General features: G+C 63.2%; 56 protein-coding genes (1 of these 56 cut by a window edge). 34 read left to right on the top strand and 22 right to left on the bottom strand.

Annotation, left to right across the window (positions count from 1 at the left end):
- Positions 1-584 carry the 3' portion of a YeiH family protein gene (locus ACWPM1_RS13240; protein ID WP_455695377.1) on the top strand. The gene continues 538 nt to the left of window position 1, outside the view, so the window shows 584 of its 1,122 coding nt (coding positions 539-1,122); the start codon falls outside the window, past its left edge; its stop codon occupies positions 582-584.
- A 217-nt stretch (positions 585-801) separates the two neighbouring features.
- Here ACWPM1_RS13240 and ccoS read toward each other — a convergent pair whose 3' ends face one another.
- From ccoS to ccoN, 8 genes are read right to left on the bottom strand one after another with little or no spacing between them, the layout of a single operon-like run.
- Positions 802-945, bottom strand: coding sequence for a cbb3-type cytochrome oxidase assembly protein CcoS (gene ccoS, locus ACWPM1_RS13235; RefSeq protein WP_455695376.1), 144 nt, complete (start codon positions 943-945; stop codon positions 802-804).
- Positions 942-3,059 (bottom strand): heavy metal translocating P-type ATPase, encoded by a 2,118-nt coding sequence (locus ACWPM1_RS13230; protein ID WP_455695375.1) that lies wholly within the window; start codon positions 3,057-3,059, stop codon positions 942-944. The genes ccoS and ACWPM1_RS13230 overlap by 4 nt, the downstream gene beginning before the upstream one ends.
- Positions 3,056-3,499 carry a FixH family protein gene (locus tag ACWPM1_RS13225; protein WP_455695374.1) on the bottom strand — a complete coding sequence of 148 codons (444 nt, stop codon included), beginning with the start codon at positions 3,497-3,499 and terminating at the stop codon, positions 3,056-3,058. Before ACWPM1_RS13225 ends, ACWPM1_RS13230 begins: the two co-directional genes overlap by 4 nt.
- Positions 3,496-5,037 carry a cytochrome c oxidase accessory protein CcoG gene (gene ccoG, locus ACWPM1_RS13220; protein WP_455695373.1) on the bottom strand — a complete coding sequence of 514 codons (1,542 nt, stop codon included), beginning with the start codon at positions 5,035-5,037 and terminating at the stop codon, positions 3,496-3,498. The genes ACWPM1_RS13225 and ccoG overlap by 4 nt, the downstream gene beginning before the upstream one ends.
- Positions 5,024-5,938: a cytochrome-c oxidase, cbb3-type subunit III gene (gene ccoP / locus ACWPM1_RS13215; protein WP_455695372.1), complete on the bottom strand. Its 915-nt coding sequence runs from the start codon at positions 5,936-5,938 to the stop codon at positions 5,024-5,026. The genes ccoG and ccoP overlap by 14 nt, the downstream gene beginning before the upstream one ends.
- Positions 5,928-6,101 carry a cbb3-type cytochrome c oxidase subunit 3 gene (locus tag ACWPM1_RS13210; RefSeq protein ID WP_455695371.1) on the bottom strand — a complete coding sequence of 58 codons (174 nt, stop codon included), beginning with the start codon at positions 6,099-6,101 and terminating at the stop codon, positions 5,928-5,930. The genes ccoP and ACWPM1_RS13210 overlap by 11 nt, the downstream gene beginning before the upstream one ends.
- Entirely contained in the window at positions 6,098-6,862 is a 765-nt protein-coding gene (gene ccoO / locus ACWPM1_RS13205) for a cytochrome-c oxidase, cbb3-type subunit II (RefSeq protein ID WP_455695370.1), read from the bottom strand. Before ccoO ends, ACWPM1_RS13210 begins: the two co-directional genes overlap by 4 nt.
- A 3-nt stretch (positions 6,863-6,865) precedes the next feature.
- Positions 6,866-8,530 carry a cytochrome-c oxidase, cbb3-type subunit I gene (ccoN, locus tag ACWPM1_RS13200; RefSeq protein ID WP_455695369.1) on the bottom strand — a complete coding sequence of 555 codons (1,665 nt, stop codon included), beginning with the start codon at positions 8,528-8,530 and terminating at the stop codon, positions 6,866-6,868.
- Between the two features lie 268 nt (positions 8,531-8,798).
- On the opposite strand from ccoN, the gene ACWPM1_RS13195 reads away from it, so the two are divergent.
- Positions 8,799-9,464, top strand: coding sequence for an OmpW/AlkL family protein (locus ACWPM1_RS13195; protein ID WP_455695368.1), 666 nt, complete (start codon positions 8,799-8,801; stop codon positions 9,462-9,464).
- Here ACWPM1_RS13195 and ACWPM1_RS13190 read toward each other — a convergent pair whose 3' ends face one another.
- Complete coding sequence (locus ACWPM1_RS13190) at positions 9,465-10,112, bottom strand: Crp/Fnr family transcriptional regulator (protein ID WP_455695367.1); 648 nt, start codon at positions 10,110-10,112, stop codon at positions 9,465-9,467.
- A gap of 222 nt (positions 10,113-10,334) precedes the next feature.
- On the opposite strand from ACWPM1_RS13190, the gene ACWPM1_RS13185 reads away from it, so the two are divergent.
- The 4 genes from ACWPM1_RS13185 to ACWPM1_RS13170 are packed head-to-tail and all read left to right on the top strand — an operon-like array spanning position 10,335 to position 12,801.
- Positions 10,335-10,580, top strand: coding sequence for a MoaD/ThiS family protein (locus tag ACWPM1_RS13185; protein ID WP_455695366.1), 246 nt, complete (start codon positions 10,335-10,337; stop codon positions 10,578-10,580).
- Positions 10,581-10,583: 3 nt separating this feature from the next.
- Complete coding sequence (locus tag ACWPM1_RS13180; protein WP_455695365.1) at positions 10,584-11,039, top strand: molybdenum cofactor biosynthesis protein MoaE; 456 nt, start codon at positions 10,584-10,586, stop codon at positions 11,037-11,039.
- Positions 11,040-11,045: 6 nt separating this feature from the next.
- A complete protein-coding gene (gene moaB / locus ACWPM1_RS13175) occupies positions 11,046-11,582 on the top strand; it encodes a molybdenum cofactor biosynthesis protein B (protein WP_455695364.1) in 537 nt (178 codons plus the stop codon).
- 46 nt (positions 11,583-11,628) lie between these two features.
- Positions 11,629-12,801, top strand: coding sequence for a molybdopterin molybdotransferase MoeA (locus ACWPM1_RS13170; RefSeq protein ID WP_455695363.1), 1,173 nt, complete (start codon positions 11,629-11,631; stop codon positions 12,799-12,801).
- 15 nt (positions 12,802-12,816) lie between these two features.
- Here ACWPM1_RS13170 and moaA read toward each other — a convergent pair whose 3' ends face one another.
- Positions 12,817-13,833, bottom strand: coding sequence for a GTP 3',8-cyclase MoaA (gene moaA / locus ACWPM1_RS13165; RefSeq protein ID WP_455695362.1), 1,017 nt, complete (start codon positions 13,831-13,833; stop codon positions 12,817-12,819).
- Between the two features lie 326 nt (positions 13,834-14,159).
- Here moaA and ACWPM1_RS13160 point away from each other — a divergent pair, with 326 nt between their 5' ends.
- From ACWPM1_RS13160 to ACWPM1_RS13140, 5 genes are read left to right on the top strand one after another with little or no spacing between them, the layout of a single operon-like run.
- On the top strand, positions 14,160-15,179 hold the full coding sequence (locus tag ACWPM1_RS13160; protein ID WP_455695361.1) for a glycosyltransferase: 1,020 nt from the start codon (positions 14,160-14,162) through the stop codon (positions 15,177-15,179).
- Between the two features lie 3 nt (positions 15,180-15,182).
- On the top strand, positions 15,183-16,820 hold the full coding sequence (locus ACWPM1_RS13155; protein WP_455695360.1) for a hypothetical protein: 1,638 nt from the start codon (positions 15,183-15,185) through the stop codon (positions 16,818-16,820).
- A complete protein-coding gene (locus ACWPM1_RS13150) occupies positions 16,820-17,872 on the top strand; it encodes a DUF354 domain-containing protein (RefSeq protein ID WP_455695359.1) in 1,053 nt (350 codons plus the stop codon). The genes ACWPM1_RS13155 and ACWPM1_RS13150 overlap by 1 nt, the downstream gene beginning before the upstream one ends.
- The gene (locus ACWPM1_RS13145; RefSeq protein WP_455695358.1) at positions 17,869-19,158 is read left to right on the top strand and encodes an oligosaccharide flippase family protein; all 1,290 of its coding nucleotides are present in this window, start codon (positions 17,869-17,871) and stop codon (positions 19,156-19,158) included. The genes ACWPM1_RS13150 and ACWPM1_RS13145 overlap by 4 nt, the downstream gene beginning before the upstream one ends.
- Positions 19,155-20,069: a sulfotransferase family protein gene (locus ACWPM1_RS13140; RefSeq protein WP_455695357.1), complete on the top strand. Its 915-nt coding sequence runs from the start codon at positions 19,155-19,157 to the stop codon at positions 20,067-20,069. Before ACWPM1_RS13145 ends, ACWPM1_RS13140 begins: the two co-directional genes overlap by 4 nt.
- Here ACWPM1_RS13140 and ACWPM1_RS13135 read toward each other — a convergent pair.
- From ACWPM1_RS13135 to ACWPM1_RS13125, 3 genes are read right to left on the bottom strand one after another with little or no spacing between them, the layout of a single operon-like run.
- Positions 20,053-20,952: a glycosyltransferase family 2 protein gene (locus ACWPM1_RS13135; RefSeq protein ID WP_455695356.1), complete on the bottom strand. Its 900-nt coding sequence runs from the start codon at positions 20,950-20,952 to the stop codon at positions 20,053-20,055. The two genes, ACWPM1_RS13140 and ACWPM1_RS13135, sit on opposite strands and share 17 nt — an antisense overlap.
- Positions 20,953-20,965: 13 nt before the next feature.
- Positions 20,966-21,895: a glycosyltransferase family 2 protein gene (locus ACWPM1_RS13130; protein WP_455695355.1), complete on the bottom strand. Its 930-nt coding sequence runs from the start codon at positions 21,893-21,895 to the stop codon at positions 20,966-20,968.
- Positions 21,892-22,719: a glycosyltransferase family 2 protein gene (locus ACWPM1_RS13125; protein WP_455695354.1), complete on the bottom strand. Its 828-nt coding sequence runs from the start codon at positions 22,717-22,719 to the stop codon at positions 21,892-21,894. Before ACWPM1_RS13125 ends, ACWPM1_RS13130 begins: the two co-directional genes overlap by 4 nt.
- A 743-nt stretch (positions 22,720-23,462) precedes the next feature.
- On the opposite strand from ACWPM1_RS13125, the gene ACWPM1_RS13120 reads away from it, so the two are divergent.
- Positions 23,463-24,959 carry a CoA-acylating methylmalonate-semialdehyde dehydrogenase gene (locus tag ACWPM1_RS13120; RefSeq protein WP_455695353.1) on the top strand — a complete coding sequence of 499 codons (1,497 nt, stop codon included), beginning with the start codon at positions 23,463-23,465 and terminating at the stop codon, positions 24,957-24,959.
- Here the strand turns inward: ACWPM1_RS13120 and ACWPM1_RS13115 are convergent, their stop codons facing one another.
- Positions 24,960-25,775 (bottom strand): FAS1-like dehydratase domain-containing protein, encoded by an 816-nt coding sequence (locus tag ACWPM1_RS13115; RefSeq protein ID WP_455695453.1) that lies wholly within the window; start codon positions 25,773-25,775, stop codon positions 24,960-24,962.
- A 314-nt stretch (positions 25,776-26,089) separates the two neighbouring features.
- On the opposite strand from ACWPM1_RS13115, the gene ACWPM1_RS13110 reads away from it, so the two are divergent.
- From ACWPM1_RS13110 to ACWPM1_RS13085, 6 genes are all read left to right on the top strand, one after another.
- Positions 26,090-26,470 (top strand): hypothetical protein, encoded by a 381-nt coding sequence (locus tag ACWPM1_RS13110; protein WP_455695352.1) that lies wholly within the window; start codon positions 26,090-26,092, stop codon positions 26,468-26,470.
- A 266-nt stretch (positions 26,471-26,736) separates the two neighbouring features.
- Positions 26,737-27,063, top strand: a complete 327-nt coding sequence (locus ACWPM1_RS13105) for a hypothetical protein (protein ID WP_455695351.1) — start codon at positions 26,737-26,739, stop codon at positions 27,061-27,063.
- Positions 27,064-27,113: 50 nt separating this feature from the next.
- Positions 27,114-29,609: a TcfC E-set like domain-containing protein gene (locus tag ACWPM1_RS13100; RefSeq protein WP_455695350.1), complete on the top strand. Its 2,496-nt coding sequence runs from the start codon at positions 27,114-27,116 to the stop codon at positions 29,607-29,609.
- Positions 29,606-30,295 carry a hypothetical protein gene (locus ACWPM1_RS13095; RefSeq protein ID WP_455695349.1) on the top strand — a complete coding sequence of 230 codons (690 nt, stop codon included), beginning with the start codon at positions 29,606-29,608 and terminating at the stop codon, positions 30,293-30,295. The genes ACWPM1_RS13100 and ACWPM1_RS13095 overlap by 4 nt, the downstream gene beginning before the upstream one ends.
- A 384-nt stretch (positions 30,296-30,679) precedes the next feature.
- Positions 30,680-31,510, top strand: a complete 831-nt coding sequence (locus tag ACWPM1_RS13090) for a hypothetical protein (RefSeq protein WP_455695348.1) — start codon at positions 30,680-30,682, stop codon at positions 31,508-31,510.
- An 82-nt stretch (positions 31,511-31,592) separates the two neighbouring features.
- Positions 31,593-33,188 carry an ATP-binding protein gene (locus ACWPM1_RS13085; protein ID WP_455695347.1) on the top strand — a complete coding sequence of 532 codons (1,596 nt, stop codon included), beginning with the start codon at positions 31,593-31,595 and terminating at the stop codon, positions 33,186-33,188.
- A 197-nt stretch (positions 33,189-33,385) separates the two neighbouring features.
- On the opposite strand, the gene ACWPM1_RS13080 is transcribed toward ACWPM1_RS13085, so the two are convergent.
- Both ACWPM1_RS13080 and ACWPM1_RS13075 read right to left on the bottom strand, forming a co-directional pair.
- Complete coding sequence (locus tag ACWPM1_RS13080; protein WP_455695346.1) at positions 33,386-33,511, bottom strand: hypothetical protein; 126 nt, start codon at positions 33,509-33,511, stop codon at positions 33,386-33,388.
- 51 nt (positions 33,512-33,562) lie between these two features.
- The gene (locus ACWPM1_RS13075; RefSeq protein WP_455695345.1) at positions 33,563-34,603 is read right to left on the bottom strand and encodes an O-antigen ligase family protein; all 1,041 of its coding nucleotides are present in this window, start codon (positions 34,601-34,603) and stop codon (positions 33,563-33,565) included.
- Between the two features lie 326 nt (positions 34,604-34,929).
- Between ACWPM1_RS13075 and ACWPM1_RS13070 the strand changes: the two genes are divergently transcribed.
- Positions 34,930-36,108 carry a phosphatase PAP2 family protein gene (locus ACWPM1_RS13070; protein WP_455695344.1) on the top strand — a complete coding sequence of 393 codons (1,179 nt, stop codon included), beginning with the start codon at positions 34,930-34,932 and terminating at the stop codon, positions 36,106-36,108.
- Here the strand turns inward: ACWPM1_RS13070 and ACWPM1_RS13065 are convergent.
- A complete protein-coding gene (locus tag ACWPM1_RS13065; protein WP_455695343.1) occupies positions 35,996-36,814 on the bottom strand; it encodes a DUF2569 domain-containing protein in 819 nt (272 codons plus the stop codon). The two genes, ACWPM1_RS13070 and ACWPM1_RS13065, sit on opposite strands and share 113 nt — an antisense overlap.
- A gap of 431 nt (positions 36,815-37,245) precedes the next feature.
- Between ACWPM1_RS13065 and ACWPM1_RS13060 the strand changes: the two genes are divergently transcribed.
- The 14 genes from ACWPM1_RS13060 (at position 37,246) to ACWPM1_RS12995 (ending at position 49,505) form a co-directional block, all read left to right on the top strand.
- The gene (locus tag ACWPM1_RS13060; RefSeq protein WP_455695342.1) at positions 37,246-37,476 is read left to right on the top strand and encodes a Flp family type IVb pilin; all 231 of its coding nucleotides are present in this window, start codon (positions 37,246-37,248) and stop codon (positions 37,474-37,476) included.
- Between the two features lie 54 nt (positions 37,477-37,530).
- Complete coding sequence (cpaB, locus tag ACWPM1_RS13055; RefSeq protein ID WP_455695341.1) at positions 37,531-38,511, top strand: Flp pilus assembly protein CpaB; 981 nt, start codon at positions 37,531-37,533, stop codon at positions 38,509-38,511.
- The gene (locus ACWPM1_RS13050; RefSeq protein ID WP_455695340.1) at positions 38,508-39,962 is read left to right on the top strand and encodes a type II and III secretion system protein family protein; all 1,455 of its coding nucleotides are present in this window, start codon (positions 38,508-38,510) and stop codon (positions 39,960-39,962) included. Before cpaB ends, ACWPM1_RS13050 begins: the two co-directional genes overlap by 4 nt.
- Complete coding sequence (locus ACWPM1_RS13045) at positions 39,952-40,224, top strand: hypothetical protein (protein WP_455695339.1); 273 nt, start codon at positions 39,952-39,954, stop codon at positions 40,222-40,224. Before ACWPM1_RS13050 ends, ACWPM1_RS13045 begins: the two co-directional genes overlap by 11 nt.
- Positions 40,225-40,234: 10 nt before the next feature.
- Positions 40,235-41,803 carry a pilus assembly protein TadG-related protein gene (locus ACWPM1_RS13040; RefSeq protein ID WP_455695338.1) on the top strand — a complete coding sequence of 523 codons (1,569 nt, stop codon included), beginning with the start codon at positions 40,235-40,237 and terminating at the stop codon, positions 41,801-41,803.
- Positions 41,800-42,321, top strand: coding sequence for a TadE/TadG family type IV pilus assembly protein (locus tag ACWPM1_RS13035; RefSeq protein ID WP_455695337.1), 522 nt, complete (start codon positions 41,800-41,802; stop codon positions 42,319-42,321). Before ACWPM1_RS13040 ends, ACWPM1_RS13035 begins: the two co-directional genes overlap by 4 nt.
- Positions 42,322-42,323: 2 nt before the next feature.
- On the top strand, positions 42,324-42,986 hold the full coding sequence (locus tag ACWPM1_RS13030; protein WP_455695336.1) for a TadE/TadG family type IV pilus assembly protein: 663 nt from the start codon (positions 42,324-42,326) through the stop codon (positions 42,984-42,986).
- Between the two features lie 134 nt (positions 42,987-43,120).
- Entirely contained in the window at positions 43,121-44,275 is a 1,155-nt protein-coding gene (locus ACWPM1_RS13025; protein ID WP_455695335.1) for an AAA family ATPase, read from the top strand.
- Positions 44,272-45,651 (top strand): CpaF family protein, encoded by a 1,380-nt coding sequence (locus tag ACWPM1_RS13020; RefSeq protein WP_455695334.1) that lies wholly within the window; start codon positions 44,272-44,274, stop codon positions 45,649-45,651. Before ACWPM1_RS13025 ends, ACWPM1_RS13020 begins: the two co-directional genes overlap by 4 nt.
- A gap of 1 nt (position 45,652) precedes the next feature.
- Positions 45,653-46,654, top strand: coding sequence for a type II secretion system F family protein (locus ACWPM1_RS13015; protein ID WP_455695333.1), 1,002 nt, complete (start codon positions 45,653-45,655; stop codon positions 46,652-46,654).
- A gap of 1 nt (position 46,655) precedes the next feature.
- A complete protein-coding gene (locus ACWPM1_RS13010; RefSeq protein WP_455695332.1) occupies positions 46,656-47,648 on the top strand; it encodes a type II secretion system F family protein in 993 nt (330 codons plus the stop codon).
- Positions 47,649-47,652: 4 nt separating this feature from the next.
- Positions 47,653-48,405, top strand: coding sequence for a tetratricopeptide repeat protein (locus ACWPM1_RS13005; RefSeq protein ID WP_455695331.1), 753 nt, complete (start codon positions 47,653-47,655; stop codon positions 48,403-48,405).
- A gap of 6 nt (positions 48,406-48,411) precedes the next feature.
- A complete protein-coding gene (locus ACWPM1_RS13000; protein WP_455695330.1) occupies positions 48,412-48,903 on the top strand; it encodes an A24 family peptidase in 492 nt (163 codons plus the stop codon).
- Positions 48,900-49,505, top strand: coding sequence for a M23 family metallopeptidase (locus ACWPM1_RS12995; RefSeq protein ID WP_455695329.1), 606 nt, complete (start codon positions 48,900-48,902; stop codon positions 49,503-49,505). The genes ACWPM1_RS13000 and ACWPM1_RS12995 overlap by 4 nt, the downstream gene beginning before the upstream one ends.
- Positions 49,506-50,181: 676 nt before the next feature.
- Here the strand turns inward: ACWPM1_RS12995 and rfbD are convergent.
- The 5 genes from rfbD to ACWPM1_RS12970 form a co-directional block, all read right to left on the bottom strand.
- The gene (rfbD, locus tag ACWPM1_RS12990; RefSeq protein ID WP_455695328.1) at positions 50,182-51,030 is read right to left on the bottom strand and encodes a dTDP-4-dehydrorhamnose reductase; all 849 of its coding nucleotides are present in this window, start codon (positions 51,028-51,030) and stop codon (positions 50,182-50,184) included.
- A gap of 30 nt (positions 51,031-51,060) precedes the next feature.
- A complete protein-coding gene (locus ACWPM1_RS12985; RefSeq protein ID WP_455695327.1) occupies positions 51,061-51,621 on the bottom strand; it encodes a VOC family protein in 561 nt (186 codons plus the stop codon).
- The gene (hppD, locus tag ACWPM1_RS12980) at positions 51,618-52,718 is read right to left on the bottom strand and encodes a 4-hydroxyphenylpyruvate dioxygenase (protein WP_455695326.1); all 1,101 of its coding nucleotides are present in this window, start codon (positions 52,716-52,718) and stop codon (positions 51,618-51,620) included. The genes ACWPM1_RS12985 and hppD overlap by 4 nt, the downstream gene beginning before the upstream one ends.
- A gap of 213 nt (positions 52,719-52,931) precedes the next feature.
- Entirely contained in the window at positions 52,932-53,627 is a 696-nt protein-coding gene (gene ctrA / locus ACWPM1_RS12975) for a response regulator transcription factor CtrA (protein WP_455695325.1), read from the bottom strand.
- A 331-nt stretch (positions 53,628-53,958) separates the two neighbouring features.
- Positions 53,959-54,408 carry a LysR family transcriptional regulator gene (locus tag ACWPM1_RS12970; RefSeq protein WP_455695324.1) on the bottom strand — a complete coding sequence of 150 codons (450 nt, stop codon included), beginning with the start codon at positions 54,406-54,408 and terminating at the stop codon, positions 53,959-53,961.
- A 348-nt stretch (positions 54,409-54,756) separates the two neighbouring features.
- Here ACWPM1_RS12970 and ACWPM1_RS12965 point away from each other — a divergent pair, with 348 nt between their 5' ends.
- Complete coding sequence (locus tag ACWPM1_RS12965) at positions 54,757-55,320, top strand: hypothetical protein (protein ID WP_455695323.1); 564 nt, start codon at positions 54,757-54,759, stop codon at positions 55,318-55,320.
- Positions 55,321-55,789: the final 469 nt, after the last annotated feature.

Here is a 55,789-nt window from a genome sequence, read left to right as displayed (position 1 = left end):
TGATCGGCCGCGACCGGCTGAGCCAGGCGCAGTTCGCGCTGACCCTTGTCGGGGTCAGCCTGGCGAGCGCGCTGGCGATGTCCCTCTATCCGGCGATCGCCGGGGAAATGGCGCTGACCGACAGCCAGGCCGGGTTCCTGATCGGGGCGTCGATCCACGACGTGGCGCAGGCGATCGGCGGCGGCTTCACTTATTCCGACGCGGCCGGAGCGGAAGCGACGATCATCAAGCTTTCCCGTGTCGCGCTGTTGGGCCCGGCGATGATCCTTGTCGCCCTGTGGATCGGCAGCTCGGAAGTCGACGCCCGCCGGCCGCTGTGGAGGCGAATTACCCTGCCGTGGTTCATTGTCGGCTTCGTCGCACTGGTCGGGGTGAACAGCACCGGCGTAGTGCCGCTGGATGTCAGGGAAGCAATGATGACCGCCTCCAAGGCTCTGCTGCTGTTTGCGGTGATCGCGACCGCGATGCGCTCGGACATGACGCTGATCATGCGGCTCGGGTGGCGGGCAGCCACTCCGGTGATCTGCGCTACGCTGGCGAGCTTCCTCGCCGCCGTGGTGGCCTTGCGGCTGGGAGCCGCCTAGCGGGCAAGCAGCCGGCCGCGCCGTCGGACGGCGGACCTGAAACGCCGCGGTGACACACGGCGATAAGGATCGAATGCAATAGCGATACTACGAGCGTAAAAGGTCGCCTCGCGCGAAATGACGATGCTTCGTCAATGGGTGGGCATAGGGGTGCGCTGGAATGCCGCGTGGGCGGGGTCATGCGCCCGATCAATTTTGCCGGTCCCAGTGCCGGGGTTCAGTCGTCGTCCTCGACGATGATTCGCGCGGCGGCGCCTTCGAGATCGTCGAACTGGTGGTCGCGCAGCGCCCAAAAAAATCCGATCAGACCGACCAGGCCGAGCGTGAGCGCGACCGGTATGAGGAATAGCAGGCCGTTCACGGGACGGCTCGCGCGAGACGGAGCGAGTTGGCGATCACGATCAGCGAGCTCGCCGACATTGCCGCTGCCGCGATCAAGGGTGTGACCAGTCCGGCAACGGCCAGCGGCACTGCTAGCAGGTTGTACCCAATGGCGAGGGCGAAATTCTGGCGGACGATACGCAGCGTGGCACGAGCGACATCGAGCGCCTTCGGGACCGCGAGGAAGGACTCCTGCACGAACACGAAGTCGGCCGCCTGAAGGCCCACTTCGCTGGCGCTTCCCGGAGCCATCGACACGGTCGCCGCGGCGAGGGCGGGGCCATCGTTCAGCCCGTCGCCGACCATGAGCACGCGATGCCCGGCCGCGCGTAAGCGGCCGATGACCGCTTGCTTGTCGGCGGGCGAGGCGCCCGCCTCGAACGGAAGCCCGGCCTCACGCGCGACCTGAGCGACCGCGGCTGCGTTGTCGCCGGAAAGAATCGCGCCAGTGACACCGCTTCGCTCGAGCCGGCCGAGCGCCAGCGCGACGTCCGGGCGGAGACGATCGGCGAACGGGATCAGCCACGAGGGCTCGCCCGCGATTTCCACCGACACCGCGGTCGCCTGCGCGCGGTCGGGACGGCGGAGCGACACCGCGCGCGCGCGCCACCGGGCGAACACCCCCTCGCCCGGCCGCTCGGTCACCTCGGTGAGGTGCGCCCCGCCGACGCGGGGGGTAAGCGCCGCCGCAAGACTTCGCGAAAGCGGATGGCGACTGTGACTGGCGAGAGCCAAGGCGACCGAAGCGACGTCCGCGGGCATCAGGGCGATCACGACAGGGTCGGCAACTGGCTTTCCGGCGGTGAGCGTTCCCGTCTTGTCGAACAGGGCCCGGTCAATCGAAGCGAGCCGCTCGAGAGCCGAGCCGTCCTTCACCATGATCCCGGCGCGCATCAGCGATCCGCTGGCGACCACTTGCGCAACCGGGACTGCCAATCCCAACGCGCAAGGGCAGGTGATGATCAGCACGGCGACGCCGATCACGAGCGCTTGGTAGAGGCTCGCGCCCGCTATCAGCCAGCCGACCACCGTGACCGCGGCGATGGTATGGACTGCCGGTGCGTAGAGACGCGCCGCCCGGTCGGCGATACGGACGTAACGGCTGCGTTCCTGATTGCTCGCTTCCATGAGCCGGGCGATCTCGGCGAGCGCGGTGCTCTCGCCCACCTTGCTAACCCGCACATCGATGGGATTGTCGAGGTTGAGCGTGCCAGCCAGGACCGCGTCGCCCTCATGCGCCACAACGGGCGCGCTTTCGCCGGTCAGCAGCGATTGGTCGAAACGAGTGGTGCCGGCGATAATCGCGCCATCGGCGGCGAGCCGGTCGCCCGCGGCGACGCGCATCGTCATGCCCGGCCGCAAATCTTCCGAAGTAAGCCAGGCGATCGACCCGTCGGCGCCCATGACCGTCGCGCCCGGCGCGGCCTGGCTCAGCAAGGCGTCGACGCCCCGTCGCGCGCGATCGCGCATCATCGCATCGAGCACGCGGCCGGCGAGAAGGAACGTCAGCAGCATCAGCGCGCCGTCGAACCAGGCATCGCGCCCGCCGGTCATCGTCTCGTAGAAGCTGAGGCCGGTGGCGATCAGGACGCCGATGGAAATCGGCACGTCCATGTTGGTCTGCTTGCGGCGCAAGGCGCGCCACGCCGAGGTGAAGAACGGGCGCCCGGAATAGGCGATGGCGGGTATCGCGATCAGCGCGCTCAGGAGGTGGAACAGCTCGCGGGTAGACCCTTCGGCGCCCGACCACACGCTGACCGACAGGAGCATCACGTTCATGGCCGCGAAGCCCGCGACCGCGAGCGGCGCGAGCAGGGGCTTGGCGGCGGAGGCTTCCTTCACCAGCGCGGCCCTGCGCGGCTGGGCATCGAATCCGACCGACGCGAGCGCTTCGATCAGATCGGGCGGCGAAAGCGTGGTGTCGTGCTCGACGGTAACCATGCGCGCGGAGAGGTTCACGCGCGCCGAGCGGACCCCCGGCACGTCGCCAAGCCCGCGCTCGACTTTGCCCATGCACCCGGCGCAGTGCATGCCGGGGACCGCCAGGGTGGTGCTGGAGCCCGCGGACAAAAGCGACTTCGATAGCGCGTTCACGACAGCGGAATCTCGCTGCGCCAGCGGTAGCCTTCGCCAATGGCGGAAACTCGTACAGTCCAGCGATCAGCCGGCAGGCTCTCGACCGATCGCAGACCCGACTTGCCAGCGACGAACGTCAGGCGGCGGCTCGGCAATCGGCCCAGTGGGTGCCGCGCCTCGCCGGTTATCACGGCTGACGTTGGTGGACCGTCGAGCACGAGAACCACCCGTCCGTCGCTTCCTCGCCGCGCCTCGGCGGACCAGCCGAGCGCCTTTTCCGCCGCCGCCTCGTCGAGCCACCGGTTGAACTTCTGGCTCGCGACATAGGAATTTTCCACCGTTACCCCGCCGAACGTCGTGATCGCGAAGCGCGCCATTGTCAGGTTGACCGCGATCACCACCGCGAAGAAGGCCACCATGATCGCGGTCATGTGCCACCCTGTGAAGCGCCGGGTCATTGGTCGGCTCCCGGCGCGGCAAATCGCACCGTGCTCGTGTCGCTTTCCGGATTCGCGCCGGCCGATCGTGCCGAGAGCTCGAAATCCTGAGCCGGTGTTCCTTCCGGTGCGACCACGTAGACCCGCACCGGCTTCGTCTCATCGGCGGGCACCATTACATCGAACGCACGGCCGGCTTCGGAGCTGTTCATGGTATCGGTCCACATGAGGCCACCGGACAGGCCGCCGATCGTGATCCGCATGGTCCGCGGGCGGCTTTGCATGTTGCGCAGCTTCACCGTGTAGGAGTTGCGCAAGGAACCGTCGCTCATCAGCATGAAGGGCGGGTTGCGGTCGGCAGCGACCGAGATGTCGAGATGGCTTCGTGTGCCGAGCGCGAACAGCAGGCCGGCGCCGATCGCCCCCCAGATGCCGAGGTACACCAGCGTGCGCGGGTGCAGCAGCGAGCGCCAGACCGGGCGCGGCTCCTCACCGGCGGCTTCGCGGCGGCAGTCCTCCAGGGTAGCGTAATCGATCAGACCGCGAGGGCGGCCGACCTCCCGCATCACCCGATCGCAAGCGTCGATGCAGAGCGCGCAGGTGATGCAGCCGATCTGCGGCCCCTCGCGGATGTCGATCCCGGTAGGGCAAACCTGCACGCACATCGTGCAGTCGATGCAATCGCCGAGGGTGACGGGGCTCGCCTGCGCCTTCTTGACGCTGCCGCGCGGCTCGCCGCGCCAGTCCTTGTAGGTCACGACGAGGGATTTTTCGTCCAGCATCGCGCTCTGAATGCGCGGCCACGGGCACATGTAGATGCACACCTGCTCGCGCATGAATCCCCCAAGCACGAATGTGGTGAGAGTCAGGATAGCGACGGTGGCATAGGCGACCGGGGCCGCTTCCCCGCGCCAGAAGTCGTGCACGAGCGTCGGAGCGTCGGCGAAGTACATGATCCAGGCCCCGCCGGTCCAGAAGCTGATCGCGAGGTAGATCGACCATTTGAAGGCCCGCCGCGCGATCTTCTCACGCGTCCACGGCGCCGCGTCGAGCCGCACCCGCGCGTTGCGATCCCCGTCGACGAAGCGATCGACGTGCTGGAACAGGTCGGTCCAGACGGTCTGGGGGCACGCATAGCCGCACCAGGCGCGGCCGACGGCACTGGTGACCACGAACAGGCCGATGCCGGCCATGATCAGCAGTCCGGCGACAAAGTAGAACTCCTGCGGCCAGATCTCGATGCTGAACATGTAGAAGCGGCGGTGTGCCAGATCGATCAGCACCGCTTGATCGGGTGCGTACGGCCCGCGATCCCAGCGGATCCAGGGGGTGGCGTAGTAGATCGCCAGCGTGATCCCCATCATCAGCCACTTGAAGCGGCGGAAGGGGCCGTCGATGCGCTTGTTGTGAACCGTCCGGTGCTTTTCGTACAGCTCCGGGGAGCCCTGCTCCTTGCCCGTCCGCCGCGCGAAATCGCGCGGTGTGGCGACGTTTGCGCTCAGGATCCGGTCGGTCTCGCTTTTCGGCGGCTCCGCGACGGCAGCTTCAGGGTTTGGCATCGGCTGCCGCCAACGGCTTTGCCGCGACCTTCACGAAGTCTTCGCCGCCGCCGCGCGAGTGCACGAACGCCGCGAGCATCTTGATGGTCACGGGATCGAGGCGATTGGACCACGAGGGCATCACGCCCTGGCGGGGATTAGCGATCTGGCGTTCGATGGCTTCCTTGCTGCCGCCGTAGAGCCAGATGGCATCGGCAAGGTTGGGCGAGCCGAACTCCCGCATGCCCTTGCCGGTCGGGCCGTGGCAGCTGGCGCAGTTGGTCTCGAAAAGCATGGCGCCCGCGGCGGTCGCCTGGCCCTTGCCGCTGAACGACAGAATATGCTCCGTGACCGACGAAATCTCGGCGCTCGTCAGCAGAGCGTCGCGGCCAAACGCCGGCATCATGCTCATGCGAGTACGGTCTTCGCCGGGCTGGCGAATGCCATGTTCGATGGTGGTATGGATCGCCTTCAGGTCACCGCCCCAGAGCCAGTCGTCGTCGTTCAGATTGGGGTAGAGCCCTTCGATACCGGCGGCCGCGCTGCCGTGGCACTGCACGCAGTTGACCTTGAACGCGGCCGCGCCGCCGGCCACCGCGTGGCTCATCAGGGCGCTGTTATCCGCAAGCCTTTCGACAGGGATGCGGGCCAGCTGCTGCCGGATCGCAGTGCGGCCTTGCTCGCTGGCGCTTACTTCCTGGGCCAGCTGTCCGCGGCTGGTCCACCCCAGCGACCCTTCCGTGCCTTGCTGCAACAGCGGCACGGCGGGGTAGAGCACGACGTAGACCAGCGACCACGCGATCGTCAGGTAGAAGGTCCACAGCCACCAGCGGGGCAGCGGGGTGTCGAGTTCCTCGATACCGTCCCATTCATGGCCGACGGTCTCGGTACCGGTCGGCTGATCGACGCGCTTACCGGCCATCGGTTTCGTCCTTGAAGATCAGGTTGGCCGCCTCGTGATTGCGACTTTTCGCGCCGCTCCGGAAGGGCCACAGGCCCAGCACGAGGAACACCGCGACCATGGCCAAAAGGCCCCAGCTATCGGCGAGGTGACGGAGGAATTCGTAAGTCGAGTGCGCGTTCATCGGCCCTTCTCCTGGGCCAGCTCTTCCTGAGCGGCGGCGGAGCCAACATCGACGAGGGTGCCGAGCATTTGAAGATACGCCACGAGCGCATCCATCTCGGTCACGACGGCAGGATCGCCGTCGAAGTCGCGCTGCTGCGCTTTGGGATAGCGCTCCGCAAGCGTCCCGGCGTCTGCATTCGGATCGGCTTGCGCTATGAGGTCTTTCGCGGCCTCGGCCACATCGCGATCGGTGTAAGGGACGCCCACCCGCCGCAGCGCCACGAGGTTCGCCGCAGGGTCGGCGACTTCCAGCGGGGTCTCGGTCAGGAAGCTGTACTGCGGCATCACGCTTTCGGGCACCACGCTCTGGGGGTTCCTCAGGTGCTGGACGTGCCATTCGTCCGAGTAGCGGCCACCCACCCGGGCGAGGTCCGGCCCCGTGCGCTTCGAGCCCCACTGGAACGGGTGATCGTACATGCTCTCGGCCGCGAGGCTGTAGTGACCGTAGCGCTCCACCTCGTCGCGGAATGGGCGGATCATCTGGCTGTGGCAGGTGTAGCACCCCTCCCGCACGTAGATGTCGCGCCCGGCCTGCTCGAGAGGGGTGTAGGGGCGCATGCCGTCGACCTTTTCGATGGTGTTATCGATCCAGAACAGCGGCGCGATTTCCACGATGCCGCCGATGGCGACGGTGATGAAAGCGCCGACCGCCAACAGGGTCACGTTGCGTTCCAGGCGCTTGTGGCCATTCACGGCCGCTTCGACGTTGGAAGTGCTCATCGCTCAGGCCCCCTGCGCTGCGAAGGCAGGCACGACCGGACGGTCTTTCTCCGCATCGTAGGGCGCATCGTTCATCGGCGCCTCGACGCGCAGCTTGCCGGCGATCGTGGCCCAGATGTTGACCACCATGATCACGGCGCCGGCGAGATACAGCAGTCCGCCGAACGCCCGCAGGGCGAACATCGGCCTCAGCGCGGCGACTGTCTCGGCGAAGCTGTTAACGAGGTAGCCGTCGGGCCCGTACTCGCGCCACATCAAGCCCTGGGTGATCCCCGCCACCCACATGCTCGCGGCGTAGAAAACGATGCCCACGGTGGCGAGCCAGAAGTGCCAGTTCACCATTCGCAGCGAATAGAGCCGCCCCCTCTGCCAGAGCCGCGGCGTCAGGTAGTAAAGGCACGCGAACGTGATCATCCCGTTCCAGCCGAGCGCGCCCGAGTGAACGTGGCCGATCGTCCAGTCGGTGTAGTGCGAGAGGCTGTTGACCGCCTTGATGCTCAGCATGGGGCCTTCGAATGTGCTCATGCCGTAGAAGGCGAGCGCCATGACCATCATCCGGATGATCGGGTCGGTGCGGATCTTGTCCCACGCGCCGTTGAGGGTCATCAGTCCGTTGATCATGCCGCCCCAGCTCGGCATCCACAGCATCACCGAGAACACCATGCCCAGCGTCTGCGCCCAGTCCGGCAGGGCGGTGTAGTGGAGGTGGTGCGGCCCCGCCCAGATGTAGAGGAAGATCAACGACCAGAAGTGGATGATCGACAGCCGGTAGCTGTAAACCGGCCGCTCGGCCTGCTTGGGCACGAAGTAGTACATCATCGCCAGAAACCCGGCGGTGAGGAAGAAGCCGACGGCGTTGTGCCCGTACCACCATTGGACGAGCGCGCCCTGGACCCCTGCGAACAACGGGTAGCTCTTAGACCCGAAGAGGCTGACCGGCATGTCGAGGTTGTTGACGACATGGAGCATCGCCACGGTCACGATGAAGGCGAGATAGAACCAATTGGCGACGTAGATGTGCGGCTCGCTGCGTTTGACGATCGTGCCGACGAAAACGATGAGATAGGCGACCCAGACGATGGTCAGCCACCAGTCCACATACCACTCCGGCTCGGCATATTCCTTGCTCTGGCTGATGCCGAACAGGTAGCCGGTGGCCGCCAGCACTATGAACAACTGGTAGCCCCAGAAGACGAAGCGGGCGAGCGCCGGGAACGCAAGTTGCGCCCGGCAGGTGCGTTGCACCACGTAGAAGCTGGTCGCGATGAGGGCATTCCCGCCGAAAGCGAAGATCACCGCGCTGGTGTGGAGCGGACGCACGCGCCCGAAAGTCAGGAAGGGCTCGAAATTGAGCTGCGGGAAGGTCAGCTGCAACGCGATGAACAGCCCCGCGAGAAACCCCGCCATGCCCCAGAACACGGTGGCGATAACGCCCCAGCGCACCGGATCGTCGTCATAACGCGAGGGCCCGGGCGGCATGCGAAAGATGCTCTGCGCGCGCGCAAGCGGGTCGTAGCGGCCAACCGTCGCGACGAGCGCCAGGAGGGCGGCGCTCGCAACGATCCCCATGTGGATCGCGAACGGTGCATCATGCGCCAGCGCGAATGCGATCACCGCAAGGATAAGTATGCCGTACCAGACGCCGGCCCGGCTTAGTGCTGATTCCATCTGGGATGCCTCCTGTCGGCGATGTGAAGGTCTGCCGGCAGGCCGGGCATACGCAATGTTACGGAGGCAGGTGGCGCGCCCCGGCCATGGGCTGCAGTATTCGGGGCACGAGCGGGATCATTGATCTCGCGCAAAAATGCGCCGGGAATTCCCGCGCCTCGTTTTGACCGCGATCAATGCACGTTGCCGTTTCGGAAGCGAGACGGCGGCTGCGCTGCAATCTTCGCGGGCCGCAAGGGGTGGCCGGGGCCGCGCACGGACATTCTCTATGAAAGCTTTCGCACGAGCAGCAGCGGCGCTGTTGACGCTCACCGCATACCCCCTGTCCGCGCAGGATACCGACAGGTTCCAGATCAAGCTGTTGGGGACCGCCGTGCTTCCGGATGGCAAGATCACCCGATTGGAAACCGATCTCGTCGGCTTGCCGGCCGGGACGCAAACCAAGGCGAACGACAACGTCGTGCCGACCATCGCGTTCGAGTACTTCCTGTCACGGTCCATCTCGGTGGAGACGATCTGCTGCCTCACGCAGCATGACATCGACGCCACGGCCGGGCTTCCGGGCGCCGAACTGGTCGCCGATGCCAAATTGATCCCCGCGACCTTGACCGCAAAATACCACTTCAACGCTGGCGGCGTGTCGCCCTACATCGGCGCCGGACCGACCTATTTCATGTTCATTGACGACGAGCCGGGGGCGGCTGTCAGACCTCTTGGCGTAACCGACTTCAAGGCGTCCGACGAGCTCGGATTCGCCTTGCAGGCCGGCATCGATATGCCTGTTGGTGAGAAGGGCATGATCATCTCGTTCGATGCGAAGCGCTACTTCGTCGATACGACCGCGCGCTGGTACTCCGGCAACACGGTCGCCATCGAGACCGAGCACGCGCTCGATCCATGGGTTCTCAGCGCCGGGCTCGGCTTTCGGTTCTGATCAGCCGGCCATTTCCTCTAGCGCCGCGCGATCTCGCAATTCGATCGTGCGGCGCGACAGGAAGCCCATCACCCCATTGCGCTTGAACACAGTCATCTGGCGGCTGACCGTTTCAATCGTAAGCCCGAGGATATCGGCAATCTGCTGTCGGGAGAATGGGAGCTCGAACACTTTGCCTTTCGCGGTTCGCCCCGCGGTCTGGGGGGAGTCTGGCAAGCGATGCGACAGTTCGAGCAAGAAGCTCGCCAGCCGTCCCTCGGCGCTCTTACGCCCGAGTAAGTGCATCCATTTCCGGGTACGGTCGAGTTCGGCCAGCGTTCGCTCGAGCAGCTTCTGCCCTAGCGCGGGATGCTCGGTTGCGAAACGATCGAACTGCGCGCGTGGAAAGACGCAAACGGTAGCGTCGGTCAGGGCCACGGCTGAATAATTGGTGGTGGGCCCGAATGGACGGCCAATAAAGTCGGAAGGATAGGCGACGCCGACGATCTGTTCGCGACCGTCGGCCGAGGAGGTCGTCAGCTTGATCAGCCCGCTGATGACGTTGGCGACCAGGGTCGAACTGTCGCCTTCGCAGATCAAGGACTCCCCGGCTCGGAGGGACCGCCGCCGGCCGACGCGGCTCAAACACGCCAACTCCGACTCGCTCATCGACATGCAGATAGCCCGGTCGCGCACAAGGCATCCGTTGCACGACGTGTTTTGTAGCGTTTCCACCAAGTATCCCGGCTAGTTCTAAGCGCGGCCGCGAGGTGCAAGCGAAAGTGGGAGCGCTGCATTCGTAATTATCCGTAGAGCGCGCGCTTTCCTCGATTGGCGCTACCGACCATTGTCTGCAAAGCTCATCGGGACGGCCGGGAGGACGATTTGACCTTGAACGTATCCTTTTTTGGCAAGTTGGGTGAGACGATCGGACGCGAAGTCGAGATGCGGACCGGATTCGTCGAAGGTACCGTGGCGGAGTTGCGCGAAGCGCTGGCAAAGTCCTATCCATCCGCGAGTGAGGATCTGCTCTCTCCTCGCGTACGCGCATGCGTCAACGATGCGATTGTAACGGACAGCCACCGGGTATCCTCGGCCGACCGTATTGCCTTACTCCCTCCGGTGTCGGGAGGCTGACTGTTGACCGATACCGTCATCACCGACCGGCCGCTGCGTCCCCAAGACGAGCTCGACGGCTTTTTGGCCGCTTTGCATGGGGAGGGGGCGGTGGTGAGCTTCGTGGGGGTAGCCCGGAACATGGCTGCCAGCGGCGCGGTCGTGGAGCGCTTGTTCCTCGACCATCACCCCACTCTCACCCTAGCGTCCATCCAGCAAATCGCTGACCTTGCGCGGGAGCGCTTCGCGGTCAGCGCGGTTCGGGTGGTGCACCGTTTTGGTGAAGTCGTGCCGGGCGATGCCATCGTCTTCGTCGCCGCCGCATCGGTCCACCGCCGGGCGGCTTTCGAGGCGGCGGATTTCATGATGGATCGCCTCAAGACCGAGGCGGTGTTCTGGAAACGCGAGGACGCCAGCGACCGCTCGCGCTGGATCGAACCCTCGGCGTCCGATTATGCCGATACGGCACGCTGGAGCTGAAGAGGAATGGCCGGTCTCGACGAAAGCCTTCCGTTTCATCCCCTGCACATTGCGGTGCTGACCGTCTCCGACACCCGCGACGAGGCTACGGATACTTCTGGCAGCCTGCTGGTCGAGCGCCTTACGACGGCGGGCCACTCGCTTGCCGCCAAGGCGATCGTTCCGGACGATATTGAGCGCATTCGCGGCCAAGTCGCTGCTTGGGTGGCCGATGCGAAGGTCGATGTGATTCTGGTCACCGGGGGCACCGGCTTTTCTCCGCGCGACGTGACTCCCGAGGCGGTGCGGCCGCTGTTCCGCCGCGAGATGGATGGATTCGCGGTGGTGTTCCATCAGGCCAGCCTCTCGACAGTTGGGGTCTCGACCCTGCAGTCGCGCGCCTTCGCCGGTCAGATCGACGAGACTTTCGTGTTCTGTCTGCCCGGATCGACCGGGGCCTGCCGCGACGCGTGGGACCTCGTTCTCGCGCTCGAGCTGGACAGTCGCTATCGCCCTTGCTCGCTGGCGGGTCAGATACCCCGCCTGCGAGGCCGTTGCGCGTGAGCGGGATGCGTGCCGGCGAGCACACGATTCGAGGCGACACTCTCCGATGATCACCTTCGACGAGGCTGCTGGCTGCATCGCCGATATCGCTCGTCCGCTCGGCAAAGAATCGGTGTCGCTTGAGCGCGCGGCTGGGCGCGTTCTCGCTCTAGACGTGACCGCCATGATCGATTCCCCCCGGGCGGACTGCTCGACGATGGACGGCTACGCGGTGCGCCAAGCCGACCTTCCCGGCACGCTGCGGGTGGTCGGAGAATCATATCCGGGCGGTGGCTTCGCTCATCCGCTCGAGCCCGGCTGTGCCGTGCGGATATTCACCGGCGCTCCTGTTCCGTCGGGAGCGGACCGGATCGTCATCCAGGAATGCGTCGAGCGCGAGGGGGAGGGCGTCACCGTTCCCCGATTGCCCGAGGGTCCGCACCATGTTCGCGGACTGGGGTCGGATTTCCGGGTGGGGGCGGATATGCTGCCCAAGGGATCGATCTTGAACCCCCGGTCGCTCGTCGCGGCGGCGGCGGCCGACGTCGCCGAGGTCGAGGTGTGGCGGCAGCCGCGTGTGGCTATCCTGTCGACCGGTGATGAGCTTGCCCCGCCGGGTACTGCCCGCGATCGACCCTCTACGATCCCGGAGAGCGTGAGCTACGGCGTTGCCGCGCTCGTCGAGCAGTGGGGCGGGGTGACGATCGGCATCCGCCGCTTGCGCGATGATCTGGCGGCTATGGAGGCCGCGGCGGCAGAAGCGCTCAGGAATGCAGACGTCGTCGTCGTGACCGGAGGAGCCTCGGTCGGCGAGAGAGACTTCGCCAAGCGCATGTTCCAGCGCCAGGAGATGGAACTCGTCTTCACCAAAGTTGCCATGAAGCCGGGCAAACCGGTTTGGATCGGCCGGGCCGGGAACCGGCTGGTGCTGGGATTGCCGGGAAACCCGACGTCCGCCATGGTCACGGCAAGGCTTCTTCTTGTCCCGCTTATCGCCGGGCTTACCGGGCGCCCGCCAACGCTCGACTGGTACGAAATCGTGCTGGCGAGTCCCCTGGCGGCGGGGGGCGACCGAGAAGAATTCGTGCGGGCGCGCCGGACGGAGTCAGGCGCGATCCCTGCGGACAACCAGGACTCGGGCGCCCAGCTTACGCTTGCCGAAGCCGATTTGCTTCTTCGTCGGCCCAAGGGCGATCGCGCCAAGCATGTCGGCGAACTGGTCCAGGCTCTGCGGTTCTAGACCGCGGGCGAGGGCCTAACCACCGGTCACGCTCATGTGCCGCGCCACCGATGGCGTGCTCGCGGGGCCGATCCGAAAGTCGTGGCGGCGCGGTTTTCCGGCCAGAAGCTCGTCGAGCAGTTCATTGACGCGCTCTTCGCCGCCGCCGCGCAAGGCGTCGCGTAGCTCGACGCTTTGGTCGTGCCCAAGACAGCCATAGACTGTTCCCGTCGCGGCGATCCGTATGCGGTTGCAGCCGTCGCAGAAATTGCGGCTCATCGGCGTGATCAGTCCCAAGCGGATGCCTAGCGGGGACACTTCGTAGTAACGGGCAGGACCGCCCGTCCGTCGCAGCGACGGGGTGAGATCGAAGTTTGCGGATAGGCGACGCGTCAAGTCGTCCAGCGGCAGGTAGTGCGCGGTGCGATCTTCCTCGATCTTGCCGAGCGGCATGGTCTCGATCAGCGTGAGGTCGAACCTTTCATCGCCGCACCAGCGAAGCATGTCCTCGATCTCGTCGTCATTGAGCGCGGCGAGCGCCACCATGTTGATCTTGATCGACAGGCCTGCGCGTTTGGCGGCATCGATCCCGCCCAGCACCTGTTCGAGGTTTCCGCCGCGCGTTATGTGAGAGAAACGGTCCGCCCTGCGGCTGTCGAGGCTCACGTTAATGCGCCGGATCCCGGCGTCGAACAGTCCGGGCGCAAACTCCGCCAGTCGGGTGCCATTCGTTGTCATCGTCAATTCGTCGAGCCCTGCGCCGACCCGCGCGCCGATGCGCGCGCCGAGGTCGAGGATCCCGCGGCGGACAAGCGGTTCGCCGCCGGTCAGCCGGACCCGCCGGACCCCGCGGGCGATGAAGATGTCCACCAAGGTGGCGATTTCCTCGAGCGTGAGGATGTCGCGTTTAGGGAGGAACTGCATCCGTTCCGGCATGCAATAGCGGCAGCGCAGGTCGCAGCGATCGGTCACCGAAACACGGACATAGGTAATCGCGCGCCCGAAACTGTCGGCGAGCTGTCGCCCCGGAACATCGTGCGTCGTTGCCGTCATCCCAACACTCATGGTCTGTGCCTTAAGTTCGCGAAGTAGGCCCTCATTTTTGGGAAGGACATCGGTAGCTAGCCACCTCGGAAATACTGCCTGCACCTCATACATCGATGCCGACAAAGTCGCGCTCCAATTTGCCAGCACGTCCCGTGGGTCGCCTCTCGAACGCCAAGCACGCCCCACCTCCAGCCCGGTCGCCGAGGAAATTTGCTGCGCAGAAGCCCGTTTGGAAGCGGATGTCTTTCAAATCGTGGTTTACGCTTTCTTAATGGCGACGCTCGATATGGAGCTTCGGGGGAGCGCGCGCGACGTTCGTCACCGGGGGCATCATGACAAAGCTTATCATTCAGATCCCATGCCTCAACGAGGCCGACCATCTACCCGGGACTTTGCTCGCGCTGCCCCGCAAGATCGAGGGGATCGACACAATCGAGATTCTTGTGATCGATGATGGGTCGAGTGATGGTACGGCACAAGTAGCGGCGCGCTGGGGTGTACGGCATATCGTCCGACACCGCGGCAATCGCGGTCTAGCAGCAGCTTTCCGCTCCGGCGTTGATGCTGCCTTGGCGGCAGGGGCGGATATAATCGTCAATACCGACGCGGATGGGCAATACGCGGGTGAGGACATTCCTGCGCTTGTGGCTCCGGTCCTATCCGGAGAAGCTGACATCGTAGTCGGTGATCGGGGCGTCGCCCGGAACGCTCATTTCTCGCCCGTTAAGCGCGTCCTCCAACGGCTTGGCAGCCGCGCGGTTAGGAACATGGCAGGTGCCGACATCCCCGATGCGGTGAGCGGTTTTCGTGCCATGAGCCGGGAAGCGGCTCAGCGAATTAACATCACTACCGAGTTTTCGTACACGACGGACATGTTGATTCAGGCCGGCCGTAAGCGGTTGGCGATCAAGAGCGTCCCTGTTCGTACAAATGCGGTCGAGCGCCCCAGTCGGCTCTTTCGGTCAATTCCACGGTTCATTGCACAGACCGGGGTGACGATGGTCCGCGCCTATACCACCCACAATCCCTTACGCGCGTTCGTCGGCACGGGAATGATACTAGGCGGGATTGGACTGGCGCCAATCGTCCGTTTCATGTGGTTCTGGGTTCATGGAAGCGGTGAAGGGCATGTCCAGTCGCTTGTGATCGGCGGCGCCCTGCTGGTCGTGGGCGCGCTGGTAGCGATCATGGGGATGTTGGCGGACTTGATCGGCGCGAACCGCAAACTTCTAGAGGCCAACTTGGTCAGACTGCGAACGCTTGAGGACAAGCTTGATTTTTTATCAACGCCGAATTCCTCCCGGCTTGCCCAATCCGTGCCTCCGATCAGTGCATCGAAGGACGCGGCCTGAGGCATGACTGCCAGCCCCGCGATCGTGAAGCACGCTTATTGGGACATCGACAACGATCGTCCGCAGGCCATAGCATTGGCCTGCCTCGTCCTCGTACTCCTACTTCAGGTCGAACTCGTCTTCTCCAAGAGCGTCAACTGGGACGAGTTCTATCACTTCAGCGAGATACACCAGTTCCGGCTGGGCCGATGGTCGCCAACCCTTCAGACTCCTTACGTCTACCTGTTCTCGTGGGTCCCGGCTCTCCCGGGGGACACGATCGACCACATTCAGCTTGTCCGACTGCTGATACTTCCATTCGAGATGGTAACGTTGGCCAGCATCTACTTTATGGCCCAGCGCTTAGTGCCGCGCGACACGGCACTCTTCTGCACGCTTCTGTTCGCCACCGGCGGTTACGTCTTTCTTCATGCATTCGCGATCCGCGCCGACATGATCGCCGCGGCGTTTCTGTCGCTGGCGCTTTGGCTAGTAATGGCTGGTGAGCTACGTATTCGCGAGATGGCCATCGGAGCGTTGCTTCTGGTCCTTGCGTTCGTGGCGACAATCAAAAGCGCCGTGTGGTTCCCCGCATTCCTGGCCGCACTGCTTTATCGTCTCGGACCGCTGGATGGGAAGAGACTGCGATCAACGTTACTAGGGTTATGTGCCGTCGCCGCAGGCGTCATCGCGGTCGCCGCCGCATCGGGCGTCGGGGTAATCGTCTATGCGCTGAACTCCGCGAGATGGATGTTCTCTGCCGGACTCTTTCCGCAGGGGCGCTTTTTTCTCAGCCAGATTGCATCGGCGCCCATCCTGTCCGTTATCATCGCCTACGCCGTCTGGATGGGCTTGAAGGAGGCACGGACAAGCCGGCGCCTGCTTCTGTTCGGCCTCCTTGCACCCGTCGTTTCAGTGGTCGCCTATCGAAATGCCTTTCCATATTTCTTCGCGTTTATCCTCCCGCCGGTTATCGTTGGCGCGGCACCCGCGGCAAACCTGGCTGTTCGCCGTTACGGGCTTTCGCTCCTCTCCCTCCTCTTGCTGGGGAACGCGGTTGTCCTTTCGTTGCGCGAAGACAGACGCGTTCTCGTTTCCCAGCAAGTAATACTGGACGGTGTGCGGGAGATTTTTCCGAAGCCCGTCGCGTACATCGACGACAGCGGGATGGTGGGTGACTACCCCCGCGCAGTGGCCCGCTTTGCGAGCGGTTGGGCGATTGCTGAGTCCCGCCAGCGCGGCGAGCTCGTGTATAGCGAAGCGCTCGACAGAGAGGCCGTGCCGTTGTTGGTTGCGAACTCTCCGGCGCTGCTCGCGCCATTTCGGCCTGCCGTCAGAGGAGACCGCCTGCTGGGCGCTGACAGCAAGACCCTGCGCTCAAACTACCTCCAACATTGGGGAAAGGTCTACGTCGCCGGGAAGAAGGTCAGGCCCGGTGCAAGCGTGCTGGAGATCAAAGTCCCAGGGCCATACACTGTTGAAGACGATGCAATCGTCGTCGATGGCACGAGTTATCGTGTCGGTGAGGTCGTTTCGCTGACCCGCGGAGCCCACAGCGCTGCGACTTCCTCTGCATCCACCGGCTCGACGCTGCGTTGGGGTAAGCGCCTGAAGGTGCCGCGAGAGCCGTGGCCTACCGGTCGGTACTATACGGATTACTGATGCGCCTGCTGTTCGACATGGTGCATCCGGCAGATGCTATGTTCTTCCACCACGCGATCCGCGCGCTGGAAGGGGACGGTGTAGATGTGTGTATCGCTAGCCGGCAGAAGGATGTCCTGACCGGCCTACTTGACGATCTAGGACACCAGCATCGACCGCTGTCAAATGCCCGGGCCGGTCGGGGTGGCCAAGCCCTGGAACTGATTGAGCGCGACCTCGCGCTCCTTTCGTTTGTCCGGCGCTGGCGCCCGGACGTGCTGGTCGGGTTCGGCGGCGTGGCTATCTCGCATGTAGGGAAGCTGACGAACGTGCCCAGCGTCTCGTTCTACGACACTGAACATGCGGCTCTGCAGATTGGGCTTACGGTTCCGTTCATTTCGGAGTGGCACGTACCGCAAAGCTGGAAGGGCCGGGAAGCTAAAGGGCGCACCTTCCGTTTCAGAGGAAGTAAGCAGTTCGCCTATCTCCATCCTGATCGTTTCCAGGCTGATCCCGCTCAAGCGAGGGCGGCGGGGTGGGATCCTGCCTGCGACAATTTCATCATCCGGCTCGTTGCTTGGCGCGCCAACCACGACGCCGGTCGGTGCGGTATCGAGCCCGCCCAGCTGCGCGAAGTCGTCGGTTACCTGTCAAGATTGGGCAAAGTACATTTGTCCGCGGAAGGGGACCTTCCCCCGGACTTGGAGCCGCTGCGGATCCGGGGCAGGCCGTCCGCTTTTCATCATCTTCTTGCGCATTGCCGGCTCTGTTTCGGAGAGAGTATTACTGTCGCAAGCGAAGCGGCCGCGCTTGGAGTTCCATCAGTCGTTCAGATCGACAAAGCGTACGCTTATGTGGAGGAACAAGAGCGGGCCGGCCTCATCTGGCGGTTGGCACCGGGCGAGAAAACCGAACCGGCACTCCGTCACGCTATCGCGGAGGGCCTCGATGGCTATCGCGATCGGGCGGAGGCTTTCGCTCGGACGATGGGCGATGTGAACGGCTATATCGTCGATACGGTCCGGCGCGTATCCACCGAGGGCGACAATGTGCGCGGTCGTTCGCTAACATGAGAAACTATCTCCGGCCGGTGGCATCGTTTGGGTCGGGGCCAATCGCACGCGACGCGATCCGCAGCGTGGGTATTCGCCTGATCGGCCTGGGCCTCGTTTTCGCTCAGGCCGTGTTTGCCGCGAGATGGCTTGGAGCCGAACAGTACGGCATGGCTTCAGTAGTCTTGTCCGTGGCCCAAATAGCGTCAGTCGTGGCCCTATTCGGACTCGGCCAACTAGCGGTTCGCAAGGTAGCTCGTGAGGTGAGCCTCGGAAACGTAGCGGCCGCCGCGGTCTTTGCATCGGGCAGCCTTCGATGGGTCCTCGCGCTGTCGTTGTTGGCCTGCGCCGGGTTTATCATTCTTTCGCTCGCGGGTCCGATTCCGGGCCCTTATCGACCTGCATTGCTGGTTGGCGCCTTTGTTATACCGCCGGTGGCACTACTGCAGTTGCAGCGGGGTATTGCGCAGGGGCTAGGCAGGACAGCTGCTGCGCAGATCCCCGGAGAGGTTCTGAGGCCGGCCCTGCTCGTCATGATCCTTCTCGTGATTTCCGCGATGCAGCCGGGGATTGCCGCATCCACCTATATCATTGCTTTCGCCGGGACTGCTGGCGTTGCGATGTTGATTGGCCACCGTCATTCGCTGGGCGTTCTGATGCGGAACACCGGTGGGCGAAGTCCCGCACGAGGGTGGCCAAGCTGGGGCGGTGAGGCCATGCCGTTCCTGGGAATATCGTTGGTTGGGATCCTCTTGGGCGAGATTAATACGCTGATGCTTGGGTGGCTGACTTCAGCGCGTGAAGCTGGACTGTTTCAGCCGGTTGCCCGGCTTGTACCCCTGATGGCCTTGCCCGTGCAGGCCGCCGGAATGCGCTTTGCTCCCCGCGTGGCGGAACTTTGGGCGCTGGAGGACCACCAGGCCATTGCTCGCTTAAGATGGATATTTACATGGGCAACTACGGCGCTCACCGCCGCCATTGTGCTGACGCTGGTCGTAACGGGACCCGTGCTAATGCAGTTTTTCGGCGCTGAGTTCGTGTCGAGCGCACGCCTCCTCGGGATTGTCGGCGCGGCGCAGATAATCAATGCGGCCTGTGGGCCGGTAGGCATGCTCCTAGCAATGCGCGGGCGTGCTCGATCTGTACTGGCCGGTCAGGTCGCGGGCCTCGGAGCCAGCTTTACCATCGGTATCTGGCTGATACCGAGCGAAGGCGCTCTTGGCGCTGCTCTCGCAACGGCAGGCGGCATCGTGATCTGGAATTTCGCGATGCTAGCTCTCCTCCGACATGAGCGGGGAGCTCGATGAATCAATCCAGATTTCCTAATCTGTTCCTCGCCGGTGCACCCAAATGTGGGACGACTTCCCTTGCCGACTGGCTCAGGCAGCACCCTGATATCTTTGCGCCAGCAGTGAAAGAGCCGGTATTCTTTGCGAGCGATCTTACCTCCACGTCGCCTCGCATGACCGAAAGCGACTATCGGTCCCTTTATCGCAGCCGTGGATCACAGGCCTGGGCGATCGATGGGTCGACCCACAATTTTTACTCCGCGGTTGCAGCGGAACGCATCTCCCGCGAATGCTCGGGTGCGCAGATCCTCTTCACACTGCGCAACCCGGTGGACGCGGTGTACTCGATGTACCACCAGCTACGCTTCAACGGTACCGAGGACCTAACTACCTTTTCAGCTTCCCTTGAAGCTGAAGGCCGGCGAGCACTTGATCTACGGCCCATTCGGCGCGGCTATCCAGAGAATCTGCTGTACGGCAGGGTCTACGATTTCCAGGGCAACATCGAACGATATCTTCGGTATTTCTCGCCGGACCGCGTCTCGGTGGTCCTGCTAGATGACCTACGCGAGCGCCCACGAGAAACGCTGCGGAAGCTATTCAACTGGTTATCAGTCGATCCAGTGCCCGCGGATAGTATCGACATCACTCTGAGCAACCCTGCGAAGCAATTCCGCTCTCGGATGGTCAACGACCTGGCCCACTATCCGCCGAGATGGGCCGGGTTCCTTTCGAAACCTTTGTTGTCAAAGGACATGCGGCAGGGACTACGCCGACTGCTCGGCACCCTGAATACGGTACCGCGCCCAAACCCACCTATGGATCCGGCGATAAGGCGCCAATTGCAGGATCGCTTCGCCCCGCAGGTCGCTTGGCTCAGTGCGTTCCTCGGTCGAGATTTGTCGCATTGGCTCAAGACCTCGACTTGATCCGGAGCAGAAAGTCGAGCGCCCCTACCTGCATTGCGAGGCGAGTGCCCCATCGGGCGGCTGTTGTGCGCGCCCCGACGGCGAAGGCGGCTGCGGCGACAACGATTGAGGAACACGCCCTGATGGCTATGGGGAGCCTAGCGGGGCCCACCAGACCTTGAGCCGCGTTACCACGGCCGATGCGCAGGTAACGGACAAACACCGCTGCCCAGCGCTGGTCCCGGAAAGAGACCAAATGACCGGCCCTAGCTTCGGAGACATAGCGGACCGATCCGCTGCCGGCGACCTGCCGAACTAAATGCGTGTCTTCACCCCCCACTGGAACGGTTTGGGCGCCGAAGTTCACGTTTTGAGTATCAAATCGCGCGTCGCCCAGCGCGTTGCGCCGGACAGCCATGTTTCCTCCCTTGGCTAATAACGGGTCCACCCAGCAGGAGCCTAATGACGCCGGGGTGCATCCGCAGCATCGACCTTCCTCAGCCAGTGATGCCAGCCAGGTTGGCGGCTCGCAGAGCCAGCGAGGCCTGATCTGGCCTGCAAAGATTGCGGCATCGGGAAAGCGCCGCTCCGCATCAGCATACGCTGCCAGAAGGTCGTGCTCGACAACGATGTCGTCATCCAAAAAGAGCAGGATAGCGCCCGACGCGCGTTCGATCGCCAGATTCAGCGCATGCGATTTCCCGCGGCGGGGCTCATGCAAAACTATCGCACCCGTAGCTGCCGCGAACTTCCGGAATATGGCGGATGTTTGATCCTTACTGGCGTTATCGACGAGGATGATCTCTATTCCGCCCGTCGGCGGATCAGCCAGGGCAAGGGCCTCTAAACACACGGGAAGGGTTTCCTCGCCATCATGCGAAGGAATGATAATCGAGAACGCCACTTTATCTCGACCGTCAACCAAGGTGGTGGCGCCCTTTTGATTGTCTGATCGTTCTGTGAGCTTTGGGAAACCCGGTCGCCAGAAGCTCGTTGGCGAGAGCTGCCAGTGCTCCGAAATGAGGAACCGCCAGCGCGAGGGCTTTAATGGATGCTGCCAATCCCGTTGCGCTTCGGGCTCGCACGGCGGCCGTTGCCGCGATGGAAAGGATGAAGTCGTTGCGAGACCGGGAGCCCACTTTGAGGGTTTGGAGCCATTGCAGGCTGTCCTCCCATCGAGGTGCCCGGGAGACGGCTTCTTCTGAGTCCGCTGCAATGATCGTGAGAGGCTCGCCGACGAACACATGATGAAGCCCGGCTTGGTCGATCATTCGGATCAAGAGATCCCAGTCCTGGTGCTTGGGTAGATTGGGATCCCATGGGATCGCTAGGAAACTCTCGCGCCAGCCCATAAGGCAGCTCGTCTGCATGAATTGATATCCATATCGGGACCGGTGCCTCGCGAGCAGGTAGTCGGCAACTAGGCCACAGCGATAGGGGACTACCGGGACTGGTATGGCATCCCGCCGCTGTCCAGCTCTTCCGAGCATTGCCGCCGATGTGCTCACTGCGTGACGGCCGGGCCTAGCCACTAGCGCTTCGACCTGCCTCTCCACCTTTGTCGGGATCCAAAAATCATCGTCATCTAGAAACGCGACCAAATCTGTTGAGGCGGCCTCGACGCCGAGATTACGAGCCTGCGAGCCATTCAGCGGGAAGGGCCCTACAACGACGTGCGCATGGAGGTGCGCGTCGGCCAGCGATGCTCGGATGCTTGAGGTCAGGTCAGGCTTGGCAACCACAACTATGACGGTTGTGAGATAGCTTTGCTCGTGAACTGAGCGCACCGCACGAACCAATTCAGCGCGACCCACTGTCGGAATTACTGCTGCAACGGTCGGTCTCATGGGCGTGTCGACTGGAGCTTACCCCACATCCAGCCCACGGCGTAAGGTGGGAGGTAGACTGGCGCGAGGAGCCAGTCATAGAATCCTGCCTTTCGCGACGGCCCAGGCACGCCCCCGAGGCGTGCTCTGCCGTGCCCTGCGAAAATCATCCTCCGCAAGATCCAGTTCCAGCTACACCGATCGGGTTCAATCACATGCTCGACACAAGCAGTGCCCACATAGGCGACGCTGTAGCCGATTGCCCTTGCACGCCGACAAAAATCACTTTCCTCGCCGCCAAAAAGTAGGCCGTCCCTTCGACCCAGAGTCTCGTCAAAACGAACTTGGGGCAGCTTGCTTAAGTCTATGGCAAATCCCGCCCCCACTACCCTGGGATAATCGATCGTCTGGAGCCCGAGGTCCAAGAGGGACAGCTGATCACGAAGCACACCGGAGAGAGCGAAGAAGGGTGGTGCGGATGGCCACAAGGGGACGATCCGCGAGCCAGCCACCGCGCACTGCGGCTGTCTTAGCACTTCAGTCAATTCATATGCCCAGCGACGGTCAGCTAGAGCGTCGGCATCTAGAAATAGGACGAGTGGGTGGGCAGCCTCGTTGAGCGCTAGGTTGCGTGCCGCGGATAGCCCGGGCAGTCGACGTCGGATCGTTCGCAAAGAAAGTCGATTTCCCGGAAGGCTTTGCTCATCGAGCGGCGGTCCGAGCCCCTGGTCGATGAACAGAACTTCTCCAGTCACACCCTCTTGGCTAAGCGCGCGCGCCAATGATCTCAGGATGAGGCTGTCCGGCTCAGCGTACCGAGTGATCGAGATGGTGACCGCGTTCATAGGCGCCACTTAGCGAAAACTTCTGCGCGAGTATGCAAGAGGAGAATATGGCTCAGAAGAAAGAACATTCCGGCTCTCTGAATAATCCGGCGCTCAATGTCCTAGGGGCAGCCCGTAGGTTTTCCATTCCACGGGTTTACGAGATGCTCCCCCAGTTCACTCGCCCGGCGATGTCGATTCTTTAGTCGACGGGTGGCTTCAGCGGGAGCGGCGGTAAGGCCCGGCCAAACGTGTCCTTCAGAGCCCTGCGTCGCCGGCGCGCCTCGTCCGGCTTCAATTGCGCTTCGCGCGCAGCTTTGTGCTCGTCATCGGACATGTGGAGGCGCTCTTTTACGTTAACTTAGAAGCTATTTGCTCTAATTTCCTCGGCGCGACCCGAAGGACAGCGATGAGACCTCAACGTCCATCGGCGGACCAGACTTAGTCTGGGCCGTCTATTTTTTTGGTTAAGCAGGCTTCCTCCAGATTGCAGCCGACAGCCGGTGTCGCAAAGGCCCTTCGGCATGGCGAGGAAGGTCGCGGCGACGCAGGCCGAGGAAATACGTGCTCAGCAACTCCCCTTATCCAAAATACTGTGAGGTCCATGCCTCAATCCACGGCGCCGGCCCGGGGCGCTGAGCCGTCGGAGAAGCGGACGCGATGCCAGGCATTGTCCTTGACACCCTATTGGGGTTGTTCTTCTGGCCGTTGCGGAATGGTTGGCTCGCAAGCCATGCCCTTGGGTCACAAACGGAGATTGCGTGATGCGCCAAGTTGATCACTTCATCGTCGGCGGAGCAGACAGCTCGGCCGGGCGCAAGCACCAGATCTGGAACCCATCGACTGGCGAGGTCCAGGCCGAGGTGACGCTCGGCGACGCTGCGCTGCTTGACCGCGCGGTAGCGGCGGCCAAGGTGGTCCAGCCCGAATGGGCGATCACCAACCCGCAGCGGCGTGCGCGCATCATGTTCGCGTTCAAGCAACTGGTCGAAGCCAACCGCGACGAGCTCGCGCACCTGCTCGCCAGCGAGCACGGCAAGGTGATCGACGACGCGCAGGGCGATATCCAGCGCGGGCTCGAAGTGATCGAGTACGCCTGCGGCATCCCGCAGGTGCTGAAGGGCGAGTACACCCTGGGCGCAGGGCCGGGGATCGATGTCTACTCGATGCGCCAGCCGCTTGGCATCGGCGCTGGCATCACTCCATTCAACTTTCCGGCAATGATCCCGATGTGGATGTTCGGCATGGCGATCGCGGCGGGCAACGCGTTTATCCTCAAGCCCAGCGAGCGCGACCCCAGCGTGCCGGTGCGGCTCGCCGAGCTGTTCCTCGAGGCCGGTGCTCCCGAGGGCCTGCTGCAAGTGGTCCACGGCGACAAGGAGATGGTAGACGCCATCCTCGACCACCCGGACATCGCCGCGGTGAGCTTCGTCGGCTCGTCGGACATCGCACACTACGTCTACAAGCGCGGTGTCGCCGCGGGCAAGCGCGTGCAGGCGATGGGCGGGGCAAAGAACCACGGCATCGTCATGCCCGACGCCGATCTCGACCAGGTGGTGGGCGACCTCGCGGGCGCCGCCTTCGGCTCGGCGGGCGAACGCTGCATGGCGCTTCCGGTCGTCGTACCCGTGGGCGAGGACACCGCCAATCGCCTGCGCGAGAAACTGATCCCGGCGATCAACGCGCTGCGCATCGGTGTGTCGACCGATCGCGAGGCGCACTACGGCCCGGTCGTCACGCCGGAACACAAGGCACGGGTCGAAGCTTGGATCGACACCGCCGAGAGGGAAGGTGCCGAAGTGGTGATCGATGGCCGCGGGTACAGCTTGCAGGGTCACGAGAAGGGCTTCTTCATCGGACCGACGCTGCTCGACCGGGTCACCACCGACATGGAGAGCTACAAGGAAGAGATCTTCGGCCCCGTGCTCCAGATCGTCCGCGCAAAGGACTTCGAGGAAGCCGTGCGTCTGCCCAGCGAGCACCAGTACGGCAACGGCGTGGCGATCTTCACCCGCAATGGCCACGCTGCGCGCGAGTTCGCCAGCCGCGTGAACGTTGGCATGGTCGGGATCAACGTGCCGATCCCGGTGCCGGTCGCCTATCACAGTTTCGGAGGGTGGAAGCGCTCGGCGTTCGGCGACACGAACCAGTACGGCACCGAAGGCCTCAAGTTCTGGACCAAGGTCAAGACCGTGACACAGCGCTGGCCCGACGGCGGCGGTGACGGGTCTAATGCTTTCGTGATTCCCACGATGGGTTGATCAAGCGAGGGTGAACTCCGCGCGCATAGCGACAACGCCGTCGCAACGCGCGGCTTCGACCCTACCCTGGCCTGCGTCACGCAGGTAAATCGGCTGGCCGAGGAACAACGGAGCGAGGGCACGGAATTGAAATGCAGCCAAGGGGCCAGCGCGCATGGCAAGCCCCGCCAGTTTTGCCGCGGTGAACGGCCCGTGGACGACTAGAGCCGGGTAGCCCTCGCTTTGCGTCGCGTATGGTAGGTCGTAGTGGATCCGGTGGCTATTGAAAGTCGCAGCTGAGAAGCGGAACAGGTTGACCTCGTCGGGGACCCAGCATTCGCCATCTGGCGGCGAGGCCGCCGGATCGGGAAGGGGAACCGGCTCTCCTTCGTCGCGGTAAACGTAAGTTTGCACCTCGCGCGCGCAACAGATTCCGGCTTGTGAAATAGTTCGCTCGACTTCGACGAACACCAGGTGGCCGGTGCTCCCAGTCCTGTGGCGGACGTCGGCAATTGTGGTCACGAGGTCAGCCTCTTCGCCAAGGCGGAGCGGCGCGCGGAATTCGATGCGGCTGCCCGCGAACATGCGCCGGGGCAGCGTAATGTCAGGCAGAAATTCACCGCTGCGAGGGTGCCCATCGGGCCCGATCGCCTCGTCTGTCGGACTCGATAAGAAGAATGCCCAGTGCGCGAGCGGCGGGAGCCCGCCCGCAACGGAACCATCATCCCCGACCGCCAGCGAATACCGCCGCAGACTCTCTATCTCGAGGACCTGCGTCTGGAGATCGCGTCGATCGATCGCCCGTCTCCATTGCTCTACGGCTTCAGCCAGGACCATGAACGTCACGTCTCCTCGGATCGATTGGAACCCGCTCAGGATGGCAAACGGTTTCTTAACCGTAGCTAGGTAGTTCCCCTTGCCTGACACAAGGTGTGATCATCAAGCGAGGGTTTCCTACAATGGTTTCGAAGGCCGATAAACGCGCAGCCCAAGTTCGCCTCGCGCCCCTGTTTGGCGCAGCGGCACTGGTCAGCCTCTTCGCCAGCCCTGCGCTCGCGGCGACCGACGGAACACTGGGTACCACATCGACGGGTTCGCTTAGCATCACTGCATCGGTTCCCAATCGGGCTCGTATCTCCGGGCTTTCCGACGTGAGCTTTGCCAACCAGGATCCCACGTCTGCCGCCAGCAGCGCGCAGAACGTGTGCGCCTGGACCAACACCGCGACCAAGGCCTACACCATCACCGCTACCGGAAGCGGGGCAGCCGGCGCATTCACCCTCACGAATGGCTCCAACGCGGTCCCTTATTCGGTCCAATGGTCGTCTACGACCGGCCAGACCAGCGGCACCGCTTTGACGTCTGGTGCGGCCTCCAGTTCGCTGACTTCGACGGCCACTCACCAGTCCTGTTCGAGCGGCCCAACCGCGTCCGCCAGCTTGATAGTCGGCATAGGTACTACCGACCTCAGCACAATGAGCGCTGGCAGCAACTATACCGGGACGCTCACGCTACTGCTCTCGCCTCAATAGCTTGATCGCGACCGCAATCCGACTGCCAGCCACGTTACCGCGTGGCTGGCAGTCGGCGTTTCTACACCAAAAGTTAACCAAGATACGCGAAATCGTTTACCATGATTTACGCGAAACTCCTTAGTCTTTGCGCGTGCCTGGGATTCAGCGGCTGTCTCGCCGCGCCTGCCGTTGCGGCACCGGGGGATAAGGTCAACCTCAGCGGCCTAACTGATGTCGCGTTCGGTTCGATCGCCTCTTTCCAAGACCAAGTGGTGAGTCAGAACGTGTGCGCCTACAGTGCGAGTGACACGCTCGGATACACCGTAACGGCGTTGGGAAGTGGCCCGGGGGGGGCGTTTAGCCTAGTCTCCGGGAGCGCCCAACTTCCCTACGAAGTCTTGTGGAACTCGGCTGCCAACCAGTCTGGCGGCACGGGCCTGGTGGCTGGGTCGGCTCGCTCGGGCTTCGTGTCGTCCGCGACCCAGAAGACCTGCAACAACGGTCCCAGTAGCTCAGCGAGCCTGGTCGTCGTCCTGCGCTCGGCGGCGCTGAGCAACGCCCAAGCGGGGAGCTACGCAGGCACGCTGCAGGTCACGATTGCACCCGAATGAGCGCGGTTCGTAGACATCTACGATCTAGATCGCCCGCCGCGCTAACGGCCATGTGCTTCTCCGCGCTGGCGTCGGGAGTGCTGGCAGCACCGGCGCAGGCCAAAGATGCCGACACTGTCATCAGTATCGCCGAGCCCGCCGGGTTCGAGACCTTGTCCCGCACGCAGGACATGCTCGTTGACGTCTACTTCGGCGGAGTACGGATCGGCGAAACGAGGATTCTTGCCCAACCCGGTTCGGTCACGTTTGTGGACCCGGACAAAGTCTTTGCCCTCCTTCCGAAGGTCACCGACCCCACCAAAGTCGTTGCGGTATTGGCGACGCCGGGCCTGCCCGCCAATTCAAATCTCGTATGCGGACAGACGGGCAATCCAGTAGAATGCGGAAGGCTTAGCCCCGACGTGGCGGGCGTCATCCTCGATCGGAGCGCCTTCCGGGTCGATGTCTTCGTCAACCCGCGGTTCCTCGACGCCGACAGCCAGAACGAAACTTTTCTCGAGGCATCAAGCGATGGCCTGACCATGATGAACACGTTCGGTGCAGTGTTTTCGGGCCAGTCCGGTCCGGGGCTGGATTACCACGCCGTCCAGAACGCGTTCATTGTCGGAAGCGGCGACAAGCGGGTGCGCAGCACTTTGACTTACGCGACCGGTCAGGGGTTCGAGGTGCCCGAGCTTACCTTGGAGTGGGACCAGCCCGGGGTGCGTTATCTGGCAGGTGCGCTTCGGGCGCCCGGCGGCGACTTCGGCGGGCGCAACCGGGTCGTGGGCCTCGGGATTCAATCGCAGATCGACACGAGGCTCGACAGAGACGAGCTAATTGGCAGCCCGCTTATTGCCTTTCTCGATCGCCGCTCGCGCGTCGATGTTCTGGTCGATGGGCGAGTTGTCCACTCGGCGATCTACGAAGCGGGCAACCAGCGCATCGAGACATCGAGCCTGCCTTACGGGTCATACGACATTGTCCTGCGGGTGCAGGAGCCCGCCGGGCCGGCGCGCGAAGAGCGGCGTCTCTTTTCCAAGAACCTGCGCGTACCCTCTATGGGCCGGACGGACTTTTACGCGTTTGGCGGCATGCTGACCAAAGATGGCTCGCAAAGCGCACTTGCTCCATCGGGTCAGACCTATGTTCAAGCCGCCGTCGCCCACCGGCTAAGCGACCGTTGGGCACTGGAAGGCATTGCGCAATCCGTGGATTGGGACCTTTCGGCACAGCTCGGCGCGATCTTTCTTGCGTCATTTGCCAGCTTTCGCGCCGCGGCTTTCATTGACGGAAGCGGGAATACCGGAGGTCTCTTCCAGGTCACGTCCAGCGGGGTTTCGCCGCTCAATTTCAATTTCGACGTTCGCCGCTTTAGCGGCGCACTTGCCCGGTCCACGTCCCCTCTCACGCTCGGCTCGAACTCTGCGCTTGGGACGGACGAATATGCTCAGCGAAACTACACACAGGCCAGCGGGGTGATTTCCTATGCCCATGCAAACCTGAGGCTGCTGGGAACCCTGGCGCTCCGGCAAGCCGAGGGTGAGGGTCTGCGCTATAGTATTGGTCCGTCGATCGAATGGGATGTGCTGCGCAAGGGCCCACTGTCGGTTGCGCTGCGGTCAGAGGTAACCGCAACCGACCAGGGGCAGGCTGCCTTCGCCGGGCTTGCGGTGCGCTTTGCAGGCGCCCGCACGCAATTCAGTTCAAGCGGCGGCGCGCGCCATTCGTCCATCGCCGGCGACAGCCGCGGTAGCGGATACCAGTCGGCATTCCAGGGAGGGTTGACCGCTGCGTTGGGGCAAAGCGAGCTCGCCCTTGGGGCCGGTTATGAAAGGCAACCCAGCGAACGAAACGCAATCTTGTCGGCCGACTTGCGCCATCCGCTCGCCTCGGTCGTGGGAGATTTCGTCCGCAACGACACCGGAGCTTCGGCCTCGAATCAATACAGCGTGGGGCTCCAGAGCACGTTGATAGCAGGCGCGGGCGTGGCGACCTTGGCGGGTCGTACCACCTCTGAAAGCGTAGTGGTCGCGCAGCTGCGCGGTGCGACCGAACAGGACAGGTTCGAAGTCCTGGTCAATGACCAGGTGGCGGGTGAGGTCGCCGGAGAAGGACTGCTGAAACTCGCACTCCCGGCATACCGGCAGTACGACCTGCGAATTCGTTCGGTCGGTGGGTCTCTCGTGAGCTACGATAGCGCCTCGCGTCGGGTCGTGCTCTATCCCGGTAGCGTCACTAAGCTCGACTGGACTACCACGCCTGTGAGCATCCTGTTTGGCCAGTTGCTTACGCCTGAGGGCCAGCCCGTTGCCCACGCTTCAATCACCGGTGATGCAGCCTGGGCAGAGACTGATGACAACGGATATTTCCAGATCGAAACTTCCTTGGGGAGCGATTTGACGGTGGCGACCGCCGGAGGTGCGACTTTCCCGCTTTCAATTCCCCTGATCGATGCGACCGAGAAAGTCGTGCGGTTGGGTGCGGTAAGTTGCTGCGGTCAGCCTGGTACAACGCATACGGCTCTCGAAGTCGCAAAACTGTCAGTTGTCGGAGACCATAGGTGAAGCACCATTTATACGCCGCCGTTGCGCTGTTCCTCGGCGTGATCGCGCTTGAGGACAATGCGGCCCGAGCCGAATTGGTCCTTAGCCAGGTCATCGTTGACCTGTCGGCCGACCATCCGCGGGAAGACATCGAAGCCTGGAATAACGGAAGCGAGCGAGCCTACATCTCCGTGGAGCCGTTCGAGGTGTTGAATGCGGGTAGCGAGGCAGAGACACGGGTCCACGCCGACGATCCACAAGTCTCAGGCATCCTTGCATCGCCCCGGCGTATGATCCTGGAGCCCGGCGAGCGCCGCAACATCCGGATCGCGTTCGTGGGCGAGGACCCGAATTCCGACCGCGTGTTCAGGTTGGCGGTCAAGCCGGTCGCCGGGCCTATTTCGGCGACAACCGATGCCCTCAAGGTCTTCATCGGCTACGATGCGCTCGTGATCGTGAGGCCGAATGCGGTCCACGGCGATGTCGTGGCGGTAAGGTCGGGCCGGAATCTGACGCTTCGCAATGAGGGGAATACGTCCCGCGAAGTCTTCCAGGGCGAGCAGTGCAACGCGCTGGGCAGCGAATGCCAGGCTCTCCCCGCCAAGAGACTCTATCCGGGGGCATCCTGGCAGCAGGTGCTTCCTTACGATACGGTTGCAAAGTACAGTGTGACATCGGGTACCAGCATCCGCGATCGGCAGTTCTAGCCCTTGTCCTGCCAGCTCATGCGAGGTGCCGCCCGAGCCGTCCATCAAGCTCGATCTTTCGTTTTGAGGAAGCACCGATTGTGAAACGAGATGAGTCCGATCCGAAGCGCAGCCCGGCCTCCTACTGGGAAATATGGGTGATCGCGGCAATTCTACTGGGTTCTTATCTCATGGCCATTTGGGTTCTCGCGGATTGAGTTTCCGCCCCGGCACCGGATCCCGTCCGCTGAGATTGCGCGACGCGATCTCGCTCGACCGCTTCCATGCCTGCCAACGAAACCTTGCTGCCTTCATTGGTAATCAGTGGGAAGAGAAGCGTTCCGTTTTGAGCCCTGAGTCTGATTCGGCCAATCCTCGCTGATCGATCCGCGCTAACATGCGCAAATGGCCGCCGCGGTGAGCAGTATTGAAGCGTTCGTCCTCAAGGCTGAGGAATTGCCTGCGCTCAACTATCTTCCAAAGGGGAGCCCGAGGCCGTTGGATCTCGTGTGGATCAACCGGGGCACCAATCAGGAACTCCGGCCGACCACCGTGCAGATGCTGTTGCGCACGCTGTTTCAAAATCCTGGATCGCCTAGCATCAACAAGCTGCACCGGTCTTCGGGACTGCGCGCCATCTTTCGCACCGCCCGCGACCGCGAGGCATTTGCCCGTTCCTTCGAGCACGCCCGGACGGTTCTCCTTCAGCGGCAGCGAAGCGAAATGACCGCGGTCTTTGCCACCCCGCACGCCGCGGCGCGGGGATTCAGGGAGTTGGAGAAAGCCGGGGTCAATCCGCGTTCCATATCGATACTGTGGCGGGCAGGCCAATTTATCCAGTCTAAGCATAACGAACCCCTCGGCCACTCGAAGATGAGCGTCGCAGCGGTGAGTGCAGGCGCTGGGCTCGCGGGTGCTATATTCGGGATAAGCATGCTCACGATCCCAGGACTGGGACTTGTCGCTGCCGGTGGGGCGATCGCCGCGCAGGCGATAGGAACCATCGGCGCGGTGGGGGGCGCTCTGGGCGCGTCGGGCGGCGGTATCGCCCGCATGCTCACCGACATTGATGTCGATGGAAAAGCAATCCCCTTCTACGAAATGGAGATCGAGTCGGGGAAGGTCTTCATCGCGGTTGACCCAGCGACATGTGACAGGAGCCCGGATGTGGTCCGCGGTATTCTTGAGGAGAATGGCGGGCATATCGCCCCGAACTTGTCGCCGAATAGAAGTTGACTCAACTGGAAGAACACACCGACGATAATGGAACGGGCTATGCCGGCCTAAAAAGGTGAACGAACAAGGGGGCGGAAGCATAATGGCTGGGGATCAAGCAGAAGTCGGTCGCGTTGTCGGCACGGACGGGACGAAGGCGCTGTGTCTGGTCGACATCGCCCGGCTGGCGGAGATCCGCGCGGGCAGCGCGGACGAGGCCGACAACACCTCGGTCGGGGCGATCGTGCGCGTCGCGGTGCAAGGCAGGGCGGTATTCTGCGGCCTCGTCGAGCTCGCCCGGATCGAGGGCGACGCGGGCCACGCGCTCGCCGAGCTCGAGTACATCGGCGAAGGCGTCCACGATGCCGCCGGCGCGCTGGCGGGCTTCCGCCGCGGCGTGTCGGCCTTCCCGCAGCCGGGCGACACCGCCCACTTCGCGACTGAGCCCGAGCTCGCCGTCATCTTCGCCCCGCCCGACGCGCCGCACATCCAGTTCGGCACCGTCTACCCCACCCGCGGCGTGCGGGCGCCGGTCCTGTTCGACCAGCTGCTGAGCCGCCACTTCGCCATCGTCGGCTCGAGCGGCGCGGGCAAATCGACCACCGTCTCGCTGCTGCTCGACCGGATCGTCGAGCAGGCGGGGCACGGGCACGTGGTCATTTTCGACCCCCACGGCGAGTACGCCCATGCGTTCGGCGACCGGGCGCAGGTGTGGGACGTGGGCAACCTCGTCCTGCCCTATTGGGCGATGAACCTCGACGAGCACTGCGAGGCGTTCATCGCCTCGGGCGACGAGCGGACGGTCGACGCCAACATCATGGCCAAGGTCCTGCTCCGCGCGCGCCAGCGCAACATCCATGCCGAGGCGCCGGGCCGGATCACCGCCGACACCCCGGTGTCCTACCAGTACAAGGACCTGACCGACGCGCTGGAGGACGAGGCCGGCCGGCTGGAAAAGCTCGCCGACGCTTCACGCTACACCCACCTGCGGCTCACCATCGAGCAGTTCTTCCACGACCGGCGCTACGGCTTCATCTTCAACCCCGAGCACGCGGGCGCCTCGCTCGAGCAGCTCCTGGGCGACGTGCTGCGCATTCCCAACAATGGCAAGCCGATCTCCATCCTCGACCTCGCGGGTGTACCGACCGAGATCGTCAACGTCGTCGTCGCCACGCTCACCCGGCTGATCCTCGACTACGCGATCTGGTCCCCGCGTGACACCCGCGCGCCGATCTTGCTCGTCTGCGAGGAAGCGCACCGCTACCTCCCCGCGCACGAGAGCGAGGCGACCCGCTCGGTCCGCCGCCAGCTCGAGCGCGTCGCGCGCGAAGGGCGCAAGTACGGCGTCTGCCTCGGCCTCGTCAGCCAGCGCCCGTCGGAGCTGTCGGACACCGCGCTGTCGCAATGCGGCACGCTGATCTCGCTGCGGCTCAACAACCAGGCCGACCAGGACCACCTCGTCGCCGCGCTGACCGAAGGCGCGCGCAGCCTCGCCGGCGCGGTCGGCAGCTTGCGCAACCGCGAATGCATCATCAGCGGAGAAGGCGTGCCGGTGCCGATGCGGGTGGAGGTCGATTTCCTCGAAGCCGGCAAGCGCCCGCTGTCCGACGACCCCTCGTTCAGCACGAGCTGGTCGCACGACGTAGCCGACCGGCGGCTGCTGCACGAGACGATTCGCCGCTGGCAAGTGGAGCGATAACGATGCCCGGCCCCCGCGTGCTTGTTGGACTTGGCACAGTTGGCACACTTTTCAGAGGGAAGAATTCCACCTCCGGCGCGGCGCGCTTTTGCGGCCGCCATTAGCGACGCATTGCGGGCGGGAAGTCGTGACGGGCGGACATCCGAACGGCATGGCAGATGGCCGCGATGTAGGAAAACGGATTGGGTCCTAATCGGTCAGCCGGGAAACTTCTCCCGCAAGGCGGGCAGGTCGCGGCCGAAAGTATCCTTCATCCCGGTGCGGCGCTTGCGCGCATCCTCGCGAGCCTTGGCCTCGGGAGTCTTGTCCGGCTCTTTTTCCATGCGGACCACATAGGGCACCCATCGCGCTAATGATTGTAGAAAGCCGCCTGATCAGCCGGCGGCCTCACGGTGCCGGTCCGGAACGCTCAGAGGGCTCGAGATTGAATTCCGCAGGATCACGAGCGCCATTATCACTATAGAAATCGGGTAAGTGTGGAACAGGTTACCCTCCAGCAGCGACATGGCGAAGTGGGCCACGAGAAGTGTCGCCGCCACATTTCCAGCCACATTCTCCCGATCGCGCAGGACGCTGCCAAATGCCTTAAACGCCGGGCGCCACATGATCAGCACGGCGGCCGTTCCGACGAGTCCCCATTGAAAGAGGAACTGGAGGACGGAGTTATGCGGGTGGGTAAAAGTGCGAACTGCACTGGGTACGATGAACTTGAACTGGCCCATTCCGTACCCCAACAGCGGCCGGTCTGCGAACGCGGCCAACGTCTCTTGCCACATAACAATGCGATTGGACGCGAAGCCATTGAACCCGTCCTTCGCCGATTGAGCTGCATTCAAGAGACGTGGAAGGCCATAGGCTTCATGGGGCAACCAGATGAGCGAGACAGCTATTCCGGCCAGGAGCGCTGAAAGGATCCCTCGAGCGACGCGCGCCCGTTCCGTTGGCTTAGCCATAAAGATCGCAAAGCAGAAACTAAGAACGAGCGCCCCTACGGCTGCGCGGCCTCCACTCCAAATGCACATCCCGCTCCCCGCCGCCACGAACGCAAAGTTTCGGACCTTCTTTCTACGCTGCAAGGTGGCGGGTAATGTACCCAACCCTGCTCCGATTGCAGCTGACGTAAGACCGTAGAATGCCAGCTGGCGGACATTGCTGACACCAATTCCCAGGTGTAGCCAATCGAAGTCACCTGCTTCTCGCACTAACAAAAGAAGTAGATAAGTGAGTATGCAATAGAGCAACGCTCCCCAGCCGAGTGACAATAATAGTATCGTATTATATTTGCTTGGATAGACGCCCAATCTGTCGTCAAGCGCAAGCGCAAAAAGTCCATGGCAGAGGAAAATAACAAGGAATATCTGCGCCGCCTCGGAATGGGGGGCGGCAAAGAAAGAAGCGTATGTAATGGCGACCAACCAGGCGAGAGTAGCGACCTGTGCCGACTTGCTTAGGCGGAGGAGTGCCGAAATTGGTCGCATGCCAGATCGCACGGCAGTCGCTATGACGAGTGCCTCAGCGATAAGGATCGGGACCGCGAAACCGAGATAATCGCTCGGGCGGGGGTGGAGACGGAACGTTGATGCGGCAAACAGGGGTGGGGCACTGGTAAGTGCAATCTGACTGGTGAGGATCCAAAGCCTGCCGCTACGCATGAGCTTGATTGTCTTCCTTCTCTACGGCCAGCCGCTTAACTGTGCACTAAACGGTCAGGGCATCAATCGGAGAACGGGGGATTTCTGATATGGCGAAGGCGAAAGACGAAGGTTCAGACGCGTCCATACCGGCATGCGTCTCGAACCTTCAACCGAAGCCAATTGAGCCCCGGTCGCTTTTTCGCGGACATGGGGTAGCGTTTGTGATTCTGATCGGTTTGCACATCCTCGAAATTGCCGCGGCAACCTTCGTCGGTAGCTTGGTGTTCGATGAGTCCTTCGCGGAGCTTTACGCCTTTGGCGACATCACAGCACTATTGCCTGGCTGGTTTTTGATACCTCTCATTTGGCTGGGTATCGTCGTGGTCCAATTAATTCGCAAATGCTCAAACCAGCCGGCGCTGGTTCTCATGCGACTCATGCGATTCCGCGCCGATTGGATAATAAGGGGATTGTTGATCCTCGGCGGATACCTAATGATGACGAAATCGTTCACAGTCCTTAAATCTTCCATTTCGGAGATAAATTCCTACTATCTCGATCCCCTGTTGGTTCAAATCGATATTTTTTTACTAGGAACAGATGCGTGGCGGTTATCGCACGCACTTTTGCCGGGATGGTTCCTTATAGCGATTGATCGCGTCTATATTCTTTGGGTCACATACGTCGTAATTATGACCGGCGTGATCGCGTTCACTCGCGATCCTCGGTTTCAGGTCAGGAGCGCCATTGCGTTCCATCTCTGTTGGTTCCTTCTGGGCATAGTTCTGGCAACTGCGATGGCCTCGGTCGGGCCCGTGTTTTACGGGGCCTTTTTCCATTCGCAGCATTTCGCGGAACTAAGCGCCGCGTTACTTGACGCCCACCAGCGAGATTATTTGGGCGCAGTTTACGCCATCGAGTATTTGCAGGAAAATCGAGGTACAACCAAGCTTGGCGTTGGCATATCGGCAATGCCATCAGTGCACGTTGCGATCTCTTTCCTCGGATTTCTCATGGCTTTTCACTATCACGGGAAGTTGTGGCTCAAATGGTTTACGGCCTTATTTACTGTCGCAATATTAATAGGTTCGGTTCATCTTGGCTGGCATTACCTCTCCGATGGTCTGTTTTCACTCGTCGCCGGGTTGCTGATTTGGTGGTTCGCTGGCCGGATTACCGATTGGGGCTTTCGGGTGGGCAAAGGCGGCCTGACCATTCACGGTGGCGATATGTCACGTTCACCCGGTTCGACAGCAGTAGATAAGGCAACCATACCAGCGCGCTGATCAGCACTTTCTTGATGTTACCGTCGAGCAGCACGCTCAGTGGCTGGGCCACATCAAGCGGCATTCCCGGCATCGCCCCGAGGCTGTGGGCAATGAATAGCTGGACGAACACATCGAGCACCCAGACGAAGCCGAGCATCCGGGGGAACAATGGCACGCTGCGCAGCGCCATCGCGAAGCAGGCCATGTAGAGGAAGCCCATCAGCGCGACGTCGGCCGCCATCAGCAGGAACATTCGCTCGCCCCATGGCGGCGCGCTGGCGCCGAGCGCTGGCATCGCGAACAGGAACTCGAAGCTGCGTAGAACGACGTTGAGTAGGAGGCCGACCAGTAGCGAGGCCATGAACCCGGCGGGGCCGAACAGCGGATGCCGGCGCGCCTCTGCCAAGCTCAGCGCGCGCCAGCGGCCAGGCACGGGCAGGCGCCAGGCTACTGGCTCAGCGCCTGGATCGCGCGAGAAACTGTGACGGGCGAGCCGGTAGCCGGCCAGCGGCGCCAGCCCAATCGTCGCATAGACCGCCATGAGCTGGAAGATCTCAAGCGTCGAGGAGGCAGGCGGGGACGCGAGCACGCGAAACGAGGCGAGCATCACGAACAACCCGGCCCAGGCGATCGCCAATGCGGTGGTGAGACGGCTCAACATGGGAGGAAGCCGCTCGCTGCGGCGGCGGAGCCGATCGACATAGCGCAACCAGATTTCGCGCACCGGCACCTCGTTTGCTCGCGACCGACTGCATATAACGCGCGTCAATTCATGGCGGTCAATTCGGTTAACCGTGTTACCCACGGGGACGTTCCAGGCGAATCAATGTGATTCGCGAAGGGTGCCTGTGGCATTTCCGCCGCATTAACCTTATCGGGTAACATTGCGAACTATTAAGTTTTTGTAAAGCCGAGTTAATTTTGCACTAACGTTTTTGTCTTGCCGAAGTTCCCCTCTAACGGGAAAATGGCAACGGTTTCGAAGGGTTGGCGATCGATCGGGCACAAGCCCGGCTCCGCCGATGATATAAAGCGATAACCGGGTCCGATCATCACCAGCCGTTTGGACTGGCTTACCGGGAACGAGTTCCGGAGCCTTTTCGACAATACGCGTCTCCACCATCCAGGAGCCGCGGATGATGGGGAATTACGACCATGAAGAACTTCCTGAAGACTTTCGTCGCTGACGAATCCGGCGCCTCGGCTGCCGAATACGCGCTGATCATCGCCATCGTCGGCGTCGGCATCGGTGCCGCTGCCCTCGTGCTCGGCAACAACGTCACGGCCGCCATCGGTGGTGCCGCTAACGACGTGGATCAGTGCAACAAGAGCACGACCAATAAGGGTGTCTCGACCAGCTGGTCGCCTTCGGACACCTGCGCCTAACACCATGCATCGACCCGCCGCGATCTACTCGCGGCGGGTTGGTCACTTTAGTCGATGTTGAAGTTTGGGGGGCCGACAATGCCAAGCCGAAACCTAGTGCTCGTGGCAGTAGCGTTATTTATTGGCATCGTTGCCGTCATTTTTGCTAATTCTTACTTCTCTGGCGTAGAAGAACGGCAGGCCGCGTTGGCCGAGCAGCAGAAGCTCGTTCGCATCGTCGTGGCAAATCAGCCGATGGATTTCGGCGACCCTCTCACGCAGCAAAACATCAAGCTCGCGAACTTTCCAGCGCAGTCGGTTCCCGAGGGGGCGTTCACCTCGATTCCGGAAGCGCTGAAGGACAATCGTGTGGCGTTACGCCCGATTGTGACCGGCGAGCCGGTGCTCCGAACCAAAGTCAGCGGTACCGATGGGCGCGCGACGCTCGCTGCCCTTCTTCCGGATGGCTTCCGAGCGATCTCGATCGCTATCGACGACGTTCGCGGCGTCTCGGGCTTCGTATTGCCCGGCACGATGGTCGACGTCATGCTTCTCAGGCAAATCGAGGGTGACGGTGCCGACGCACAGGATCAGCGCGCGGACACCATCCTCGAAAATGTGCAGGTCCTGGCGATTGACCAGCTCGCCAACGACAAGGAAGGCAACCCCAAGACCGGTCGCACCGCGACGGTTGCGGTGACACCGACCGACGCGGCGCGGCTCGCAATCGCCGGCCGCATGGGACAGATTTATCTCACACTGCGCAAGGTCGAGCCGGAGTTCGCCACCGAGGGCGCGCCGGCCGAACGCGTTGCCCGGACGGTGACCAGCCGCCAGCTCGGCGTGCCGCGCATCGTGATCGGCGCGAAGAACCGCGGTGGCGGTGGTGGCGGGGGTGCCAGCTACAGCGCGCCGCGCGCGCCGGTGCTCGCCTCGATCAACCCGCCATCAACGAATGTTAATGTCGCGCCCATACAAGTCGGGCCGGCCATGACGGTGGTAAGGGGGACGGAGCCGACGAGCTATCAAGTCGGCAACCTGGGGGGTCCGCGATGAAAACCGTTTACACAGCGCTCGCCGCGCTGGCGCTCGCGGGGGCCGGCATGACCGCCGCCCCGGCGTTCGCGCAAGACGCTATCCACGCCGGCACGATCGAAGTGCCGGTCAACAAGAGCCAGGTCGTTTCCGCCGACCGCCCGATCGCCCGCGCGATGGTCGGCAACGCCGAAGTAGCCGACGTGCTGCCGATCTCCGAACGCTCGGTCTATGTCCTGGGCAAGAAATTCGGCACCACCAGCCTTACCCTCTACGACCGCACCAACCGCGTGATCGCGGTGATGGACATCGAGGTCGGTCCCGACGTCGAAGGGCTGCGCACGCAGATCGCCGAGTTGGTGCCCGACCAGCCGATCGACGCACGGATCTCCGCGGGCAACCTCGTGCTCACCGGTCTCGTCAACGACGCCGGCGCCGCAGCCCGCGCTGCGCAGATCGCCAAGGCCTATGCCGGCGACGCGGTGATCAACATGATCCAGGTCGGCGGCAGCCAGCAGGTGATGCTCGAGGTCAAGTTCGCCGAGATCAATCGCCAGATGGGCGAGCGGCTCGGCGTGAGCGGCTTCGGCATTTCCAACAATGGCACTTTCCGCGGCGCCATTGGCGAGGGGGCTTCGCTCGACGCTGAGGACGGGCTCTCGCTCGGAGCGATCAGCGACGTCTTCGGGGTATTCAGCAAGGCATTCAGCATCGGCTCGCTCAACATCGACGCGACGCTTGAGGTGCTCGAGCGCAAAGGTCTCGCCAAGCTGCTAGCCGAGCCGACCCTCGTCGCGCTGTCGGGCGAGCGTGCGTCGTTCCTTGCGGGTGGCGAGTTCCCCATTCCCGTCGCCCAATCGAGCAGCGGTGGCGGAGGGGGTGGAAACACGATCACAGTCGAGTTCAAGCCGTTCGGGGTGAGCCTCGGCTTCACCCCCACCGTGCTGAGCGACAAGGTGATCAGCCTGATCGTCGAGCCCGAAGTGAGCTCGATCGACGCCAGCGCTTCGGTCACCGTCAACGGCCTCTCCGTGCCGGGCCTGCAGACCCGACGGGCGAGCACCACAGTGGAACTGCGCGACGGCGAAAGCTTCGCCATCGCCGGGCTGCTGCGCAGCGACTTCCAGACCACCGTCCGCCAGCTCCCGCTGCTGGGCAACATCCCGATCATCGGCGCGCTGTTCCGCTCCTCGAGCTTCCAGAAGGGCGAGACCGAGCTGCTGATCATCGTCACGCCGCGGCTCGTCGCGCCGATCCGGCCGAACCAGGTACGCCTGCCGACCGACCGCGTGGCCGATCCGCTGCCGACCGACGTGTATACCACCGGCGACAGCTATCGCCCGCTGCCGCTCGCGCCAGTCGAAGGCGCGCTGCCGCCCGAAGCGGCGCTGCCGCCAGTGGCCGCCGCCGAACTGCCCGCGGCCAACACGGCCGCAGCGCCGGCACAGCAAGGGGACGGATATGACTACTAAGCTGCGCCTGATCGCGCTCGCCGCGCTGTTGCCCACGATGGCCGCGTGCACGCACAACTACCCCGGTCCGCCCGCCTCCAACTTCGGCGACGCGAACCGAATGACGATGGCGGCGCAGGTGATCGATCCCGATCCGCAGTACGACACGCTCAACCCGCCCACCAGCGGCGAGCACGCGGGCCAGGCCGCCGAGCGCTATCGCAAGGACGCGGTGAAGCAGCCCGTGCGCACCAGCAGCACCAGCTCCTCGGGACCGAACTGAGGGGTGCGCGATGAGCTGGCGGCCGGGTAACCCATGGCGGGATGACAGCGGCGCGGTAGCCGCGACCTACGCGATCGCGCTGATGGGGCTGATCGTGGTCGCGGGGGTCGGCTACGACTACAGCCGCATGGCCTCGCTTGACAGCGAGCTCCAGAACGCGGCCGACCAGGCCGCGCTGGCTGCCGCGACCCAGCTTGACCGATCCACGGGCGCCTGTGCGAGGGCGTCGAGTGCGGCTGTCGGCCTGCTCCGCAACCTCACGATGCTGTCCAACGACGGCGGGGGCAACCAGGTCACAGTGACGGGGGAAACCGCCTGCGATGCGACCGGAACCATCCGGTTCTATCAGGACAAGGACAAGGTTACCGCGGCCACCTCCGACGCGAACGCCCGCTTTGTCGAAGTTCACGTCGACCCGCGCGAGGCGTTCTATGCGCTGACGCCAATCATGGCGAACTTCACGGGCTCAGGCGACTTGCAGGCTCGCGCGCTTGCCGGGGTCGGCTCGGCAATCTGCCGGGTGCCGCCTTTGATGATTTGCTCGCCAGACCCGTCCATCCCTTTCGACGCCGACAACCGCAGGGGCATCGGCATCAAGGCTACCGGCAAGGCCGGTGGAGCCAATACCTGGGCCCCGGGCGACTTCGGCTTTCTCGAAGTGGGCAGCGGACAGACCGCCGACCTTGCCAAGGCGCTGGCGTTCGTGAACACGAATCTCGATTGCGTCCAGGTCGACGAGGGCACCGATCCCGAGACCGGCAACGCGCAAGTGCTCTACGAAGCCGTCAACACCCGCTTCGATATCCTGCCCGGCGGTGGAGGCGTGCTCTCCCCATGCGAGACCGGCTCTTGCCCACCCGCGCGTAACGTCGTGAAAGACGTGATCAATACCCGTACCACCCCCAACGCCAACCAGTGCCGCCTGGCGAACAATGCCTGGGAACTGCCTGCAGAGGCGGAGCGCTTCCGTCCCCGCGCGTGGACATCGGGCGACAGCAGCACGAGTACCTTCAACGCTTCCGGCACACCTTTGGTAATGGGGTACGGGCGCGACATGTGCCACTACAACTCCTACAACCGAGAATGCCGTCTGCAGAACGGCATCACATTCAGTGCCACATCCACGAACGACGAGAAGAACCGCTTCGGCGATGGCACCTGGGCGATCCAGGACTATTTCGACAAGAACCATCCGGGGATCACTCCGCCGAGCTACGACATGAGCCGGTACGAGGTGTACCTTTGGGAGATCGAAAACAGCTACGTCTTTCCAACCTCAACTAACCAGCGACCGCCCAATACCTGCGTTCCGGGGACGAGTGATGTCGACCGGCGGGTATTGACGGTTGCGATCGTGAGCAATTGCGACGAACTGCGGGGCGGCTCCCGCATCGTCGAGATTGACGAATGGGCCGACGTGTTTCTGGTCGAGCCCGTCGTCGACGATTCGAACGAAGTGGCTAATGGCCGCGACCGCAATATGATCTACATCGAGGTGATACGTAAAGCGCGGCTGGGTGGCGATAACGGAGCGGTATCTCAGGCGATACGGCGCGACGTGCCGTACCTCATCCAATGACGGCCGTTCGGCGCCTAATCCTCGGTCAATCGGGTGCAGCCGCAGCGGAACTCGCGTTGTGCCTGCCGATGGTGATGGCGTTGATGTTCGGCAGCTTCGAGGCAGGCAATTACCTGCTTACCGAGCACAAGGTCATCAAGGGCGTACGTGACGGCGCACGGTATGCAGCTCGCTTGCCGTTCGATTATTACACCGCCTGTGGTCCCAACCTGAATGCGCCGGCCGCAGCGGGTCTGCGTGCCGTGAGCGCCGTCGAGCAAGACATCGAAAATGTGACGCTTAGCGGACGTCCAGGCGGGGGCTTCGTACGGGTCAGCGGCTGGGACGCGGCCGACATTTCAGTCACGGTCAGCTGCGATGGAACCCGCAACACGGGCCTGTATCAGACCAGGGGCACCGCCCCTCGAGTCCTCGTTGCGACGACGGTACCGTATCCTTCGATCCTCGGCACTCTCGGATTCGATACCAGTGGCGCCGTCGTTCGCGCCCAGGCCCAAGCCGCCGTGATGGGCTTGTGACGATGCGCTCCCTCCTCGCCCGGCTCGCCAAGGACACCCACGCCGCCTCCGCGGCGGAGTTTGCACTAGCCTTGCCGCCCTTTCTGCTGTTCTTGCTCGGCATTTTCGATGTGGGTCGCTTTATCTGGTTCGTCAACGAGAACGAGAAAGCAGCGCAAATCGGCGCGCGATGGGCTGTTGCTACCGACATAATCCCCGGGGGGCAGATCGGTTGCAGCGTGGTCGGCGCGGCCACTGCCGGCCTGCAATGCTATAGCTACGCGATCAACGGGATTGTGAGCCAAGGGCTCCCAGTTCCGCAGGCCAACTTCCCGACCGTCACTTGTAGCGCGCCCTCAGGCACCCTGTCGTGCACTTGCGTCACCGCATGTCCGTTCAGCACCGCTATCGACGCCTCTGCCCAGACCGCATTCAATAACTTGGTCATCCGGATGAACCAGATCCAACCGCGCCTTGGTCCGCGGGATGTGACCGTCGAATACGCCTGGTCCGGCCTCGGCTACTCGGGAGACCCCAACGGGCCCGACGTGGCTCCGGTCGTCACCGTCCGCATCGACAACCTCGGCTTCCGGCCGCTTTTCCTCGCGGGGCTCATCAGCCTCGGCATTCCCGGCGCATCGTACTCGCTGACGATGGAAGACGGCTCCGGCAACTTCGCGAATTAGGTAAGAAATGACTCCGGCCCTTCATCTCTTGGCATCATCCTTCCTTCCACGCGGCCCCCGCTCGAGGCGCGGCACGCCGGAAAACCAGGTGTGACATGACCGACTATGCTTCCCCCTTCCTCTTGCGAGATACCGTGAGCGACATTTTGTCCGGCAACTCCCTGATCGTCGCCGATGCGCGCCATATCGAACCGCTCCGCGCTGGGGCGATCGGCGGCCGGCTCGAGGCCGCCTCGTTCCTGCCCTTGCCGGCCGATGCGCCTCTCTCGGACCGGCTGCTTGCCAAGACGCGGGTGCTGGTGCTGGAGGTCGATGCGGAAAGCGACGCCTCGCTGCGCCGTCTCGCCACGGTCCGCGCCCACTATCCCGATCTGGCGGTCATTGCCGCCGTTCAGCAGGCGGGGGTCGCGCTGGTCCGCGCACTCGTCCGCCAAGGCGTGAGCGACGTCGCCGAACTGCCCTTTGTCGCGCAACAACTCGAAGATCAGGTGCTCGATGCGCTGTCCAGCCAGACGGAGAAGCGAGCCCATGCCGACCTCGGCAAGGCGGTCGCCGTCGTGGGTGCAACCGGGGGATGCGGCGCGACGAGCGTGCTTACTCACCTCGCCGCGGTGCTGGCGAAGGAGAACCCCGGCCAGCGCGGCGTCTGCCTGATCGATCTCGATCTGCAGAAAGGCAGCATCGCCTCGTTCCTAGGCATCGACCCGACGGTGACGATCCAGAACCTGATCGATTCAGGCGCGCGGCTCGATCGCGAGCTGATGCTGAGCGCGGTAATCGACAGCGGTCGCGGCTTCTCGCTGATCGCCGCCCCCAACGCGATCTCGCCGATCGACCGGATCGATGTGGACCATCTGCTCGCCATCGTCAGCCTGGCGCGCGCCGAGTTCGACTATGTGCTGATCGACCTTCCGCCCCTCTGGACCGACTGGACGCTGTCGCTCATCAGCTGGGCCAATCACGTCAGCCTGTTGACCGACAGCTCGATCGCCAACCTGCGCCAGGCCAAGCGGACCGCCACGTTGCTGGGCAGCGTGGATGTACCGGCGAGCCGCATTTCGCTGATCGTCAACCGGATGGAACGTAAGCTGTTCGGCGCCACCAAGATCGACGACGTGGCCCGCGCACTCGGACGCGAGGAAGTCATCAGCATCGCCGACGCCGGTCCTTCGCTGCGGGCGGCCCAGGACCAGGGCCTGTTGCTGCCGGCCTTACAGGGCAAGACCAAGTTCGCGGGCGACGTGTCGCGGCTGGCCGACAGGATCCTCTCGGGCGAAGAGTTGTCATGAGCCAGTGGACCCTCCGCACGCCGAGCAAGTCGGCGCCTGAGCAGCCGGCGAGCCCCTTGCCGGTGACGATGCCGGTCGAAACCGCGAACGACCTCATGCCGCTCGATCGCAAGCTCACGCTCAAGGTATCGATCCACCGCGCCTTGCTCGACAAGATCAACCTCGCCGCGCTCGACCAGTTGCCGCGGTCGCAGATCGAGCTCGAAATCCGCGACATCGTTCACGAGCTGCTGCAGGAGCGGCGCGAGGCGCTGAACGCCGCCGAGCGCGACGAGCTAGTCATCGAGGTCCTCGACGAGCTGCTTGGGCTCGGCCCGCTCGAGCCGCTGCTCAAGGACGAAACGATCACCGACATTCTGGTGAACGGCTTCCTGACGGTATTCGTCGAACGGGGCGGCCTTCTTGAGCGGGTGCCGACCCGGTTCCAGGACGAGAAGCACTTGCTGCGGATCATCCAGAAGATTGTCAGCGCGGTCGGCCGCCGGATCGACGAAAGTTCGCCGTTCGTCGACGCTCGTCTCGCCGACGGCAGCCGCGTCAATGCGATCATCGCCCCGCTGGCGATCGACGGTTCGCTGCTCTCGATCCGCAAGTTCGCCAAGAAGCAAATCGGTATTGAACGCCTGATCGAATACGGCAGCGTGCCCGAGCCGATGGCCCGGGTGATGGAGGCCATGGTCGCCAGCCGCAAGAACGTGTTGATCTCCGGCGGCACCGGCTCGGGCAAGACCACGCTGCTCAACGCGATGTCGTCGTACATCGATACCCGCGAGCGGATCGTGACCATCGAAGACTCGGCTGAGCTTCAGCTTCAGCAGGAACACGTCGCCCGGCTGGAAACGCGTCCCGCCAACATCGAAGGGCGCGGCGAGGTGAGCCAGCGCGATCTGGTCAAGAACGCGCTCCGCATGCGGCCCGATCGCATCATCATCGGCGAGGTGCGCGCCGGTGAGGCGTTCGACATGTTGCAGGCCATGAACACCGGCCACGACGGCTCGATGACCACGGTCCACGCCAACACGCCCCGCGACGCGCTGTCCCGCATCGAGCAGATGATCGGCATGAGCGGGATCGAGATGTCTCCGGCGTCGGCACGCTCGCAGATCGCTTCGGCCATCGACGTGGTGGTGCAGGTGGCCCGCCTTGCCGACGGTCGGCGCAAGGTCGTCAGTCTCGCGGAAGTGACCGGCATGGAAAGCTCGGTCATCACCATGCAGGAGATCTTCCGCTACAAGGTGACCGGACGGTCCGAAGCCAACGAGGTCGTCGGTCACTTTGAAGCCACGGGCATCCGCCCCAAGTTGCTCGCCGATGCGGCCGCCAATGGCTTCGATCTGCCTTCCGAGCTGTTCCGGCCCGAGCTAAAGATCAGCTGAGATGGTCGAATCGATCCTCCGCATCCTGGTGCTGCTGGCGATCTTCGCTTCCGTTTTCCTGCTGTCGCAAGTCGTTCTCGGGGCGGCCTGGCGCAATCGGGCGCGGGTTGCAGCGGTCAACAAGCGGCTCGAACTCATGCGCCAGGGCGCCGATCGGCTGGAGATTGCCGCTCAGCTCCGAAAGAACGCGCCCAGCGATTTTGCCGAATTGCCCGGGCCGCTGGCGTCGGTGCTGCAGAGCCTGCAGCGTTCGCTGTTTGCCGCCGCGGTCCCCCTTACGGTGGGCCAGGTGTTGTTCTGGATGGCCGTCGGCTTCACCCTTACCAGCGTAGTCCTGCTGCTGGGTGCCTCGTTCGGGGGCTTCCCGCTTACGGTGGGCGTGTTCCTGCTCGCGTTCTCGCTTGCGTTTGCGATCTCGACGGGACTTCCGATCGTGATCATCAACATGATCGCGCAACGCCGGCGCAAGAAGATGGAACAGCAGTTCCCGGTCTCGATCGACATCTTCGTCCGCGCGCTGCGTTCGGGCCACCCGGTGGCGGGTGCCATCAACTTGCTCACGACCGAGATGGAAGACCCCATAGGCAGCGAATTCGGGATGGTTTCGGACGAGATCTCCTACGGCGCCGATCTGACCGACGCGCTCGACGCGATGGCCGACCGCTGGGACCTCGAAGACATCCGCATGTTCGTGGTCAGCCTGGCGGTGCAGAGCGAGACCGGCGGCAACCTCGCGGAAATTCTCGAGAACCTCTCGGGCATCATTCGCGCGCGGGCGAGCCTCTACCTCAAGGTGCGCTCGCTGAGCTCCGAAGGTCGGATGACCGGCTGGATCCTCACCGTGCTGCCGGTGATCACCTTCGTCGGCATGTTCTTTGTCAATCCGCGGTTCTACCTCGACGTGGCGCAGGACCCGATCTTCATGTTCGGCCTACCGACGATGATCATCTGGTACTTCGTGGGTGTCTTCTGGATCCGCAAACTCGTGGACATCAAGGTCTAACATGATCGAACTCGCCGCCCAGGATCCGACCGTTCGCGTCCTCATGCTGCTCGTGGTGTTCGCGGTCGTCGCGGGCATCGCGCTACTGGCCCTGTTTTACGGCAACCGCCGCTTGGCGGTGCGCAGCCAGTTCGATCGGCTGACGGCAAAGAGCATTATGCTCGGCGAGCGGATCGGGGGTGGCCATACCGAGAGCCTGCGGACCCGCGAAGGGCAGACGGCCTGGTCGCGCCTCGCGGCAGCCGTGGAACGGGCCGGCCTCAACTTGACCGACACCAAGAGCGAGCGCCTCACGGCGCTGCTCCGCCAAGCCGGCTATCCGTCGCCGGCGGCGCCACGCATCTTCACGTTGGTGCGGCTGACCCTGATCTTCGTGCTGCCGTTGCTTTACGTGCTGATCGCGTTCTCGGGCGACGACCCGCCCTCGTTCCTCAAGGTCTACCTTGTCGGCTCGATACTCGCGCTGCTCGGACTCTACATTCCCAATCTCTACGTGCGGGCACGTGCGGACCGGCGCAAGGAAGCGATCATCAACGGCTTTCCGGACTGCCTCGACTTGATGCTGGTATGCGTCGAATCAGGTCTCGGCCTGGAAGCGGCGATGGATCGCGTCGGGCGGGAGATGGTGAAGTCTCACCCGCTGGTGGCCGAACTGCTGATGATCACCGTGCTCCAGCTACGTGCCGGGGCTACCCGCGATGAGGCTTTCCGCAAGCTCGCCGATGCGTCGGCGGTCGATGAGATCCGCGCTTTCACGACCTTGATAATCCAGTCCGACAAGCTCGGCACCAGCGTCGCCGCGACCCTGCGGGTCTATGCCGCCGAGATGCGCGAACGGCGCCAGATGCGCGCCGAGGAAAAGGCGCACCGGCTGCCGGTGCTCATCTCGATCCCGCTCGTCGCCTGCATGCTGCCGACGATGATCGGCACGCTCATGCTGCCGGCCGCGGTACTAATGGTTCGCAAGATTTTCCCGATGATGAGTGGAGGGTGAGACTATGACGACTCCTCGCAAGAACGTAGCGCTCAGCGCTTCGGTGGTAGCGATGGCGCTGATGCTCGGCGGCTGCCAGGCCCTCGGCCTCGGCGGCAATCGCATGGCGCGAACTTCGATCGACGCCGAACTGGCGGCGAACCCGGTCGACATGGGCGCGGCGCAACTCGACGCAGGGCGCAGGGCGCTGGCCGCAGGCAACACGGTCGACGCCATCGACGCTTTCATGCGCGCGAAGGCCTCGCCTGAGCACATGCCCGCTGCCTACAACGGGCTGGCGGTCGCCTATAGCCGGGTCGGGCGGACCGACCTATCGGAACGCTTCTTCCTGACCGCGGTCGCGCTGGCGCCGGAGGAGGATCGCTTCCGCGCCAACCTGGCGCTGTTCTACACCCGCAACGGTCAACCCAAGATCGCAGAGCCGGCACTGGCCATCGCGCCGGTGACCGCGCCGGAGACCACCCAGGTGGCTGCCGCCGCGCCCAGCTCCGCACCGGTCATACGCAACCTCGGCGCAGGGGTGACCGTGCAGGCGCCCACGACCCGGTTGCAGCGCGTCTCGCGCGGCGAAGTGGCTATCCGCTCCGGCGGCCTTACCGCGCCCGTCGTGAAGACGGCTTCGGTCACGCGCCGGCCGGTGATCGAAGTCGGCGGCTCCAGGGAACAGGCCTATCCAGTCCGCGTGACCCTCGCCAATTCGGCGGAGCAGCCGCGTAAGCCGCAAGCTTATCCCATCCGCATTCCGCTGGGCGACTAGGCACCCGTGGAGGCGTTCGGCACCTTTCCCGCGGCGCTGTTCCTGTTCGCGCTCGTCGGCGTAGTCGTCATGGCGTCGTGGACCGACGTCAGCCAGCGACGCATTCCGAACTGGCTCTGCGCGCTTAACCTCGCGCTGGGGCTCGGCTACGCCGGCCTCGCCTACGGCGGATCGGGGGCAGGGTGGAGCGGAGTGGGCCTGGCTGCGCTCCATGCCGTGGCGGCGCTGGTGGTCACCATGATCCTGTTCGCGCTGGGTGCGATCGGCGCGGGGGACGCGAAGTTCTACACCTCGATGGCGAGCTGGCTGCCGATCATGCAGGGTTTGTCACTGCTTGTGGCCGTGGCGCTTGCGGGTCTGGTGCTGCTGGTGGTGTTCTTTGCGACCCGGATCAGGGGCCGCGCGCGGCGCGACCCCAACGAGCGCTCCAACTTCGATAAGCTGCCCTACGGCGTGGCCATCGGCCTCGGCGGCCTCGCCGCGGTGACGCTGGGATGAGCCAGTTGCTGCCATCGCTTCGCACCGTCGCCTTGGCGGGAGCATTGCTCCACGCCACCGTCGGACACGCCGACAGCTCTGGCGATGGGATCGAGCAACCTGTCATGCCCGTTGCGCAGCCGGTCATCACCGTAAGCAAGGCGAGTGACGGCCTCGGCGCTGCGATCGAACTGCGGCCAATCGCGAGAATGTCGGCCAGCGCTGCTGGAATGGCCGTTCCGGCTCTCGACCGGTTACCGCTTTCCGGACGTCTGACCAGTCGGTTTGGAATGCGCGGCCATCCCGTTCTCGGCGGATATCGCCAGCACAGCGGTGTCGACCTTGCCGCGCCCACAGGGTCCCCGGTGCTTGCAACCGCCGATGGCGTGGTTACCTTTGCTGACTGGCGCGGCGGTTACGGACTGCTGGTGTCCGTAGAGCATGGCGGCGGTCTTCAGACCCGGTTCGGCCACTTGTCGCGCATCATGGTCCGACCAGGGGAGCGAATCAGCAAAGGACAGCTGGTTGGCTTGGTTGGCTCTACCGGCCGTTCAACGGGGTCGCACTTGCATTACGAAGTGCGCCGGAACGGGTCGGCGGTGGATCCGCTTTCCCGCCGCTGAGCATCTAAGCAACGTCAGCCTAAGGCCCTATGCTTCGCGGGCTTTCGATAAGCCTATTCCAACCGCGCAAGGACTTCTCGTTCGCCATTCGGTAGGCTTGCGCTTGTCCCTCCCGCCGCACGTCACCTACTGCTCTTGATCCCAGATCAAGGTATCCGTTGTTAAGCGCCTTCGACCGTCACCGCTGTAGCCCTAGCGCGCCCCATTGATCGCGACACCTCGGTCGAGCCTTAACTCGATTTCAATCACGCCTGCCTATGACGAACTCCATGTTGAGTTCGCTCTCTACGCTACTAAGCCTGTTACTAAAGGTCGGGACGGTGGCGCTTGTCCTAAACGAGGTTCGCGGCCTCATCCTCGCCGGACCGGTCCTTTATGGGATCTACCAAGCCGGTGGGACGCTCGCAGCAATCTGGGTAGGAATGTCCTCGCTCGGCGGGATTGCACTGTCTGTGGTGGTTCCGATTTTCGCGTCTCGCAAGCTCCAGAAACATCTAAGCAGGGCGCAAGAATCTGCCGCGGCTGCGGCATGATGTCTTAAGACTCGTCGGACAGAGTTTCGCGGCTTTAGACCAGCTAAGTGGTTCAACGATCAACCGGCCGACCGCGATCTGTGGCAGATATTGAAACTGTTGAGGCTGCCTGGATCGCGCCCATGGTTCGGCGACGCCAGTCTTCACACCAGTTTCGATAGCATGCGTCGCAAGTTGCTGCGCCAAGGCAAAGGGACGGTACCAAGCGCCTCGTGCGTTGCGCATGAATCCAAAAGGGAAAAGGCCGGTCTCGGGGCGGCGGTAGGATACTCCGCGGCAGCGATGGGCACGACTGCCACAGCGCGATCGAGCAGACCTGCGGTGCGGGCTTCCTCCTCAATGGCGACCGCAAAGTCGAACCAGCTTGCGGAGCCACCGTCAGCATAGTGCCATGTTCCGGCCAGCTGGCGGGTCCCGAGCGCCCACAAGACATCGGCGAGCGCTGTGGCCCAAGTGGGTGCGGCGACCTGGTCGCTCACTACCCGGACCTCGTCGCGTTCGCTCATCAGTCTCAGCATGGTGGTGACGAAGTTCGCGCCCGTGGAGGAGTAGACCCACGAGGTTCGCACGACGCTCGCGTTTGGCCCGGCCGCATCCTCGCCTGCGGCCTTGCTGCGCCCATAGGCCGACAGCGGGCGTCGCAAGTCATGCGGGAGGTAGGCCCGGGTGGCGGTGCCATCGAAGACGAAGTCGGTGGAGATCTGGACCAAGTGCGCTCCCGCCTCGCGCGCCGCATCCGCCAGCGCGCCGACGGCCTCTGCGTTGATGGCAAAGGCGGCCGCCTCGTCGCGCTCGGCGCGGTCGACCGCGGTGTAAGCAGCGGCGTTGAGGATGAGGTCGGGTGCATGACCGGCCACAGCACGGCGGATGGCTTCGTGGTCGGCGAGGTCGAGCCCGGCGCGCGCGAGCGGTACCAGCTCCCAGCCGGGCGGCGCGCTCGCCACGAGGTCGCGGCCGACTTGTCCGCCGGCACCGGTGATCAGAGCTTTCACGCGAGACCCTTTACCGCAAAACGCGGCAAATCAACCGGCCTTGGCGTGTTCCTCTCGGGCGAGGGCGTGCAGCCAGTCGGCGTGGCGCGGAGCCTTCTTGGTCTGGCTCCATTCGTCGAGCATCATCGGCGCGACCCGCTTGAGTTCGGCATACTGCTCGTCGGTGCCGATGTCGGCGGCGAGCTCGACCCGGTGGCCATTGGGATCGAAGAAGTAGATCGACTTGAAGATGCCGTGGTGGGTGGGCCCGAGCACCTCGATCCCCTGCGCCTCGACATGCGCCTTGGCGGCGAGCAGTTCTTCCTCGCTGCCGACCTTAAACGCGAGGTGCTGGACCCATGCGGGGGTGTTTTCGTCGCGGCCCATCTCGGATTGGTTCGGCAGCTCGAAGAACGCGAGCACGTTGCCGTTACCCGCATCTAGGAAGACGTGCATGTAGGGGTCGTACTCACCGGTCGACGGCACATGGTCCTCGGCGAAGGCGGTGGTGTAGTCCATGCCGAGCACGCGGCCATACCATTCGACCGTCTCCTTGGCGTCCTTGCAGCGGTAGGCCGCGTGGTGGATGCCGCCCAGCTTGGGAGTGCTCATTCCGCCGGCTCCTCGACCGTGAGCGCGCCGCGCTCGATCTGATCGCGCTCCATGCTCTCGAACAGCGCCTTGAAGTTGCCCTCGCCAAAGCCTTCGTCGCCCTTGCGCTGAATGAACTCGAAGAACACCGGGCCGACCTGCGCTTGGGCGAAGATCTGGAGGAGCAGGCGGGGCTGGCCACCTTCCGTGGTACCGTCGAGCAGGATGCCGCGCGTCTTCAATGCCTCGGCGTCCTCGCCATGACCGGGAAGCCGCTCGTCGAGCATGCGGTAGTAGGTTTCCGGCGGCGCAGTCATGAACGGAACGCCGAACTCCTTGAGCTTGTCCCACGCCTTGGGAAGGTCGTCGCAGATGAGGGCGATGTGCTGGATGCCCTCGCCGTTGAATTCGCGCAGGAATTCCTCGATCTGGCCGCCGCCGCTCTTGCCCTCTTCATTGAGCGGGATACGGATCTTGCCATCAGGCGCGGTCAGCGCCTTGGAGGTGAGGCCGGTGTACTCGCCCTTGATGTCGAAGAAGCGGATCTCGCGGAAGTTGAACAGGGTTTCGTAGTAGTCGGCCCAGTACTTCATCCGCCCGCCGTAGACGTTGTGGGTCAGGTGATCGATGTGGCTGAAGCCCGCGCCCTCTGGGTGCTTTTCGGCGCCCGGCAGATACTCGAAGTCGATGTCGTAAATCGACAGCCCGCCCTTGGCGTCGCCTTCGTAGCGGTCGACCAGATAGAGGATCGCGCCGCCGATCCCGCGGATCGCCGGGATGTGCAGTTCCATCGGGCCGGTCTCGACCTGCACCGGCTCGGCCCCGCGTTCGAGCAAGGTAGCATAGGCGTGACGCGCATCCTTGACCCGGAACGCCATCCCGCACGCCGAAGGGCCGTGCTCGCGGGCGAAGTACCACGCGGCCGAGCGCGGCTCGTAGTTAGCTATCAGGTTGATGCCGCCCTGGCGCCAAAGGTGGACGTCCTTCGAGCGGTGCTGGGCTACGCGGCTGAAACCCATCGCTTCGAACACTGGCTCAAGCACGCCCTTCTCAGGGGCGCAGAACTCGACGAACTCAAAACCGTCGAGGCCAATAGGGTTGTCGAAGAGGTCAGCCATGACAATTCCCAGCTATAGTTTCTAATGAAACTAGATAGCACGGCATGGACGATCTGTCAAAGTGGCAAAAGGAGGTGCCGATCGGTCAATGACCGGTCTTTTCTGCGCGGTCGACTTCGCCGATGCGCCTTTTCAGCCGGTCGACTGACGGTCATCCAAGACCAATCTTTTTTGGCTGCGCTTTCGCTATCTCGGGATGGAGCTGTTCGGGGCCTAGGCAGCTTCAGCTATTTGGTCTGGGTCGCACAGCCGGTAGCCGCGCCCCCAGACCGTCTCGATGTAGTGGTGTCCGTGCGTCGCAATTTTTAACTTCTGGCGTAGCTTGCAGATGAAGACGTCGATGATCTTCAATTCAGGCTCGTCCATCCCGCCGTAGAGGTGATTGAGGAACATTTCCTTGGTCAGCGTGGTGCCGGCACGGAGCGAGAGCAGCTCGAGGATGGCATACTCGCGGCCCGTTACGTGGACCCGCGCGCCATCGACTTCGACGGTCTTGGCGTCGAGATTGACCGCCAGCTTGCCGGTGCGGATCACGGACTGCGAATGGCCCTTCGAGCGGCGCACCACGGCGTGGATGCGGGCGACCAGCTCTTCCCGGTGGAACGGCTTGGTCACGTAATCGTCGGCGCCGAAGCCGAAGCTGCGGATCTTCGAATCCATTTCCGAGATGCCCGACAGGATCAGCACCGGCGTCTGCACCTTGGCCACGCGCAGTTTCTTGAGCACGTCGTACCCGTGCATGTCGGGCAGGTTCAGGTCGAGCAGGATGATGTCGTAATCGTACAACTTGCCGAGGTCCAAGCCTTCCTCGCCGAGATCGGTCTGGTAGACGTTGAATCCCTCGGTGGTGAGCATCAGCTCGATCGCCTTGGCCGTTGTCGGCTCGTCCTCGATCAGCAACACACGCATCGCCAGGTCCCCTCAATTGCTCATCAGATGTGAAGGAGAATGGTTAACGATCTGTTTAGTGAGCCCTCGGTAGCCCACTGACGTCCGGCGGCTGAGCGAGAGACTTATATTGAACTTGTCAATCCAGAGGCGCTCTGTCCGGGAGTGAAAGCTGGGTCACGATCGCGGGCTATTCCAGCATGTCCGCCATAGGCTTCGCCGACTTCGGATTGCGATTGACCCAACCGAGCTGAGCCGTTCCGGCGACCTAAGATGCTGCTGGTCAGGATTGACTCGTCGTCAGGCCGGGGCGGACACCTTGATCGGTCCCAACCGCCCGTTCGGAGATCGGTCAGCCCCCCTTCGGCCGACCGCGGCCCTGACGAAGCGAATCCGGACGATCCGCAAACTCCGCCGGCAAGGCCTCATCCAGAGCCGCCAGCCAGGGCGTTAGGAACGACGCCAGTTTAGCTCCTTTCTCGGTCAAGTCGTAGACGGCAACTTCGCCCGATGATCGCTCGATCAGCACGACCCCGAGGTCCCGTTCGAGCATCGAAATCCGCCGACTTATGCTGGCTAACGTCAATCCTTGGTCGATGGCCGCCTTCGCGAAGCTTCCAGTTCGCGCAAAAGCTTCCAGCCCCCGAAGGTTTGGCAGGCTCGGGAGCGCCCGCCCGTGGGCGTCCACGCGCTGCGCGCGTTCCGACCGTGACAACGCCACAATGACCTCCCCATGTTTGCGAAAGTAAAACTGCCACAAAGGCTTATCGGTAGACACCTGCCGGCTTGGAATCGACGACATCACCGTTTTGCAGAAAGGGCGATAAGCGGGGCGGACACCTACGACCTAGTGGAAGTCAGGTTCCTTGTGCCATATTGAGACACCGCCTTTTTAGGTGCTTGAACCCGCAATCGGGAGTCGACTCGTTAACTGGATTCTGTTAACGACTCGTTAAATCGATCCCGTAAGGCCTTGTTAGCTATTGCGTGGAGTCGACATCCGGTCGCATCGTTTTTCGTCGCCTTCCAGGCCGCCGTTTTTGCGGGGAGTGTTTTTATGCGAAAGTCTATTTTGCTAGCGAGTGGGGCTGCTGCCCTGTTTGCGGCCTCGCCTTCGACGGCTGCTGTGGTCATTTGCTCCGGCAACTGCGTGACAACCGATGAAAACGTTCTGGTGGATACCGGGACGGGCGCAACGATCAATGGTGAGACCAATAATACCAATGTCGACGTCACGTTCACGAGTACCACGGACGCTTCGCTAGTCGGCGATGCGAACGGGCAAGCGGATGTGGGCTCGGCCGACGGCCTGCTCAATGGCCTGACATTCAGCTTGGCATCGGGCTTCGGTTTCAAGACCGCTGAGTTCAATCTCTTCCCCTTGTCGGGTAATCAGTCAAACGAGGCGACGAGCGTGTTCATCACCTATGTGCTGAACGGAATCTCGTATCAGATTACCCAGTCGGTAGATACGAATGGGCAGAACCGGTTCGGCATCTACGGGACTGCCGGCGAGACGTTTACCAGCGGCGGCTTCCTGGCCAGCCCCTCGAGCACCGGCATCCAGGATCTGCGGCAGCTTCGCCTTGGCGGGGTGGCGGCGATCTCGGCAGTTCCCGATGCGGCAACCTGGATGACCCTGCTGATCGGCTTCTTCGGTCTCGGGTTCGTCCTGCGGCGCCGCCAGGAGCGGAAGGCGCTTTCCTTCGCGTAAACGAGCCCCGGTCGCAGGCGACCGGAACGTCGCAACGTAACATGGACACCGCGGACTTTCCCATCCGCGGTGTCTTTGCGTTCAGATAGGCAATTTGTCGGCGAAAGAAGCGGGTAGGCCCGTGCTCTGCGGTGTACCCAACGCACGGATGAGCTCTTCGGGCCGAGGAGCGTGGCGATCGAGGTGATCGGTTGCCGCGCCGGAGGGCCGTCGCGGCCGGGTAAATCCCATAGTGAGACACTTTGTTACAGACGATCCTTGGCTTACAAGGGTCCCGGGATCCCGTTTATGTCCAGGGATCGCCGGAGTGGGCAACACTACGCGGCATGAGCGGGAGGACCCTCCCTTGAGCAAGTGGATCGGCGCCGCCGCCTGGAGCGCGAAGGAAGCCCGCGCGGGCGACCGGCTGCCCTATGCGCGCCTCATCGACGGCAACACCGTGCTTTTGCGCGACGGCAGCGTGATGACC

The organism is Tsuneonella sp. HG249 (genome assembly GCF_053819205.1).
Note: the sequence above shows the minus strand (reverse complement) of the source record. Positions and strands in the feature narration are given on the sequence as shown.

What these genes read in the sequence shown, in the direction of transcription:
- ACWPM1_RS13060 (WP_455695342.1), top strand. Translation starts at nt 37,246, where the DNA reads ATGAAGAACTTCCTGAAGACTTTCGTCGCTGACGAATCCGGCGCCTCG.
- ACWPM1_RS13190 (WP_455695367.1), bottom strand. Translation starts at nt 10,112, where the DNA reads ATGAGCGAGTCGGAGTTGGCGTGTTTGAGCCGCGTCGGCCGGCGGCGG.
- ACWPM1_RS13040 (WP_455695338.1), top strand. Translation starts at nt 40,235, where the DNA reads ATGAGCTGGCGGCCGGGTAACCCATGGCGGGATGACAGCGGCGCGGTA.
- ACWPM1_RS13090 (WP_455695348.1), top strand. Translation starts at nt 30,680, where the DNA reads ATGGCCGCCGCGGTGAGCAGTATTGAAGCGTTCGTCCTCAAGGCTGAG.
- ACWPM1_RS13020 (WP_455695334.1), top strand. Translation starts at nt 44,272, where the DNA reads ATGAGCCAGTGGACCCTCCGCACGCCGAGCAAGTCGGCGCCTGAGCAG.
- ACWPM1_RS13210 (WP_455695371.1), bottom strand. Translation starts at nt 6,101, where the DNA reads ATGAACGCGCACTCGACTTACGAATTCCTCCGTCACCTCGCCGATAGC.
- ACWPM1_RS13155 (WP_455695360.1), top strand. Translation starts at nt 15,183, where the DNA reads ATGACTGCCAGCCCCGCGATCGTGAAGCACGCTTATTGGGACATCGAC.
- ACWPM1_RS13045 (WP_455695339.1), top strand. Translation starts at nt 39,952, where the DNA reads ATGACTACTAAGCTGCGCCTGATCGCGCTCGCCGCGCTGTTGCCCACG.
- moaA (WP_455695362.1), bottom strand. Translation starts at nt 13,833, where the DNA reads ATGACGGCAACGACGCACGATGTTCCGGGGCGACAGCTCGCCGACAGT.
- ACWPM1_RS13015 (WP_455695333.1), top strand. Translation starts at nt 45,653, where the DNA reads ATGGTCGAATCGATCCTCCGCATCCTGGTGCTGCTGGCGATCTTCGCT.
- ccoO (WP_455695370.1), bottom strand. Translation starts at nt 6,862, where the DNA reads ATGAGCACTTCCAACGTCGAAGCGGCCGTGAATGGCCACAAGCGCCTG.
- cpaB (WP_455695341.1), top strand. Translation starts at nt 37,531, where the DNA reads ATGTTGAAGTTTGGGGGGCCGACAATGCCAAGCCGAAACCTAGTGCTC.
- ACWPM1_RS13005 (WP_455695331.1), top strand. Translation starts at nt 47,653, where the DNA reads ATGACGACTCCTCGCAAGAACGTAGCGCTCAGCGCTTCGGTGGTAGCG.
- ccoP (WP_455695372.1), bottom strand. Translation starts at nt 5,938, where the DNA reads ATGGCCGGTAAGCGCGTCGATCAGCCGACCGGTACCGAGACCGTCGGC.
- ACWPM1_RS13010 (WP_455695332.1), top strand. Translation starts at nt 46,656, where the DNA reads ATGATCGAACTCGCCGCCCAGGATCCGACCGTTCGCGTCCTCATGCTG.
- moaB (WP_455695364.1), top strand. Translation starts at nt 11,046, where the DNA reads ATGGCCGGTCTCGACGAAAGCCTTCCGTTTCATCCCCTGCACATTGCG.
- ACWPM1_RS13170 (WP_455695363.1), top strand. Translation starts at nt 11,629, where the DNA reads ATGATCACCTTCGACGAGGCTGCTGGCTGCATCGCCGATATCGCTCGT.
- ACWPM1_RS13035 (WP_455695337.1), top strand. Translation starts at nt 41,800, where the DNA reads ATGACGGCCGTTCGGCGCCTAATCCTCGGTCAATCGGGTGCAGCCGCA.
- ACWPM1_RS13150 (WP_455695359.1), top strand. Translation starts at nt 16,820, where the DNA reads ATGCGCCTGCTGTTCGACATGGTGCATCCGGCAGATGCTATGTTCTTC.
- ctrA (WP_455695325.1), bottom strand. Translation starts at nt 53,627, where the DNA reads ATGCGTGTGTTGCTGATCGAGGACGAGCCGACAACGGCCAAGGCGATC.
- ACWPM1_RS13160 (WP_455695361.1), top strand. Translation starts at nt 14,160, where the DNA reads ATGACAAAGCTTATCATTCAGATCCCATGCCTCAACGAGGCCGACCAT.
- ACWPM1_RS13120 (WP_455695353.1), top strand. Translation starts at nt 23,463, where the DNA reads ATGCGCCAAGTTGATCACTTCATCGTCGGCGGAGCAGACAGCTCGGCC.
- ACWPM1_RS13195 (WP_455695368.1), top strand. Translation starts at nt 8,799, where the DNA reads ATGAAAGCTTTCGCACGAGCAGCAGCGGCGCTGTTGACGCTCACCGCA.
- ACWPM1_RS13080 (WP_455695346.1), bottom strand. Translation starts at nt 33,511, where the DNA reads ATGGAAAAAGAGCCGGACAAGACTCCCGAGGCCAAGGCTCGCGAGGAT.
- ACWPM1_RS13225 (WP_455695374.1), bottom strand. Translation starts at nt 3,499, where the DNA reads ATGACCCGGCGCTTCACAGGGTGGCACATGACCGCGATCATGGTGGCC.
- ACWPM1_RS13125 (WP_455695354.1), bottom strand. Translation starts at nt 22,719, where the DNA reads ATGAACGCGGTCACCATCTCGATCACTCGGTACGCTGAGCCGGACAGC.
- ACWPM1_RS13115 (WP_455695453.1), bottom strand. Translation starts at nt 25,775, where the DNA reads ATGGTCCTGGCTGAAGCCGTAGAGCAATGGAGACGGGCGATCGATCGA.
- ACWPM1_RS13140 (WP_455695357.1), top strand. Translation starts at nt 19,155, where the DNA reads ATGAATCAATCCAGATTTCCTAATCTGTTCCTCGCCGGTGCACCCAAA.
- ACWPM1_RS12995 (WP_455695329.1), top strand. Translation starts at nt 48,900, where the DNA reads ATGAGCCAGTTGCTGCCATCGCTTCGCACCGTCGCCTTGGCGGGAGCA.
- ccoN (WP_455695369.1), bottom strand. Translation starts at nt 8,530, where the DNA reads ATGGAATCAGCACTAAGCCGGGCCGGCGTCTGGTACGGCATACTTATC.
- ccoG (WP_455695373.1), bottom strand. Translation starts at nt 5,037, where the DNA reads ATGCCAAACCCTGAAGCTGCCGTCGCGGAGCCGCCGAAAAGCGAGACC.
- ACWPM1_RS12985 (WP_455695327.1), bottom strand. Translation starts at nt 51,621, where the DNA reads ATGAGCACTCCCAAGCTGGGCGGCATCCACCACGCGGCCTACCGCTGC.
- ACWPM1_RS12970 (WP_455695324.1), bottom strand. Translation starts at nt 54,408, where the DNA reads ATGTCGTCGATTCCAAGCCGGCAGGTGTCTACCGATAAGCCTTTGTGG.
- hppD (WP_455695326.1), bottom strand. Translation starts at nt 52,718, where the DNA reads ATGGCTGACCTCTTCGACAACCCTATTGGCCTCGACGGTTTTGAGTTC.
- ACWPM1_RS13070 (WP_455695344.1), top strand. Translation starts at nt 34,930, where the DNA reads ATGGCGAAGGCGAAAGACGAAGGTTCAGACGCGTCCATACCGGCATGC.
- ACWPM1_RS13085 (WP_455695347.1), top strand. Translation starts at nt 31,593, where the DNA reads ATGGCTGGGGATCAAGCAGAAGTCGGTCGCGTTGTCGGCACGGACGGG.
- ACWPM1_RS13050 (WP_455695340.1), top strand. Translation starts at nt 38,508, where the DNA reads ATGAAAACCGTTTACACAGCGCTCGCCGCGCTGGCGCTCGCGGGGGCC.
- ACWPM1_RS13130 (WP_455695355.1), bottom strand. Translation starts at nt 21,895, where the DNA reads ATGAGACCGACCGTTGCAGCAGTAATTCCGACAGTGGGTCGCGCTGAA.
- ACWPM1_RS13030 (WP_455695336.1), top strand. Translation starts at nt 42,324, where the DNA reads ATGCGCTCCCTCCTCGCCCGGCTCGCCAAGGACACCCACGCCGCCTCC.
- ACWPM1_RS13145 (WP_455695358.1), top strand. Translation starts at nt 17,869, where the DNA reads ATGAGAAACTATCTCCGGCCGGTGGCATCGTTTGGGTCGGGGCCAATC.
- ACWPM1_RS13100 (WP_455695350.1), top strand. Translation starts at nt 27,114, where the DNA reads ATGTGCTTCTCCGCGCTGGCGTCGGGAGTGCTGGCAGCACCGGCGCAG.